This window comes from Roseomonas mucosa ATCC BAA-692, assembly GCF_000622225.1.
Lineage (GTDB): Bacteria > Pseudomonadota > Alphaproteobacteria > Acetobacterales > Acetobacteraceae > Roseomonas > Roseomonas mucosa.
Map to the genome: position 1 here is coordinate 63,586 of NZ_JHWD01000012.1, position 55,374 is coordinate 118,959.

General features: G+C 71.3%; 51 protein-coding genes (1 of these 51 only partly in view). 28 read left to right on the forward strand and 23 right to left on the reverse strand.

Translation table 11 applies throughout. The features are described 5' to 3' along the window. The 4 genes from BT98_RS0113580 to BT98_RS0113595 all read left to right on the forward strand — a co-directional run. Positions 1-844: the 3' portion of a Gfo/Idh/MocA family protein gene (locus BT98_RS0113580; RefSeq protein WP_019460359.1), read on the forward strand. It extends 311 nt beyond the left edge of the window; only the last 844 of its 1,155 coding nucleotides appear in the window; its start codon lies off the left edge, out of view; the stop codon is at positions 842-844. A gap of 4 nt (positions 845-848) precedes the next feature. Beyond that, complete coding sequence (locus tag BT98_RS0113585; RefSeq protein WP_019460360.1) at positions 849-2,009, forward strand: dihydrodipicolinate synthase family protein; 1,161 nt, start codon at positions 849-851, stop codon at positions 2,007-2,009. Beyond that, positions 2,006-2,836 carry a sugar phosphate isomerase/epimerase family protein gene (locus BT98_RS0113590; protein WP_019460361.1) on the forward strand — a complete coding sequence of 277 codons (831 nt, stop codon included), beginning with the start codon at positions 2,006-2,008 and terminating at the stop codon, positions 2,834-2,836. Before BT98_RS0113585 ends, BT98_RS0113590 begins: the two co-directional genes overlap by 4 nt. Before the next feature lie 122 nt (positions 2,837-2,958). Then, the gene (locus BT98_RS0113595) at positions 2,959-3,951 is read left to right on the forward strand and encodes a Bug family tripartite tricarboxylate transporter substrate binding protein (protein WP_019460362.1); all 993 of its coding nucleotides are present in this window, start codon (positions 2,959-2,961) and stop codon (positions 3,949-3,951) included. Positions 3,952-3,984: 33 nt separating this feature from the next. On the opposite strand, the gene BT98_RS0113600 is transcribed toward BT98_RS0113595, so the two are convergent. Beyond that, positions 3,985-4,995 carry a hydroxyacid dehydrogenase gene (locus BT98_RS0113600; protein WP_019460363.1) on the reverse strand — a complete coding sequence of 337 codons (1,011 nt, stop codon included), beginning with the start codon at positions 4,993-4,995 and terminating at the stop codon, positions 3,985-3,987. Between the two features lie 287 nt (positions 4,996-5,282). On the opposite strand from BT98_RS0113600, the gene BT98_RS0113605 reads away from it, so the two are divergent. After that, positions 5,283-6,572 (forward strand): ABC transporter substrate-binding protein, encoded by a 1,290-nt coding sequence (locus BT98_RS0113605; RefSeq protein WP_019460364.1) that lies wholly within the window; start codon positions 5,283-5,285, stop codon positions 6,570-6,572. After that, entirely contained in the window at positions 6,569-8,482 is a 1,914-nt protein-coding gene (locus BT98_RS24370; protein WP_019460365.1) for a DUF2264 domain-containing protein, read from the forward strand. The genes BT98_RS0113605 and BT98_RS24370 overlap by 4 nt, the downstream gene beginning before the upstream one ends. Before the next feature lie 16 nt (positions 8,483-8,498). Here BT98_RS24370 and BT98_RS0113615 read toward each other — a convergent pair whose 3' ends face one another. Further along, positions 8,499-8,972: an MmcB family DNA repair protein gene (locus tag BT98_RS0113615; RefSeq protein ID WP_019460366.1), complete on the reverse strand. Its 474-nt coding sequence runs from the start codon at positions 8,970-8,972 to the stop codon at positions 8,499-8,501. 147 nt (positions 8,973-9,119) lie between these two features. Here BT98_RS0113615 and BT98_RS0113620 point away from each other — a divergent pair, with 147 nt between their 5' ends. Next, a complete protein-coding gene (locus tag BT98_RS0113620) occupies positions 9,120-9,473 on the forward strand; it encodes a hypothetical protein (RefSeq protein WP_019460367.1) in 354 nt (117 codons plus the stop codon). Between the two features lie 43 nt (positions 9,474-9,516). Here BT98_RS0113620 and panS read toward each other — a convergent pair whose 3' ends face one another. Further along, entirely contained in the window at positions 9,517-10,470 is a 954-nt protein-coding gene (panS, locus tag BT98_RS0113625) for a ketopantoate/pantoate/pantothenate transporter PanS (RefSeq protein WP_027297246.1), read from the reverse strand. Between the two features lie 282 nt (positions 10,471-10,752). On the opposite strand from panS, the gene BT98_RS0113630 reads away from it, so the two are divergent. The 3 genes from BT98_RS0113630 to BT98_RS0113640 all read left to right on the forward strand — a co-directional run bounded on the left by BT98_RS0113630 (position 10,753) and on the right by BT98_RS0113640 (position 13,241). Continuing rightward, on the forward strand, positions 10,753-11,727 hold the full coding sequence (locus BT98_RS0113630) for a Bug family tripartite tricarboxylate transporter substrate binding protein (RefSeq protein ID WP_027297247.1): 975 nt from the start codon (positions 10,753-10,755) through the stop codon (positions 11,725-11,727). A 202-nt stretch (positions 11,728-11,929) separates the two neighbouring features. Then, positions 11,930-12,880, forward strand: a complete 951-nt coding sequence (locus BT98_RS0113635) for an aldo/keto reductase (RefSeq protein WP_019461835.1) — start codon at positions 11,930-11,932, stop codon at positions 12,878-12,880. Positions 12,881-13,031: 151 nt separating this feature from the next. Continuing rightward, positions 13,032-13,241 (forward strand): hypothetical protein, encoded by a 210-nt coding sequence (locus tag BT98_RS0113640; protein ID WP_019461836.1) that lies wholly within the window; start codon positions 13,032-13,034, stop codon positions 13,239-13,241. Positions 13,242-13,281: 40 nt separating this feature from the next. Here BT98_RS0113640 and pcaG read toward each other — a convergent pair whose 3' ends face one another. Together pcaG and pcaH are read right to left on the reverse strand one after the other, a co-directional pair. Beyond that, positions 13,282-13,923: a protocatechuate 3,4-dioxygenase subunit alpha gene (gene pcaG / locus BT98_RS0113645; RefSeq protein ID WP_019461837.1), complete on the reverse strand. Its 642-nt coding sequence runs from the start codon at positions 13,921-13,923 to the stop codon at positions 13,282-13,284. A gap of 6 nt (positions 13,924-13,929) precedes the next feature. Continuing rightward, positions 13,930-14,700: a protocatechuate 3,4-dioxygenase subunit beta gene (gene pcaH, locus BT98_RS0113650; protein ID WP_019461838.1), complete on the reverse strand. Its 771-nt coding sequence runs from the start codon at positions 14,698-14,700 to the stop codon at positions 13,930-13,932. Between the two features lie 162 nt (positions 14,701-14,862). Between pcaH and BT98_RS24375 the strand changes: the two genes are divergently transcribed. Together BT98_RS24375 and BT98_RS0113660 are read left to right on the forward strand one after the other, a co-directional pair. After that, on the forward strand, positions 14,863-15,780 hold the full coding sequence (locus BT98_RS24375; protein WP_019461839.1) for a LysR family transcriptional regulator: 918 nt from the start codon (positions 14,863-14,865) through the stop codon (positions 15,778-15,780). A gap of 80 nt (positions 15,781-15,860) precedes the next feature. Continuing rightward, positions 15,861-17,552, forward strand: coding sequence for an ATP-binding protein (locus BT98_RS0113660; protein WP_019461840.1), 1,692 nt, complete (start codon positions 15,861-15,863; stop codon positions 17,550-17,552). 94 nt (positions 17,553-17,646) lie between these two features. Here BT98_RS0113660 and BT98_RS0113665 read toward each other — a convergent pair whose 3' ends face one another. Further along, positions 17,647-17,973, reverse strand: coding sequence for a hypothetical protein (locus tag BT98_RS0113665; protein WP_019461841.1), 327 nt, complete (start codon positions 17,971-17,973; stop codon positions 17,647-17,649). Between the two features lie 127 nt (positions 17,974-18,100). Continuing rightward, complete coding sequence (locus tag BT98_RS0113670) at positions 18,101-18,997, reverse strand: LysR family transcriptional regulator (RefSeq protein WP_019461842.1); 897 nt, start codon at positions 18,995-18,997, stop codon at positions 18,101-18,103. Between the two features lie 100 nt (positions 18,998-19,097). On the opposite strand from BT98_RS0113670, the gene BT98_RS0113675 reads away from it, so the two are divergent. Then, positions 19,098-19,547 carry a PACE efflux transporter gene (locus tag BT98_RS0113675; protein ID WP_019461843.1) on the forward strand — a complete coding sequence of 150 codons (450 nt, stop codon included), beginning with the start codon at positions 19,098-19,100 and terminating at the stop codon, positions 19,545-19,547. Between the two features lie 47 nt (positions 19,548-19,594). Next, positions 19,595-20,014: a secondary thiamine-phosphate synthase enzyme YjbQ gene (locus tag BT98_RS0113680; protein WP_019461844.1), complete on the forward strand. Its 420-nt coding sequence runs from the start codon at positions 19,595-19,597 to the stop codon at positions 20,012-20,014. Positions 20,015-20,050: 36 nt separating this feature from the next. On the opposite strand, the gene BT98_RS0113685 is transcribed toward BT98_RS0113680, so the two are convergent. The 3 genes from BT98_RS0113685 to BT98_RS0113695 form a co-directional block, all read right to left on the reverse strand. After that, the gene (locus tag BT98_RS0113685; RefSeq protein WP_019461845.1) at positions 20,051-20,776 is read right to left on the reverse strand and encodes a 3-keto-5-aminohexanoate cleavage protein; all 726 of its coding nucleotides are present in this window, start codon (positions 20,774-20,776) and stop codon (positions 20,051-20,053) included. Next, positions 20,776-21,057 (reverse strand): PGPGW domain-containing protein, encoded by a 282-nt coding sequence (locus BT98_RS0113690; RefSeq protein WP_019461846.1) that lies wholly within the window; start codon positions 21,055-21,057, stop codon positions 20,776-20,778. Before BT98_RS0113690 ends, BT98_RS0113685 begins: the two co-directional genes overlap by 1 nt. A 120-nt stretch (positions 21,058-21,177) precedes the next feature. Next, entirely contained in the window at positions 21,178-22,602 is a 1,425-nt protein-coding gene (locus BT98_RS0113695; protein WP_019461847.1) for a M20 family metallopeptidase, read from the reverse strand. Between the two features lie 379 nt (positions 22,603-22,981). On the opposite strand from BT98_RS0113695, the gene BT98_RS0113700 reads away from it, so the two are divergent. Both BT98_RS0113700 and BT98_RS0113705 read left to right on the forward strand, forming a co-directional pair. Beyond that, on the forward strand, positions 22,982-24,463 hold the full coding sequence (locus tag BT98_RS0113700; RefSeq protein WP_019461848.1) for a DASS family sodium-coupled anion symporter: 1,482 nt from the start codon (positions 22,982-22,984) through the stop codon (positions 24,461-24,463). A gap of 1 nt (position 24,464) precedes the next feature. After that, positions 24,465-25,409, forward strand: a complete 945-nt coding sequence (locus tag BT98_RS0113705; RefSeq protein WP_019461849.1) for a lactate/malate family dehydrogenase — start codon at positions 24,465-24,467, stop codon at positions 25,407-25,409. 421 nt (positions 25,410-25,830) lie between these two features. On the opposite strand, the gene BT98_RS0113710 is transcribed toward BT98_RS0113705, so the two are convergent. Beyond that, positions 25,831-26,487: an OmpW/AlkL family protein gene (locus tag BT98_RS0113710; protein ID WP_019461850.1), complete on the reverse strand. Its 657-nt coding sequence runs from the start codon at positions 26,485-26,487 to the stop codon at positions 25,831-25,833. Between the two features lie 81 nt (positions 26,488-26,568). After that, positions 26,569-27,966 carry an oxygen-independent coproporphyrinogen III oxidase gene (gene hemN / locus BT98_RS0113715; protein WP_019461851.1) on the reverse strand — a complete coding sequence of 466 codons (1,398 nt, stop codon included), beginning with the start codon at positions 27,964-27,966 and terminating at the stop codon, positions 26,569-26,571. Positions 27,967-28,174: 208 nt separating this feature from the next. Between hemN and BT98_RS26185 the strand changes: the two genes are divergently transcribed. After that, on the forward strand, positions 28,175-28,723 hold the full coding sequence (locus BT98_RS26185) for a hemerythrin domain-containing protein (protein WP_019461852.1): 549 nt from the start codon (positions 28,175-28,177) through the stop codon (positions 28,721-28,723). A 20-nt stretch (positions 28,724-28,743) separates the two neighbouring features. On the opposite strand, the gene BT98_RS0113725 is transcribed toward BT98_RS26185, so the two are convergent. From BT98_RS0113725 to BT98_RS0113740, 4 genes are all read right to left on the reverse strand, one after another. Then, positions 28,744-29,541, reverse strand: coding sequence for a Crp/Fnr family transcriptional regulator (locus tag BT98_RS0113725; RefSeq protein WP_019461853.1), 798 nt, complete (start codon positions 29,539-29,541; stop codon positions 28,744-28,746). 100 nt (positions 29,542-29,641) lie between these two features. Next, a complete protein-coding gene (cydX, locus tag BT98_RS0113730) occupies positions 29,642-29,761 on the reverse strand; it encodes a cytochrome bd-I oxidase subunit CydX (protein ID WP_019461854.1) in 120 nt (39 codons plus the stop codon). Between the two features lie 12 nt (positions 29,762-29,773). Beyond that, entirely contained in the window at positions 29,774-30,922 is a 1,149-nt protein-coding gene (gene cydB, locus BT98_RS0113735; RefSeq protein ID WP_019461855.1) for a cytochrome d ubiquinol oxidase subunit II, read from the reverse strand. Between the two features lie 13 nt (positions 30,923-30,935). Then, positions 30,936-32,504: a cytochrome ubiquinol oxidase subunit I gene (locus BT98_RS0113740; RefSeq protein WP_019461856.1), complete on the reverse strand. Its 1,569-nt coding sequence runs from the start codon at positions 32,502-32,504 to the stop codon at positions 30,936-30,938. A gap of 160 nt (positions 32,505-32,664) precedes the next feature. Here BT98_RS0113740 and cydD point away from each other — a divergent pair, with 160 nt between their 5' ends. The 4 genes from cydD (at position 32,665) to def (ending at position 39,388) form a co-directional block, all read left to right on the forward strand. After that, positions 32,665-34,344: a thiol reductant ABC exporter subunit CydD gene (gene cydD, locus BT98_RS0113745; RefSeq protein WP_019461857.1), complete on the forward strand. Its 1,680-nt coding sequence runs from the start codon at positions 32,665-32,667 to the stop codon at positions 34,342-34,344. Positions 34,345-34,351: 7 nt separating this feature from the next. Then, on the forward strand, positions 34,352-36,100 hold the full coding sequence (locus BT98_RS24385) for an ATP-binding cassette domain-containing protein (protein ID WP_081798595.1): 1,749 nt from the start codon (positions 34,352-34,354) through the stop codon (positions 36,098-36,100). A gap of 397 nt (positions 36,101-36,497) precedes the next feature. Beyond that, on the forward strand, positions 36,498-38,624 hold the full coding sequence (locus BT98_RS0113755) for a TonB-dependent siderophore receptor (RefSeq protein WP_157223115.1): 2,127 nt from the start codon (positions 36,498-36,500) through the stop codon (positions 38,622-38,624). A 203-nt stretch (positions 38,625-38,827) separates the two neighbouring features. Beyond that, positions 38,828-39,388 carry a peptide deformylase gene (def, locus tag BT98_RS0113760; protein WP_019461860.1) on the forward strand — a complete coding sequence of 187 codons (561 nt, stop codon included), beginning with the start codon at positions 38,828-38,830 and terminating at the stop codon, positions 39,386-39,388. Between the two features lie 31 nt (positions 39,389-39,419). Here def and BT98_RS28435 read toward each other — a convergent pair whose 3' ends face one another. The 3 genes from BT98_RS28435 to BT98_RS0113775 form a co-directional block, all read right to left on the reverse strand. Further along, a complete protein-coding gene (locus BT98_RS28435) occupies positions 39,420-41,696 on the reverse strand; it encodes a hybrid sensor histidine kinase/response regulator (protein ID WP_126281889.1) in 2,277 nt (758 codons plus the stop codon). A 377-nt stretch (positions 41,697-42,073) separates the two neighbouring features. After that, complete coding sequence (locus tag BT98_RS0113770; RefSeq protein ID WP_019461862.1) at positions 42,074-42,826, reverse strand: GntR family transcriptional regulator; 753 nt, start codon at positions 42,824-42,826, stop codon at positions 42,074-42,076. A gap of 3 nt (positions 42,827-42,829) precedes the next feature. Beyond that, positions 42,830-43,066: a malonate transporter subunit MadL gene (locus tag BT98_RS0113775; protein WP_019461863.1), complete on the reverse strand. Its 237-nt coding sequence runs from the start codon at positions 43,064-43,066 to the stop codon at positions 42,830-42,832. Positions 43,067-43,335: 269 nt separating this feature from the next. Here BT98_RS0113775 and mdcA point away from each other — a divergent pair, with 269 nt between their 5' ends. The 7 genes from mdcA to BT98_RS0113810 are packed head-to-tail and all read left to right on the forward strand — an operon-like array spanning position 43,336 to position 49,389. Continuing rightward, positions 43,336-44,982 carry a malonate decarboxylase subunit alpha gene (mdcA, locus tag BT98_RS0113780; RefSeq protein ID WP_019461864.1) on the forward strand — a complete coding sequence of 549 codons (1,647 nt, stop codon included), beginning with the start codon at positions 43,336-43,338 and terminating at the stop codon, positions 44,980-44,982. 12 nt (positions 44,983-44,994) lie between these two features. Then, entirely contained in the window at positions 44,995-45,312 is a 318-nt protein-coding gene (mdcC, locus tag BT98_RS0113785; RefSeq protein WP_019461865.1) for a malonate decarboxylase acyl carrier protein, read from the forward strand. Beyond that, positions 45,309-46,223, forward strand: coding sequence for a biotin-independent malonate decarboxylase subunit beta (locus BT98_RS0113790; RefSeq protein WP_019461866.1), 915 nt, complete (start codon positions 45,309-45,311; stop codon positions 46,221-46,223). The genes mdcC and BT98_RS0113790 overlap by 4 nt, the downstream gene beginning before the upstream one ends. After that, positions 46,210-46,950, forward strand: coding sequence for a biotin-independent malonate decarboxylase subunit gamma (gene mdcE, locus BT98_RS0113795; protein ID WP_019461867.1), 741 nt, complete (start codon positions 46,210-46,212; stop codon positions 46,948-46,950). Before BT98_RS0113790 ends, mdcE begins: the two co-directional genes overlap by 14 nt. An 8-nt stretch (positions 46,951-46,958) precedes the next feature. Beyond that, positions 46,959-47,621, forward strand: coding sequence for a malonate decarboxylase holo-[acyl-carrier-protein] synthase (gene mdcG / locus BT98_RS0113800; protein ID WP_019461868.1), 663 nt, complete (start codon positions 46,959-46,961; stop codon positions 47,619-47,621). Beyond that, positions 47,618-48,460: a triphosphoribosyl-dephospho-CoA synthase MdcB gene (mdcB, locus tag BT98_RS0113805; protein ID WP_019461869.1), complete on the forward strand. Its 843-nt coding sequence runs from the start codon at positions 47,618-47,620 to the stop codon at positions 48,458-48,460. The genes mdcG and mdcB overlap by 4 nt, the downstream gene beginning before the upstream one ends. Then, complete coding sequence (locus BT98_RS0113810; RefSeq protein ID WP_019461870.1) at positions 48,457-49,389, forward strand: acyltransferase domain-containing protein; 933 nt, start codon at positions 48,457-48,459, stop codon at positions 49,387-49,389. Before mdcB ends, BT98_RS0113810 begins: the two co-directional genes overlap by 4 nt. 24 nt (positions 49,390-49,413) lie before the next feature. Here BT98_RS0113810 and BT98_RS0113815 read toward each other — a convergent pair whose 3' ends face one another. The 4 genes from BT98_RS0113815 to BT98_RS0113830 form a co-directional block, all read right to left on the reverse strand. Then, positions 49,414-51,141: an ABC transporter ATP-binding protein gene (locus tag BT98_RS0113815; RefSeq protein WP_019461871.1), complete on the reverse strand. Its 1,728-nt coding sequence runs from the start codon at positions 51,139-51,141 to the stop codon at positions 49,414-49,416. Further along, on the reverse strand, positions 51,138-52,253 hold the full coding sequence (locus BT98_RS0113820) for an ABC transporter permease (RefSeq protein WP_019461872.1): 1,116 nt from the start codon (positions 52,251-52,253) through the stop codon (positions 51,138-51,140). Before BT98_RS0113820 ends, BT98_RS0113815 begins: the two co-directional genes overlap by 4 nt. A gap of 7 nt (positions 52,254-52,260) precedes the next feature. Beyond that, a complete protein-coding gene (locus tag BT98_RS0113825) occupies positions 52,261-53,247 on the reverse strand; it encodes an ABC transporter permease (RefSeq protein WP_019461873.1) in 987 nt (328 codons plus the stop codon). A 65-nt stretch (positions 53,248-53,312) separates the two neighbouring features. Continuing rightward, complete coding sequence (locus BT98_RS0113830) at positions 53,313-55,286, reverse strand: ABC transporter substrate-binding protein (protein WP_019461874.1); 1,974 nt, start codon at positions 55,284-55,286, stop codon at positions 53,313-53,315. Positions 55,287-55,374: the final 88 nt, after the last annotated feature.

Below are 55,374 nucleotides of genomic sequence, written 5' to 3' on the forward strand. Positions count from 1 at the left end.
CGCCGGCAAGCACATCTACACCGAGAAGCCGACCGCCGATAACCTGGAGGACGCGCTGGACGTGGCCCGCCTCGCCCGCAAGGCGGGGGTGAAGAACGGCGCGGTGCAGGACAAGCTCTTCCTGCCGGGGCTGGTGAAGCTGAAGATGGCCATCGACAGCGGCTTCTTCGGCAAGATCCTCTCGGTGCGGGGCGAGTTCGGCTACTGGGTCTTCGAGGGCGACCTGCAGCCGACGCAGCGGCCCTCCTGGAACTACAAGAAGGACGAGGGCGGCGGCATCATCCTCGATATGCTCTGCCACTGGCGCTACGTGCTGGACAACCTGTTCGGCGAGACCAAGGCGGTCTCCTGCCTGGGCGCCACGCACATCCCGCGCCGCATCGACGAGAAGGGCGAGGCCTACGAGGCCGATGCCGACGATGCCGCCTACGCCACCTTCGAGCTGGAGGGCGGGGTGATCGCGCAGATCAATTCCTCCTGGGTGACGCGGGTGCGGCGGGACGACCTCGTGACCTTCCATGTGGACGGCACGCATGGTTCCGCCGTGGCCGGGCTGATGACCTGCCGGACGCAGAGCCGTGTGAACACGCCGAAGCCCGTCTGGAGTCCCGACACGCCGCAGCCCATCGACTTCTTCGCGGGCTGGGAGGAGATCCCCGACACGCAGCCCTATCCCAACGGCTTCCGGGTGCAGTGGGAGCTGTTCCTGCGCCATGTCGCGGGCGAGCTGCCGGAGTTCAAGTGGAACCTGCTGGCCGCCGCCAAGGGCGTGCAGCTCGCCGAGGCCGGCCTGAAGTCCTGGGCCGAGCGCCGCTGGATCGACCTGCCGAAGCTGGAGGTCTGACCCTGTGCCGACCCTGACCCTGCCGGGCGCCGAGGGGCGCCTGGCGCCCTACACCACGGGCGCGCCACGGGAGTTCCCCGTGGCGAAGCCGCCCTTCCCGCGTATCGCCCTGGCCGCCGCGCATCTGGTGGCCGATCCGCTGGCGGAGCAGGACCCCTGGCTCGACGTGAGGATCGACTGGGACCGCACCATCGCCTTCCGCCGCCACCTCTGGTCGCTGGGCCTGGGCGTGGCCGAGGCGATGGATACGGCGCAGCGCGGCATGGGCCTCGACTGGACGGGGGCGCAGGAGCTGATCCGGCGCTCGCTCGATGCGATGAAGGACGTGCCGGGCGCGGTGATGGCCTCCGGCGCCGGCACCGACCATCTGGCGCCCGGCCCGGATGTCACGGTGGACGACGTGATCCGTGCCTATGAGGAGCAGTGCTCCGCCGTCGAGGGCATGGGCGGGCGCATCATCCTGATGGCCTCCCGCGCCCTGGCCCGGGCGGCGCGCGGGCCGGACGACTATGTGCGCGTCTATGACCGCATCCTGCGGCAGGTGCGGCAGCCGGTGATCATCCACTGGCTGGGCGAGATGTTCGACCCGGCGCTGGAGGGCTACTGGGGCCATCACGACCACTGGAAGGCGATGGAGGTGGCGCTGGAGGTCATCGCCGGCCATGCCGCCAGGGTGGACGGGGTGAAGATCTCCCTGCTCGACAAGGAGAAGGAGATCGCCATGCGCCGCCGCCTTCCCGAAGGCGTGCGGATGTACACGGGCGACGACTTCAACTACGCCGAAACGATCGCCGGGGATTCCGAGGGGCATTCCGACGCGCTGCTCGGCATCTTCGATCCGATCGCCCCGGCGGTGGGCGGCGCGCTGGCCTGCCTGTCGCGCGACGACCTGCAAGGCTTCCACGACATCCTGGCGCCGACCGTGCCGCTCAGCCGGCATATCTTCAAGGCGCCGACCCGGTTCTACAAGACGGGCGTGGTCTTCATGGCCTGGCTGAACGGGCACCAGGACCACTTCACCATGGTCGGCGGGCAGCAGTCGGCCCGCTCCATCGGCCATTTCGCGGAGCTCTTCCGTCTCGCCGACAAGGCCGGTCTGCTGCGCGACCCGGACCTTGCCGCCGCGCGGATGCGGCAGATCCTCGCGGTGCACGGCGTGTCATGAGCATGGCGAAGAGCGATCCCGGACCCCTTTCCCTCAACACCGCCACGGTGAAGGAGCGCTGGGGGCTGGCGGAATGCATCGAGGGCTGTGCCCGGCACGGCATCCCCGGCATCTCCCCCTGGCGCGACGTGCTGCAGGCCATGGGGGTGGAAGAGGCGGCGCGGCAGATCCGCGACGCCGGGCTGACGGTCACCGGCCTGTGCCGCGGCGGCATGTTCACGGCCCCCGACGCGGCGGGGCGGGCCGCCGCCATCGAGGACAACCGCCGCGCCATCGCCGAGGCCCATGCCATCGGCGCCGCCTGTCTCGTGATGGTCTGCGGCGGGCTGCCGCCCGGTTCCCGGGACCTGCCCGGGGCGCGGGAGATGGTGCGGGAGGGGCTGCACGCCATCATGGGCGAGGCGCGCGATGCCGGCGTCACCATCGCGCTGGAGCCGCTGCACCCGATGACCTGCGCCGACCGCTCCGTGCTCGCCACGCTGGGGCAGGCGCTGGATCTCTGCGAGGAGCTGGGGCGCGGCAGCGGCGTGGCGCTGGATGTCTATCATGTCTGGTGGGACCCGGACCTGGCCCGGCAGATGCGGCGCGCCCGGGGACGGATCGCCGCCTTCCACACCTGCGACTGGCTGGTGCCCACCACGGACACGGTCTTCGACCGCGGCCTGCCGGGCGACGGGGTGATCGACATCCCCGCCATCCGCGCCATGGCGGAGGAAGCCGGCTGGCCCGGCGGGGCGGAGGTGGAGATCCTGTCGCGCCGCTGGTGGGCACGCGACCCGGACGAGGTGCTGCCGCTGCTGAAGGAGCGCCACCAGAGCGCCTGCTGACACCCTCCGCGCCCCGCCGGGCACGGGAGGGGGATGGCCGGTCTTCCGGCGAAGCTGCGGCGCGGGCCCGCGACGGCCCGCGCCCCCCATCAAGAAGAACGCGTTCGGGAGAAACAACGGGAATGTTCATCGCAAGACGCGGCCTCCTGGCCGCCGGGCTGGCCCTTCCGTCCGTGGCCCTTCCGTCCCTGGCGCGCGCCCAGGGCGGCGGCGCCTGGGCCCCCACCCATCCGGTGCGCTTCGTCGTCCCCTTCCCCGCCGGCGGCGCCACCGACGTGGTGGCGCGCGTGCTGGGGGAGCGATTGCAGCAGCGCCTGGGCCAGCCGGTGGTGGTGGAGAACCGCACCGGCTCCGGCGGCAACCTCGGCATGGAGAATGCCGCGCATTCCCCCGCCGATGGCCATACGCTGGTGATGGCGACCATGGGAACGCTGAGCATCAACCAGCATTTGTACCGCAACCTCGGCTTCGATCCGGTGAAGGGCTTCGCCCCCATCTCCATGGCCTTCGGCACGGACCATGTGCTGATCGTCAACCCCGGGGTGCCGGCGCGGACGGCGCAGGAATTCGTGGCGCTGGCGAAGGAGAAGGGCAGCGGCATCAGCTATGGCTCGGCGGGTTCCGGCAGTTCCACCCATATGGTGGCGGAGCTCTTCCGGCTCGCCGCCGGCATCCAGCCGATGCACGTTCCCTATCGCGGCAGCGCCCCGGCCCTGAACGACACGATCGCCGGAACGGTGCAGTTCATGCTGGACCAGCTTCCCTCCGCCCTCGGCCAGATCCAGGCCGGGACGGTGCGCGCCCTGGCGACCACCGGCCCGCGGCGCTCGGCCCTGTTGCCGGAGGTTCCCACCATGGCGGAGATCGGGCTCCCGGCGGCGGAAGCGACCTCCTGGGGCGCGGTCCTCGCCCCCGCCGGGACACCGGCCGCCGCCATCGCCCGCTACAACCAGGCGATCCGCGAGATCCTGGCCGAGCCCGGGGCGCAGGAACGCCTCGCCGCCGCCGGAGCGGACGCGGTTTCCTCCACGCCCGAGGAGCTCGCCGCCACCATCCGGCGGGAAAGCGACAAATGGGGCCGCGTGGTGCAGGAGGCGAGGATCACCGTGAACTGACAGCCCAAAGGGGGCGCCCGGAAGGGGCACCGCTCAGGCCAGATGCGGCAGGTCCTGCGCCCGGACCTCGTGGCGCAGGGGCTCCCCGGACAGGAAGCGCCGGATCTCCTCGATCACCAGCGCCGTCATGCGCTGCGTTTCCGGCCCTTCCGCCCCCGCGATATGCGGCGTCAGGAAGACGTTGGGCAGGTCGTAGAGCGGATGCCCCGGCGGCAGCAGGTCAGGTTCCGTCACGTCGATCACCGCGCTGATCCGCCCGCCCGACAGGGCCTCCACCAGCGCCTCCTGGTCCACGAGGCCGCCCCGCGCCGTGTTCAGCAGCACCGCGCCGTCCCGCATCAGCGCCAGTTCCCGCCGGCCGATCATGCCGCGCGTGGCGGGCAGCAGCGGTGCGTGCAGGCTGACCAGGTCGGCCTCGGCGAGCAGGACCTCCAGCGGCCGCGGGGTGGCGCCCAGCCGCGCGGCCTCCTCCCCGCCCACGAAAGGGTCGCTCAGCAGCACCCGCAGGTCGAAGGGCCGCAGCAGCTCGATCACCCGCCGCCCGATCCGGGAGGCACCGACGATGCCGACCGACTTGCCGTAATTGCCCAGGCCCGGCGCGAGGTTGCTCCAGGGCTTCGGCGCATCGCGCCGTTCCCGGTACAGCCGGTTGAGGCGGAAGACCTGCTTGTTGGCGAAGAGGATCGCCGCCAGCGTGTATTCCGCCACCGGCAGCGCATTGGCATCGGCGGCATTGACCACGCGGATGCCGCGCTCCCAGGTCTCGGGCGCGAGATGCCCCTTCACCGTGCCGGCGAGATGCGCCACCAGCCGCAGGCGCGGCATGGCTTCCAGCGCCGCCCGGTCCAGCCGCGGCGCGCCCCAGCCGGTCACCAGCACCTCCACCTCCGGCAGGAGCGGTGCCAGCGCGGGGTCGTCGAAGCGGCGTACGGGTTCGGGCAGCAGGACATCCAGCAGTTCCCGCAGTTGCGCGTGCTGCGCCGCGGAGACGGTTTCGGGATTGCGGCCCGGGTCATAGGCCAGCAGGGCAGCGGGTCCGCTCATGATTCCTCCCCAGGTTTCCCTGCCGCAATGCAGCAAAAGTAACCAGACATTTACGAAGTATCCCGGGCGTGGATTATCCACCTCATCCCTTTGCCTGCAAGCTATCCGCCGTTGATGCTTGACATGCCGTGATGCAGGAGTAACCTTCCAGTTACCAAAAAGCGGCAGCCGGCCGCCTCCGAACCCGCGCCGACGGCATGGTTCCCGGACACGGCCCCGAGGCGTGTTGTCCCGGGAGCCGACCCGAAGTGGGCGAGAACGGCGCCAGACAAGGGGAGGACAAGTCCATGGCGGATCTCGCGCGGCGCGACCTGGGTCGACTGGCCCTGGGCGGCGGCCTTGCCCTGATGGGCGGCACGCTGGCGGGCGGCCGTTCCGCCAGGGCGGCGGAAACGAGGATGGCGGTGCAATGGTTCGGCGCCAGCGACCGCGCCCGCCGCACCTTCGCGGTGATCGAGATCTTCGAGAAGCGCCATCCCGGCCTCAAGATCAATGGCCAGTACGGCAACTCCACCGACTACTTCCAGAAGATCAACACGCAGATCGCCGGTCGCAACGGGCCGGACGTCTTCCAGCTCGAACCCAACAGCCTGTCCGACTATGCGCGGCGTGGCGCGCTGCTGCCGCTGGAGCCGATGCTGGGCAAGACCATCGACGTGTCGGGCATCGACCCTTCGATGCTCGACCTCTGCCGCGTGGACGGCAAGGTCTATGGCATGGGGCTCGGCCTGAACTCCTTCGCCATGCTCTATGATTCCGAGGTCTTCGCGCGCACCGGCCTGACGCCGCCGGACGAGAAGACCAGCTGGGACGACTATGTCCGCCTTTCGGTGGAGCTGACCAAGGCGGCCAAGCAGGAGAACTGGTGGGGTTCCGCCGATATCAGCCGGAACCAGCAGGCGCTGACCGTCTGGCTGCGCCAGCATGGCATCGATCTCTTCACGGCGGAGGGCAAGCTCGGCCTCACCCCGGAGCTGGCGGCGGAATGGTTCGCCTTCTGGGACAGGCAACGCAAGGCCGGCGGCTGCATCACGCCCGACATCGCCTCGCAGGACGTGAACTCCATCCAGTCCATGCCGCTGGTCACCAAGAATGCCGGCATGGCGCTGATGTTCTCCAACCAGCTCGTCGCGACGCAGGAGGTCGTGCCGTTCAGGCTGGGCATGACCACCTTCCCGCATGGCGGCCCCGGCGCGAAGCCGGGGCATTTCTACCGCCCCGCACTGATCTGGTGCCTTTATGGCCGCGGCCGCAACATGCAACTCGCGGCGGAGTTCGTAAACTTCTTCCTCAACGATCCGGAGGCGGTGAAGATCCTGGGCGTCGAGCGTGGCGTGCCGATGGCCAAGGCATCGCGCGAGCTCGTCCTGCCGACGCTGAACGAAATGGAGCGCCGCACGGTGGAGTACGTCAACCTCCTGGCCGACAAGGTGGGCCCCTATCCGCCCGCCATGCCGGTGAACGCGCAGCAGTTCGGCCAGTTCCTGCGCAACGCCGCCGACGAGTTCGCCTTTGGCCGGATGGATGCGAAGCAGGCCGCTGCGAAGCTGGTCAGCGACACGAACGCCATCCTGTGACGAACGCGGACCTGCACGCGGCCATCCGCGGGAACCCGCTGGGCACCCGCGCCGATGCCGCCCGCCTGCTGCTCGACCTGAACGCGCCGCTGCGCCCCTGCTTCAGCCCGGGACGCGCGCAGGTGCGGCTGGGGCTGGACAGCGCGCATTTCGACCGCAAGGCCGAATGGTTCGAGGGCTATGCCCGCCCGCTCTGGGGCCTCGCGCCCTTCGCGGCGGGCGGCGGCGATTTCGACGGCTGGTCCCTGTTCCGGGAGGGGCTGGCGAGCGGCAGCGACCCCGCGCATCCGGAATACTGGGAGGCCGTCACCGACCACGACCAGCGCTCGGTGGAGATGGCGGCGCTGGGCTTCGCCCTGGCCCTGGTGCCGGAGCATCTGTGGGAGCCGCTGCCGGAAACCGCGAAGCGCAACCTCGCCACCTGGCTCGGCGGCGTGCAGCGCGTCGCCATGGCCGACAACAACTGGCACTTCTTTCCGGTCATGGCGGGGCTGGGCATGGAGCGCGTCGGCCTGCCGGTCGACGAGGCTTCCCGCGACCGGCACCTGGCACGGATCGAGGAATTCTACCTCCGCGACGGCTGGTACGGCGACGGGGCCGGCGGCCATATCGACCACTACAACGGCTTCGCGCTGCAGTTCTATGGCCTCGCCTATGCCGCCCTGGCCGGCGGGCGCGACCCGGAGCGCGCCGCCCGCTACCGCGACCGTGCGGTCGCCTTCGCCCGGGGCTTCCGCCACTGGTTCGGCGATGACGGCGCCACGCTGGCGATCGGCCGTTCGCTGACCTACCGCTTCGCCACCGCCGCCTTCTGGGGCGCGCTGGCCTATGCCGGGGTGGAGGCGCTGCCCTGGGGCGTGATCCGCGGGCTCTGGGCACGGCAGATCCGCTGGTGGCTGCAACAGCCGATGCTGGACGAGGCCGGGCGGATGCGCGTCGGCTATCGCTGGCCGAACCTGCTGATGAGCGAGAACTACAATTCCCAGGGCTCGCCCTACTGGGCCTTCAAGGCCTTCCTGCCGCTCGCCCTGCCGGACACGCATCCCTTCTGGCAGGCCGAGGAGGCGCCGCACCCGGACGCGGACGGCGTGACCCTGATCCCCGGGGCCTCCATGCTGGTGCGGCGCCAGGGCGGCGACGTCACCGCCCTGCCCGCCGGGCCCAGCCACGACAACATGCGCGGCGGCACGGAGAAATACGCGAAATTCGCCTATTCCACGCATCTCGGCCCCTGCCTGGAGGCGGCGCGCTGGATCCACAACGGTGCCTGCGGCGACAACATCCTGGCCGTCAGCACGGATGAGCGGGACTGGCACATCCGCCGCGACATCCCCGCCCGCCGCCTCGGCCGGGACTGGATCGAGACCGGCTGGTCGCCGCTGGCGGGGGTGGAGGTCACGACGCTCCAGTTCTTCATCGAGGGCTGGGAGATCCGCCTGCACGACCTCCTCACCGACCGGGACGTCGCGACCCTGGAATCAGGCCATGCGGTGCCCTGCCGCGTCCGCTCCCGCAAGCGGCCGGGCGGCTCCGTGCTGGACCTCCTGTCGGAAGGCGGAATCCTGCTGCGGGTGGGGGAGGCGGCGGCGAGCGCGATCCTGGACCCCCTCGGCCGGCGGCGGAGCGGGGCGATGGATGTCATGGCCAATACCAGCCTGATGTTCCCGCAGGCCGCCGTGCCGGTGCTGGGCGGCCGCCTCCCGCCCGGCCGGCACCTGCTGGCCACGGCGGTGCGGGCGGAGCGGCAGGCGGGGATGGCGTTTCCGCTCCCCGCCTGGGACCGGATCGCGGCCCTGGCCGCCGGGGCCGGCTGGGATGCGGCACGGGGCGTGGAACCGGGTCCGCTGCCCGGACCGCCTCAGTCGCTGCGGACCGACAACCGCGTCCCGGACCCGGTCCTGGCGATGTGACGCCCCGGGCGGCGCCTCACTCGCAGCGGAGCGCCGCCCGCATCTCCTGCGCCCCCAGCGGGTCGCAGAGGGCCGCCAGGCGCCCGGCGGCGATCACGGCATAGCGGTGCAGCAGCGACTTGCGCCGTGCCGGGGCCAGAGGGCGGTGCGGGGCCTCGCGCAGGACGGCCGTCTCGTAGCCGTCGGTGCACCAGAGGCCGACCTCCTCCGGGATGAGGTCCTGCGGGAAGTCGCAATCCACCGCGAAGAACAGCCGGTCGCACCATTCCAGGTACTGCGGCCATTTCGCATCGGAAAGAAAGTCGCGCGGCCCGCTCTTCACCTCGATGGCGTTCAACTGACCTTCCGGCGTGAGCGCCATGATATCGAGCCTGCGCCCGCAGGGGATCGGCACTTCCAGCACGGGCGCCCAGCCCAGGCGGGCGCAATGGCGCATGGCGGAACGGCAGACCAGCGCGGTGCGGTCGGGGACGGACAGGTCGAGCGGCATGAGAACGAATCGGGGACAGAATGCCAGCGGAGTCAAGCGCCGGCGGCCCGCCTTCACGGATGCGCCAGGGAGGCTGTCCATTCCTGGCATCGCTTTGGGGAAGCGCCCTATCCTGGCGGGGCAGCGGACAGGAGCACGGATCAGGTCATGAGGCCGAGCCTTCGCAACCTGGCTTATGGACTGATCCAGGGGCTGGGCTGGATCGGCGTCTTCGCCCTGATCGGGGCGAGCCTGCTGCTGGTCCGGCGCATGGGCTTCCCGGCCGTGCTGCTGCTCGGCCTGATCGCCAGCCTGGTCTGTGTCCGGGCCGAGTTGTCGCAGGACACGCCAAGCTGGGGGCGGGACATCTTCGCCGCCCGCTGGCACAGCCGCCCCGATGTGTCGGAACGGCAGGCCTCGGCGGAGCAGGTCGCCACGCTCCGCTTCTACCGGAACTGCGGCTTCGCGCTGATCCTGGCCGGCGCGCTGGGCTCGGCCTGGCAGGTCTGGCGGATGGGCTGAACGGCGGCCGGCCCACCCGGACGCCGGCCAGGCCTTTCCGGGCTCAGTGCCCGGTGAAGGCGGCGCGTTCCTCCGCCCCGTCGTCCCGCTCGCCCGTCGGGCGCCCGGCCCAGAAGCCCGCGATCAGCGAGCCGGACAGGTTGTGCCAGACGGAGAAGAGTGCGCCCGGCAGGGCCGCGAGCGGCGAGAAGTAGATCTTGCCCAGCGCGGCGGCGAGGCCGGAATTCTGCATCCCGACCTCCAGCGCCAGGGTGCGGCAGATGCTTTCCTCGAAGCCGAGCAGCCGCCCGCCCCAGTAGCCGCCGAGCAGGCCGATGCCGTTGTGCAGCACCACGCCCAGCATCACCACCGGCCCCACCGCGGCGATGCTGTTGCGGGTGCCCGCCACGACGGCGCCGATGATCAGCAGGATCGCGATCATGGAGACCAGCGGCAGCACCGGCTTCACCCCCCGCACGACGCGCGGCACGAGATGGCTCGCCACCAGCCCGGCGGCGATGGGCAGGGCGACGATCTGCAGGATGCTGGTCAGCAGGCCGAAGGTGTCCACCGCGATCTCGGCCGAGACGTAGAGCCGGGTGAGCAGCGGCGTCGCCACCACGCCCACCACGGTGGACAGCGCGCTGATCGTCACCGCCAGCGCCACGTCGCCACGCGAAAGATAGACCATGACCGTGGAGGCGGTGCCGCTCGCCACGCTGCCCACCAGCACCATGCCGGCGGACAGGTCGGGCGGCATGTGCAGCAGCCGGGCGATGGCCCAGGCGGCCAGAGGCATGATCAGGTAGTGCAGCCCGACCCCGGCCAGAACCGGCGCGGGGCGCGTGATCACCCGGCGGAAATCCTCCAGCTTCAGGGTGACGCCCATGGCGAACATGATCAGCGACAGCAGCAGCGTGACCCAGGGCGCGACCGGCTGGAACACGGCGGGGGAGAGATAGGCCAGGACGGCGGCGATCACCGCCCAGAGCGGGAAGAGCCGGGTGACGGCGGACATGGCGGCAACTCGTCGGAGAAGCGGTTTTAACGGATGCGGGGCCGGCTCCTGTAGAGGCTCGTCCGGGCGCCGGTAACCCCGCCGCGCCGCAAGGCAGCCCCGTGCCCCCGTCCATGTCGCCCAGCCAAAAGGGTCCGGCCCGCGCCGCCCCCGGCCGGCGCGCCCGCCTCGTGGGCTCCGCCCCATGCCCGCTGCCGGGCACCCTCCCCGGGCACCCTCCCCCGGCTCTTGACCCGGCCGGGTGCCGGAGGCCTGTTGCGGGTTGGAGGAGGACACGTCCACATGATCCATCGCCGCAGCGCCTTGCGGGCCCTGGCCGCCCTCGGCCCCATCGCCGCCAGCCTGTCCCGCCCCGCCCGGGCCCAGGGCGCGCCGCCCCTGCATCTCGTGGTGCCCGCCCCGCCGGGCGGCCCGACCGACATCCTGGCCCGGGTCCTGGCGGAAGGCGCGCATCCGTCCCTGGGCCGCATCGTGGTGGTGGACAACAAGCCCGGCGCCGGCGGCGTGATCGGCAGCGAGGCCGTGGCCCGTGCCGCGCCCGACGGCAACACCATCGTGCTGGGCCACAACCAGACCCACGCCTCGAACCAGTGGATGATGCCGAACCTGCCCTACGACGTCCTCGAGAGCTTCACCCCCGTCGCGCGGCTGGGCACGGTCCACCATGCGCTGGTGGTCGGGGCGGACTCGCCCTCGCGCAGCCTGGCGGAGCTGATCGGGCGCGGGCGGCGGGAGGAGCTGAGCTATGCCTCATCCCAGGCCGGCTCCGCCTCGCATGTGATCAGCGAGACGCTGGTGCGGCGCACGGGGATGCGGGCGGTCCACGTGCCCTATCGCGGCGCCGCCCCGGCGGCGACCGACACGATGACCGGGGTTGTGGATTTCTACACCGCCACCTTCCCCTCGGTCGCGCCACTGGTGCGCGACGGCAAGCTGCGCGCCCTGGCCATCGGCGCCCCGGCCCGCCTGCCGGACTTCCCCGACATCCCCACCGCCACCGAGGCCGGGCAGCCCGAGCCCTTCGTGGATGCCTGGTTCGGCCTCTTCGCACCGGCGCAGACCCCCGCACCCGTGGTGGAGCGGATCGCCGGGGCCATGCTCGGCGTGGTGCAGGACCCGGCGATGGGGGAGAAGCTGCGGAATGCCGGCTTCACCCTCGCCCCGCAGGGGCCGGGGGAATTCGCGGCCTTCCAGAAGCAGGAGGTCGCCCGCTGGCGGGAGATGGTGCGGCTGACCGGGGTGAAGCTGGAGGGCTGAACCCCCCGGCCCTGTGACCGGAAGCGGGCTGGCCAAGCCGGGCCGGCGGAGGGATGCTGGCTGTGCAGGCCCGGCGCAGCCGGTCGAAGCCATGCTCTCCCGGCCCCCGGGCATGCTCCCCTGCGGCCCGCGGGCTGGCCCCGCCGCCGATGGCATCACGGGAACCCGGACGGGCGGGCCGCGACAACGGAAGGACAGGACCATGGAACGACGCCCGCTCGGCCGATCCGGCCTCACGCTCCCGCCTCTGGTCTTCGGCGGCAATGTCTTCGGCTGGACGGCGGACGAGACCACCTCCTTCCGCCTGCTCGACCGGCTGGTGGAGGCAGGATTCAACGCCATCGACACGGCCGACATCTATTCCCACTGGGCACCGGGCCATAGCGGGGGCGAATCCGAGAACGTCATCGGCCAGTGGCTGAAGCGGCGCGGCCGGCGCGACGACGTGCTGATCCTCACCAAGGTCGGCGGCGAGATGCCGGGCCAGGGCAAGGGCCTTGGCCGCGACTGGATCAGGAAGGAGGTGGAGCATTCGCTGAAGCGCCTGCGCACCGACTACATCGACCTCTACCAGTCGCATTTCGACGACCCCGGCACGCCGCTCGCCGAGACCATGGGCGCCTATGCCGAGCTGATCGCCGAGGGCAAGGTGCGGGCCGTGGGCGCCTCCAACTATTCCGCCGCGCGGCTGCGCGAGGCGCTGACCGCCGCCGCCGAGCTGGGCGTGCCGCGCTACGAGAGCCTGCAGCCGCACTACAACCTCGTGGAGCGCGAGGGGTTCGAGGAGGAGCTGCAGCCGCTCTGCTACGAGGAGGGGATCGGCGTGATCACCTATTTCTCGCTCGCCGCCGGCTTCCTCACCGGCAAGTACCGCAGCGAGGAGGATCTGGGGCAGAGCCCACGCGGCGGCGGCGTGAAGAAGTACCTGAACCCCCGGGGACTCGCCGTGCTGCGCGCCTTGGACGAGGTTTCCGCCCGCCATGGCGTCACCCAGGCGCAGGTCGCCATTGCCTGGCTGGCCAACCGCGGCGGCGTCACCGCCCCGATCGCCAGCGCCACCCGGCTGGAACAGCTGGAGGACCTGCTGAAGGCAGCCACGCTCAAGCTATCCGCCGAGGATACGGCGCTGCTCGACGAGGCCAGCGCGCCCTAGCGCCGGGCCGGGGAAGGCGCATGCCTCCCCCGGCTCCCTCTCCTCCGTCCAGGATGGGAGGATAGTCCCTTTAATGAGACGATTTTCAGTTATTGCTTCGAATCCTGGAACCATGCTCATCTTCGCTTCTGCGAGAAGCTGAAGAGAAACGATGCGTCTGGTCATTCGAACTCTCAATCAGGCGATCCTGACCCAGCAGAGGATTCACGACGAAGCCTTGCAGCAGGCTGGCTCCACCCAGCTCGCGCATGTCCGAATGGCGTTCCACGATGTCGCGGAAGCGGCGATGCTGGCTATCCGCCACTTGCAGAACCGTCTCCTGGCGGCGAGCCGGCCGCTGTCGCACGACCGGCGGGAATGAGGGGGCGGCCGGCCCAGGAGGGGCCGGCCGCCTGGAGACCTCAGACGTCGAAGAAGACGGTCTCGTCCGCGCCGCCCTGCAGGCGGATGTCGAAGGTGTAGACCACCTTGCCGTCGCGCTCGGAACGCTGCGCGATCAGGGTCTTCCGGCGCTCCGCCTGCTCGACGATGTTGAGCACCGGGTCCTTCCTGTTCGCCTCCTCCTCGTCGGAGAAGTACATGCGCGTGCTCAGGCCGATATTGATGCCGCGCGCCGCGACCCAGAAGTTGACATGCGGCGCCATCTCGCCCCGCCCCGCGCGGCCGGCGACCTTGCCGGGCTTGATCGTCTCGAAGGTATAGACGCCGGTGTCGAAGGCCGTGCCGGTGCGGCCCCAGCCGCGGAAGGCCGGGTCCACCGGCTTGTCCTGCTGGTCGGCCTCATGGTCGTACTTGCCGGCGGCATTGGCCTGCCAGATCTCCAGCAGGATGTCCTTGCAGAGCGAACCCGTGCCGTCGATGACGCGGCCCTCGATGGTGATGCGCTCGCCCTGGGTCTCGGGCGTCACCAGCGTGTTGCTGAAGTCCTTCTCGAAGATGTCGAAGCCCGCCTGGTGCGGGATCAGCCCGATATGCACATAGGGGCCGGCGGTCTGGGACGGCGTTTCCTGGAGGAAGGAGGCCGGGGCGTTGACGTTGAACATGGGCGCTCAGTTCCCCTGCAGCTTGTTCTCGAACAGCGTGGAGCGCTGGCCGCGCAGGACGATGTCGAAGCGGTAGGCCAGGGAGTCTAGCGGCACGCCGGCATTCATGTCGAGGCGCGCGATCAGGCGGTCGCGGGCCGCCAGGTCCGGGACGGTGCCCAGGATCTGGTCGTGCGGGATCAGCGGATCGCCCTCGAAGTACATCTGGGTGATCAGGCGCTGCGCGAAGCCGCTGCCGAAGAGCGAGAAGTGGATATGCGCCGGGCGCCAGCTGTTGACGTAGTTGCGGAAGGGATAGGCACCGGGCTTGACCGTGCGGAAGACGTAGTAGCCGTCCGCATCCGTCACGGTGCGGCCGCAGCCGCCGAAATTCGGGTCGATGGGGGCGAGGTAGGTGTCGTTCTTGTGGCGGTAGCGGCCGCCGGCATTGGCCTGCCAGAACTCCACCAGCGTGCCGCCGACGCCGCGGCCGTTCTCGTCCACCACGCGGCCATGGACGATGGTGCGCTCGCCGATCGGCTCGCCCGTCTTGGCGTAGTTCAGGATCAGGTCGTTATCCAGCTCGCCGATGTCGCCATGGCCGAAGACCGGGCCGGTCACCTCGGACAGCGAGTTCTGCAGCGAGACGAGAGGCATGCGCGGGGAGCGGGCGACGCTGGTCTTGTAGGTCGGCGTATAGGCCGGCGGATGGATGGCACGGTTGCGCATCATGAATTCCGGCGCCGCGGCGCGCCGCAGGCTGTCGCGGTTCAGCAATTGCTTATGGCCGTCGGGCATCGACGCCTCCCTGCTGGTTGCTTCTGTTCCGGGGCATTGGCAGACCCCGCCGGTCGCCGTCGGCGGACGCCGGTCCAGGCCACAGGCTTGCACCCGTGGCGGCCGGGGATCAACGAGGCAGACTCGCAGAATCCATAAGTTATAAGTTATGAATGACCCGGGATGACCAACCGCCGTTTCGAATGCTTCGTCGCCGCCGCCCGTGAGCTGCATATCGGGCGCGCCGCCGAGCGCCTCGGGATCGCGCAGCCCGCCCTCAGCCAGCAGATCCGGGCCCTGGAACAATCGGTGGGGGCGCGGCTGCTGCGCCGCGCCGGGCGCGGCATCGCGCTGACCGAGGCGGGGGCGGCCTTTCTGCCCGAAGCCGCGGCGGCGCTGGAGCAGGAGGCGCGGGCGGTGCATGTCGCCCGCCGCGCCGCCCGGGGCGAACTCGGCGAGATCAGCATCGGCTACGTGAACACCGCCATGCTGGGGCCGGAACTGCCCACCCTGCTCTCGGCCTTCCGCCGTTCCGTGCCCGATGCGCGGATCGACCTGCAGGAGATCTCGGTGCAGGACCAGCTGCCCGCACTGGAGCAGCGGCGCCTGGACCTGGCCGTGGTGCGGGAGCCGGTGGGCATCCTGCCTCCCGAATACCAGGCCCGGCCCTTCAGCCGCGACGCGCTTCTGGCGGCGGTGATGCCCTCCCTGGCGGAGCGCCTGCCCCGGCCGCTGCCGCTGGAGGCGCTGGCGGAGCAGCCCTTCATCGCCCTGCGCGACCCACAGGGCATGGGGCTGGGGCATCGGCTCTGGCAGCTCTGCCAGGGGGCCGGGTTTACGCCCCGGATCGAGTTGCGGGTGAACAACGCCACCAGCATCCTGGGACTGGTGGCCGCCGGCTTCGGGGTCAGCCTGGTGCCGGCGGTCCTGCGGCGGATCGGAATGGCGGGGGTGGCGCTGCTGGAGCTGGAGGGGAGCGAGGCGCATACCGGCCTCGCCATCGTACACCGCCCGGCCGACATCTCCCCCCTGAAGCTGCGCTTCCTGGCCCATCTGCCACCGGGTGGGGAGGGTTTTCCACAACCGGAAGTCATTGTTTAACGCGGACTGAATCAACCCTCGATACGCTTAGCCTTGTTGTGTATGATGCGACGCAGCAACCATAGGTGGACAGGGCTGAGATGAGCACCATCACGAGGCTGCGGGTCGGCAACGAAGACTTTCTTGTCGCGGCGATGATCGAGCGGTGCCCGAAGTCGATGATGATCCGGGAACTGCTGCAGAACGCGCTGGAGGCCGCCCAGAGCGCGCCGAACGGGGAGCGGCGGGTGGAATTCTCGGCCCTGACGGTCGATGGGGCGCGCAAGCTGGCCCTGTGGAACGCCGGACGGGGGCTGACCGCGGCGGAACTCTACCGGATGTGCGACATCGCCGCCTCGATCAACAAGGTGAACGGGCTCGACGCCAATTTCGGCATGGGTGCCAAGGTGGCCTCCCTGCCCTCCAACCAGCATGGGATGCGCTATCGCTCCTGCCGTGACGGGGTGGTGCATGAGGTGGTGCTGGGCAAGCGGGGCGGCACCTATGGCCGCCTGCACCAGCCCGCCCCGGACGGCCGCCTGACCGAGATCGTCGAGGTCACCGGACTGGCCCGGGCCGAGGGGCGGGACACCGCGAGCGACTGGACCGAGGTGGTTCTGCTCGGCAACCGGGCGGAGCAGGACACCGTGGCCGATCCCTTCGACGGCCATCCGCGCAGCCCGGCCAACTGGCTCATCGAGACCATCGGCGGCCGCTATTTCCGCTTCCTGCCCGGCGGTAGCGTGCTGCTGCAGCCCGGCATCCACCCGGTCACCGCCAGCTATGCGCTCCGCAGCCTGGAGCAGCGGCTCGCCGCCCTGCCGCACTACGAGCGCGTGGCGCTGCCGGATGGCGTCGTGATCCACTATGCCTACGACGCCCCGCATCCGGACAAGCCGGGGGCCAACCTCAGCCAGCCCTCCGGCCTGGAGAATGCGGAAGGCATGGCCGGCATCGTCTTCCGCGACGAGATCTTCGCGGTGATGCGCGGCGCCCAGTGGCGGCGCGAGGCGCCGAGCTTCGGCGTGCCGGTGGGCGCGCGGCATGTCTCCATCCTGGTGGAGCTGCCTTCGGACCATCCGGTGCAGGCGGAAGGCTATCGCGAGTTCCTGCGCTACCGCGGCGGCGCGCAGGCGCAGGTGCGGCTGGCCGATCTCGCCCCCCTCATCGCCGAGCACCAGCCGGGCTGGCTGAGGGAGATCCTGGCCGGCAGTTCGCCCTCCGCCGCCCTGGTGGCCGAGGCGCAGCAGGAGATGGGGGAGCTGCTGCGGAGCCTGGGCGTCGCGCGCCGCCGCCCGCCCCGCCCGCGCACGGAGGACATGCCGCCCCCCGCGACGCCGGTGGCGCCGCCGGCCGCTCGCCCGGTGGTGATCGAGACCGCGCCCGCCCTGTTCCTGCTGCGCGGTGCCGCCGAGGTGGCCGATGCCGGGCTGACCTTCCGCGCCGCCTGCTACTATCCGGAAAGCCACCAGCTCCACATCAACCTGACCTATCCGGCGGTGGCGGTGATGGCCTCCATGCTGACCGGCAGCGAGGACAGCGAGGAGGTCGCCCCGGCGGTGCAGGCCGCCGCGACCGAGATCGCCGAGCGCAGCATGGTCATGCGGGTGGCACGCGCACTGGTCCATGGGCTGGCCAAGCGCGGGCGCCCGCGCGAATGGAACGATGGGCAGTTGCGGGTGCTGCTGTCCGCGGAAAGCCTGACGTTGGCGGCCGACGATGTGCATGCCGGCTTCACCGAGGCGCAGGAGAGCTTCCGCCAGAGCGTGCTGGCCGTCCCCATGGCGGAATAGCGATCCGTACCGGTCCCCGGGGATATCCCCGGGGGCACCGAGGGTCTGGCCGGACCTGCCGTGCCAGTTCAGTGATGCTGCTCAGTGGTGCTGCTCAGTGATGCTGCGTCCCGTGCTCCGCGTTCCGGCGCCGGGTTTCCGCGGCCTTCTTCGCGGAGGCGGAGCGCTCGCTGGCCGGGCGGGAGGCCGAGGCTTCGCCGCCCAGATGGCCGCCCTTGTGCGACGGTTCATGCGAGACGGCGTGGCCACGCCCCGAACCGCTCTTCTTGCCGCCGCCATCCTGCTTGTTCACCGTGGCCCAGGCCCGCGCCTCGGCCTCCTTCTCCGGTACGCCGCGGTGCTCGTAGCTCTCCTCGATATGTTCGGCTTGGCGCTTCTGCTTGTCCGTATAGGCGTCCCTGCCGCCACGTCCCGTTGCCATCCCGCATCTCCCTGCATCCGGCGGCCCGATGAGCTCCACCCGGCGGGGAAACGTGCCGGCGGCCGGATGGCTGCGCCTCCCGCGCAGGCGGCGATCCCGTCCGGGCCGCCCGGCGGCCGGAAGCCGTTCAGGCCGGGGCCCGCGCCCCGATGCGTTCCGCCGCCAGCCTTTGCCGCAGCCAGGCGGCGGCGGGGCCGGAGGGGCGCTGCTTGTGCCAGACCATCTCCAGCGCCACGGGCCAGTCGCCGCGATCGAACTGGAGCTCCGGCGTGACGAGGTCCGGCGCCGCCGGGGAGGCGGCGATCACGTGGTCGGAGGCGAAGGCCCAGCCGATGCCGTGCTTCACGAATTCCAGGATCACCCAGTGGCTTTCCACCCACCAGACCTCGGCAGCAACGCGGAGGCGGCTCTTCTCCCGGCTCTCGCTGCGGGTGGCGAGCATGATCTGGCGGTGGCGCTTCAGCTCCTCCCATTCCACCCGCTCCTTGGCCAGCGGGTGGTCGCGGCCGCAGACCAGCTTCAGCGGCACCCAGCCCAGCGTGTGGAAGCCCAGTTCGGTCGGCAGCACCTCCGGCCGCCACTGGATGCCGAGATCGGCCTTTCCCTCCTGCACGAGCTGGCTGACATCCTCCATCAGCGAGAACAGGATCTCCAGCTCCACGGAAGGGAAATGCCGGGCGAAGTCGGCGAAGAGGCTGCCGAGCGCGTTTTCCGGATAGAGCTCGTCGATGGCCAGGACCAGCCGGTCCTCCACCGCTTCCTCCAGGCTGCGTGCCACGCCGATCAGGTGCTCCCGACGTTCCAGCACCACCCGCGCCTCCTGCAGCAGCCGCTGCCCGGCGCGGGTCAGGCTCGGGTTGCGGCCCTCTCGGCGGAAGAGTTCCAGCCCGAGATCTGTTTCCAGATTGGCGACATGGGTGCTGACCACCGACTGCGCCCGGCGCAGCTTCCGGGCGGCGGCGGAGAAGGAGCCGGTCTCGGCGGCGGCCACGAAGGCCTGGAGTTGGTCGAGGGAAACACTCATGGCTGCAACCTATCGTCCAGAACGATGGCATCCAACTTTGCCATGGCAGGAAAGGCGATAGAAACCCCGCAACAACGCCAGTCGCACAAAAGGGTCCTCCATGCGCAGCACAGCGGATCGCATCCGTCACACCATCCTGTTCGAGATTGTCGGTCTCGCCCTGGTCCTGCCGCTGGGCTCGTGGCTCTTCGGCCTGTCGGTCGAGAAGATGGGGGTCATCGGCGTCGGCAGCGTCTTCGCGGCCGCGCTCTGGAACTATCTCTACAACCTGGGCTTCGACCGGGCGATGCTGGCCCTGCGGGGCCGGGTGGAGAAGACGCTGCCGCTGCGCGTCCTGCACGCCATCCTGTTCGAGGCCGGGCTGCTGGTGGCGCTGCTGCCGGCCATCGCCTGGTATCTCGGGATCAGCCTGGTGGAGGCCTTCGTCATGGATATCGCGATCGCGGGCTTCTATGTGGCCTATGCCTTCGTCTTCAATCTCGCCTATGACCGCATCTTCCCGATCCCGGAGCGGCGGGCGCAGGCAACGGGCCAGCCGGCCCGGGCCTGATCCTCTTCTCCCGGGGCGATCCGCTCCATTCCTCCAAGGCCGGTGACATGCGGCAGGCCCTCCATACGCTCCTGGTCGAGACCCCCGGCGCCGGGCTGGTCGAGATCACCGCCGCCATCCGCCGCTGGGTGGCGGGCCAGGGGATCGGGACCGGGCTTCTCACCCTCTGGTGCCGGCACACCTCCGCTTCGCTGCTGGTGCAGGAGAATGCCTCGCCCGATGCGCGGGAAGACCTGGAGGCCTTCTTCCGGCGGATCGCGCCCGAGGCGCGGGGCCTGTACCGGCATGACGACGAGGGGCCCGACGACATGCCGGCGCATCTGCGCGCCGCGCTGACGCAGACCCAGCTTTCCGTGCCGGTCGCCGATGGGCGGCCGGTCCTGGGCACCTGGCAGGGGATCTACCTGTTCGAGCACCGCGCGGCGCCGCACCGGCGGGAGATGGTGCTGCACCTGATCGGGGAGTGAGCCCCGGCCGCCGGCGGCGATGGTCCGGGGCCGGTGTCACGCCCGCCGGGCGGCGCGGGCCAACCCGGCCCGGATCAGCGCCACATTGCCGTCGGCCCGCCGCCCGTCCGGCAGATCCGTCCCGTCCTCCAGGCCCAGCCGGGCCATCAGCCCCAGCTCGGCGGCGAGGTCGAAGCAGGGCCAGACGGAACGTCCTTCACCGTGCAGCTGGCGCTCCGCCCCATGCCCCGCGGCGTCCAGCCGGCCCAGGATGGCTTTCGCCAGCGGCACGGCCTGGTCCGGCGGCAGGTCCGGGACCTCGACCAGCACCCGCCGGCAGCCCCGGTCCAGCGCCAGGAAGCGCTCCGCGTCCTGGACCGAGGCCAGCCCCGCCTCCACCCCGATGCCCGAGGCATGCAGGGCATCGATCACCGCCGGGGCGTCGGGTTCGGAGAGGTTGACGGAAGCCTCCTCGGGACGGCCCTCGCCCAGCAGCGCCCAGGAGGCGATCATGGCGCGCCGGCGGGCATCGTCGCCCATGATCCAGCCGCCGGTGGAGACCGAAACCGGCAGGCCGGACAGCCGCGCCGCCATCACCGCGCCGCGGATGACCTCGGGGGCCAGGCTCTCCACCAGCCGGGCGTTGCGCGGATGCAGGTGCAGCGCCACGGCCCCCGCCTCGGCGCAGGCGGCGGCATCGCGGGCCACCTCCGCCTCGCTGAGCGGCAGGCCAGGATGGAAGCAGGCCGGGCGGGCTCCGTTCAGGCAGGCCTGGACCCGCATCAGCCGCGCCCCAGCAGGCGTCCGGCCCGCTGCTTCCAGCCTGCGAGGCGCCGGCTCATCCGCCCTTCCAGCTCCTCCACCTTTCCCACGGCACCGGGCCAGCGCCCGGCCAGCCTGTCCCAGCCCCGCGCCGCCCAGCCGTGCTGGTCGCGCAGCACGAAGAGGCCCAGCGCCAGGAACAGGAAGCCCTGCAGGAAAGGCAGGACGCAGCCCAGGACGCCCAGGCCGAGAAGGCTCCATCCCGTCGCCTTGCGCGCCGCGCTCGGCCGCAGAACCACCATGTCTCGCCTCCTGATCCGCACGGGGCCACCCGCCTTCCGGGCGCTCCGAGGCAGCCCAGTTGGTGCCGAAGCGCCATCCTGCAATGGCAGCGGGGCACTGCCCCGCCGCCAAAGGGCGGCTCAGTGGCCGGCCATGGACAGCGGCGGCTGCACGTCGTCGGGGATCGGGTTGACGAAGGGCGTTTCCGCCAGCCGGGCCCGGTGGTCGGCCTTGGCCTTCTCGATCAGCCCGGGGTCGCGCAGCGCATCCAGGGCGGTGCCGGCCATGACCTTGGCCACGTGCTCCAGGCCCTTATGCGCCGCCGGGGTCTTGCCCTGGGCGGTGAGCTGCCAGGAATGCCCCGGCGTGCCCACGGCATAGGTGGCGCCGCGTGCCTGCACCGTCGGCACCACCCAGCTCACCGTGCCCACATCGGTGGAGCCGAAGCTCTTGGGCTCCGGCGCATCGAGCGGCACGATGCGCTCGCACAGCGCCTCGCCGGGGATCGGCGGAATGCCGGCGCGGCGGTAGGTGGCGTCGATCTCCTCCGCGGTCAGGGTCTTCTGGATCTCGCGCGCGAAGGCCTTGTCCGCCTCGTCGAAGCGCGGCGGGCCGAGGCGCTCGTAATTGGCGTTCATCGCCTGTTCCAGCGGCGTGTTGCCGACGAGGTTCGCGTCGGCGCTCAGCACCTGGTGCGAGACCGTGGTCTCGGTCATCAGCGCGGCGCCCTCGGCGATCTTCTTCACGCGGGCGACCAGGGCCTGCATCTCCGGCAAGGTCTTGCCGCGCACGAGGTAGCGCACGCGCGCCCTGCCCTGCACCACGTTCGGCGCGATGCCGCCGGCGTCCTGGAGCGCGTAGTGCACGCGCGCGCCGTCCGGCATGTGCTCGCGCATGTAGTTCACGCCGACATTCATCAGCTCCACCGCGTCGAGCGCCGAGCGGCCCAGCTCCGGCGCGGCGGCGGCGTGGGAGGAGCGGCCGGTGAAGGTGAAGTCCATCTCCATGCAGGCCAGCGAGACCGGCTTGGTCACCCCGGAAAACGGCGCCGGGTGCCAGCAGATGGCGATGTCCACGTCGTCGAAGGCGCCCTCGCGCACCATGAAGCCCTTGGCGGAGCCGCCTTCCTCGGCCGGGCAGCCGTAGTAGCGCACGCGGCCCCTGATGCCGTTCTCCGCCAGCCAGTCCTTCACCGCCGTGGCGGCGAGGAGCGAGGCGGCGCCCAGCAGGTTGTGGCCGCAGCCATGGCCCTTGCCTTCCTGGCCGTCGACCGGGCGCGGCTCGGCCAAACCGGCCTCCTGGCTCAGCCCGGGCAGCGCGTCGTACTCGCCCAGGATGGCGATCACCGGCCCGCCCTCGCCCGCCTCGCCCATCACCGCAGTCGGGATGCCCGCGACACCCTTCGTGATGCGGAAGCCCTGCCGCTCCAGCATCCCGGCATGGGCGGCGGCGGAGCGCTGCTCGGCATAGTTCAGCTCGGGCGTGCCCCAGACGCGGTCGCTCAGCTCGGCGAATTCCTCGCGCTTCGCCTCGACCAGCCGCCAGATGTCCTCGCCGTTCTGCATGAGCCTGCCACCATTCCATGAACCCGGGGTTGCGGGGCCCCGGCGTTGCGTTCGAAGAGGGCGCAATCTGCGCCCTTCGCGCCGCCGGGAGAAGAGGGGGAAGCCAGGCGGTGGCAGCTTGTCCCGAGGGGCGGCGGCCAAGGCCCCGAACGAGCGGTGGCGGCGCGAAAATGGAGCAGTGTCGCGAGGCAGGCACACCGCGTCTTTGCGCAGGATCAAGAAAACGCCACAAAAATCAGTTGTCCACAGGAAGAGCGGCAGTAATACCCATACTGCATGGTAAACATGCTTCACGGCCATGGAGAACTTCGGAAGTCATGTTGACCAATCCCGCCACGGGGTCAGCATGGCCCTGGCTGAACAAGACCGGGAGTCTTTCATGCTTCTCTCATCGCCGGCAGAACCGACCTCGAACCGAAAACTCGCCTTTCTTGCCTTCGCACTGATCGTCTATGGCGCCATCCTGATGCTGCCGACGCCCGCCGGCCTCACCGCCTCCGGGCAGGTGGCGCTCGGGCTGCTGGCGCTGGTGATCATCCTCTGGATCAGCGAATGCGTCTCGCCCGCCGCGAGTGCCATCGTGCTGACCGGCATGGCCGTGCTGGGGCTGATGGGGCATCCGCTGACCGAGGGCGGCGCGCCCATGACCTCCTCCAGCGCCCTCGCGGTGATGCTGACCGGATACTCGTCCTCCGCCGTGCTGCTGGTGGCGGGCGCGCTGTTCCTGGCGGTGGCGCTGAAGCTCACCGGCCTCGACCGCCGCGTCGCGTTGCTCGTCATGTCGAAGGTCGGCATCTCGCCTGCGCGGCTGATCATCGGCGCGATGATCGTGGGCTTCGTGCTGGCGCTGTTCATCCCCTCCGCCACCGCCCGCGTCGGCGCGGTGATCCCGATCATGGTGGGCATCGTCACCGCGCTTGGCCTGCCGGTGGCGAGCAGCCTGGGCGCCACGCTGATGATCGTCACCGCCATGATCTGCTCGGTCTTCAACATGGGCATCAAGACCGGCGCGGCGCAGAACCTGATCAGCCTGAGCTTCATGCAGGGCAGCTTCGGGGTGAACATCTCCTGGGGCCAGTGGTTCATCACCGCCCTGCCCTTCACCCTCGGCATGTGCGTGACGATGTTTGTCGTGGCGCTGCTGATCCTCCGGCCGCAGGTGCCCGAGGCTGGCGAGGCGCAGCGGCGGCTGCAGGCGGAGCTGGACGAGCTGGGCCCGGTGAGCCCCGCCGAGAAGCGGCTGATGCTGGTGGCGCTGCTGCTGCTCGTCCTCTGGTCCACCGAGGGCTGGCTGCATCCCCTCGACACCACCACCACCACGCAGCTCGGCATCGCCCTGCTGCTGATGCCGCGCATCGGCGTGATGAACTGGTCGCAGGCGGAGAAGCTGGTGCCCTGGGGCACGGTGGTGCTCTTCGCGGCGGGCATCTCGCTGGGCATCCTGCTGTCCCGCACCGGCGCCGCCGCCTGGCTGGCGGGGGTCACGCTCGGGCAGCTCGGCCTGGGCGGCATGGCCGTGGCCAATGTGGTGCTGGCGCTCTCGGTCTTCTCCGTCGTGCTGCACCTGGGCTTCGCCTCGGCGACCGGGCTGGCCAGCACGCTGATCCCGATCATGATCGCCTTCACCCAGACCCTGCCCTTCGGCCCGCAGGCGGCCTTCGGCATCGTGCTGATCCAGAGCTTCGTCGTGTCCTTCGGCTTCATCCTGCCGACCAACGCGCCGCAGAACATGCTCTGCTACGGCACCGGCGCCTTCAGCACGATCCAGTTCGCCAAGGTCGGCGTGGTGATGACCGTGGTGGGGCTCGCGCTGATCTGGCTGCTGTCCGTCACCCTCTGGCCGATGATGGGAGTGCTGTAGGATGCGCAAGGTCGGGATCATCGGCGCAGGGCTGGTCGGCGCCGCGGCGGGCTACCTCCTCGCCATCACGCCCGGGGTGCGGGAGATCGTGCTGGTCGATCTCGACCAGGCCCGCGCTCGCTCCGAGGCACAGGACATCGCCCATGCCGCCGCCTTCGGCGGCACGGCGCAGATCCGCGCGGGGGACTATGCCGACCTCGCCGGGGCGCAGGTGGTGGTGATCACCGCCGGCACCAGCCTGAAGCCGGGGCAGACGCGGCTGGACCTGCTTGCCGCCAATGTGCATGTCGTCTCGGCGGTGCTGGAGCGGGTCCTGAGGGTGGCACCGGAGACGGTGCTGCTCTTCGCCACCAACCCGGTGGACGTGATGCCCGCCATCGCGGTACGGCGCTTCGGCGTGCCGAAGGGCCGTGCCATCGGCACCGGCTGCGCGCTGGATTCCGCCCGCTTCCGCGACCGGCTGGCGCAGCATCTCGGCGTCTCGCCCGGCTCCGTACATGCCAATGTCCTGGGCGAGCACGGCGATTCCGAGGTTCTGCACTGGAGCGGCGCGCATGTGGCCGGAATGCCGCTGACGCTTTTCGCCGAGAAGCTGGGCCATCCCATCCCGCCCGAGGTGCAGGCCACCATCGCGCAGGAGGTCCGCACCTCCGCCTACCGCATCAAGGAAGGCAAGGGCGTGTCGAATTTCGGCATCGGCGGCTGCATCGCGCGCCTCACCCGCGCGCTGCTGAACGACGAGCATGTGCTGTTCAGCGTCTCGACCTTCATGGACGAGGTTCTGGGCGTGCCGGAGACCTGCATCTCGCTGCCGCATGTCCTGGGCGCGCAGGGGGCCTCGGCGCCGCTGCTGCCGCCACTGGATGCGCGGGAGAACCAGGAGCTCCGCCACAGCGCCGGGGTCCTGCACGACGCCATCCGGCACGGGCTGGCCGCCGCCGGCTGATCGTCCCGCGCCGCGCTTCACGCCCAGGGGGAAAGGCCCTGCCTGGCCTACGGCGTCGAGGCAGCGCCTCGACCCCCCGATACCCCCCATCCGCCAGGAACCTGGTCAAACGTATGGGCTTGACCCTGGACCTCCCGCTCGCTGCCGCTTTCTGACGCCGGATCGCGCCGGAGGGCCATGCCCTCCGGCGCGGTCAGGGTGTTCCACGCGTTTCCGGAGCCCCGCCTGTCCGCCCGGCCCCCGGAACCGGGCCACAGGGCGGCGGTCACCACGGACGCCAGCACAGGGGGTCCAGGGCGCGCAGCGTCCTGGCGGAGTGGGGGTTCCGGGGCGAGAGGCAGCGCCTCTCCCCCGGGGGCCGGCCACCGGCGCCACGCGGGACGTCTTGCCGGCAGGCCAGGAGCGAACCGCGGCGTGGCGGTCAGAAGCGGTAGCGGATGCCGGCGCCGACGATCCAGGGGTCGAGGTCCGCGCGGGCCATGATGGCGCCGCTGTTCACCGAGACGCGGGGATCGAGGAACAGCTTCTTCGCATCGACGTTGATCACCCAGCGCGGGCTGAGTTCGTAGTCGATGCCGGCGTTCAGCGCCCAGCCCCAGGCATTCTTCACCACCACCTTGTTCACCGGCGCGCTGAGGCTGCCGCCCTCGCCGTAGAAGACCGAGTAGTTCACGCCGACGCCGATATAGGGGCTGAAGCGGGAAGCCGGCAGCGGGTGGAACTGCGCCGTGACGGTCGGCGGCAGGATCCAGGCATGGCCAAGATCCAGGCCGCCGATGGCGGAGCCGCGCACGGACAGGTCATGCCGGGTGGTCGCGGCGATCGCGTTCACCGAGAAATAGGGCGTGAAGAAGTAGCTCAGATCGAGCTGCGGCGAGGCACTGTTGCTCGCATCCGGCTTGCCGCCGATCGCGTCCACATGGCCGCCCTTCTCCGGCAGGACGCCGATGGCGCCGAAGCCCAGGACCAGGTCGCCGGCCTGCTTGCCGCGCACCGGCTCCTGCTGCGCCAGGGCCGGCGTGGCCATCAGGCCCGCCGCCATCGCCACGGCCGAAACCATCCGAAAGGTCTTGTTCATCGTCTCTCTCGCATCGAAGCGGCGCAGTCACCGCATGAGTGTGTTCATAGGCGGGGGCGGCGCGGCATTCCTTGATCTGGATCACACCGCGGCGGAATGCCGCTTCGCACCGGGCGCGAGATAGGCGTCGAAGCAGGCCGCGACCTGCCGCACGAAGCGCCGCCCGGCGGGCAGCACCTCCAGCCGCGCACCCTCCCGCCGCACGAGGCCGTTGCAGCAGAGCGGCAGCATCCGCTCCAGCCCTTCGTCGAGGATGGCGCGCATCCCCGGCTCCGACTCCGCCTGCGCGTCGATGTCGAGGGCGAAGTCGCACATCAGGCGCTCGATCAGCGCGGCGCGCTGCCTGTCCTCCCGCGTCGCCGCCACGCCGCGCACGACCGGCAGGTGGCCAGCCTGGACCTGCTCGCGGTAGCGGCGCTCATCCGTCTCGTTCTGCGCATGGCCGCCCGGCAGGCTGCCGATCGCGGAAGGGCCGAGGCCCAGCAGCACCGGCGCGCGGTCGGTGGTGTAGCCCTGGAAGTTGCGGCGCAGGCTGCCCTCCCGCGCCGCCTGCGTGAGAGGGTCCCCGGGCAGGGCGAAGTGGTCCAGGCCCAGCGCCTCGTAGCCCATCCGCCGCAGCACCGCCTCGGCACGTTCCGCCTGCCCCAGCCGCGCGACCACGCCGGGCAGCAGCGTGGCGTCGATCGCCTGCTGGTGCGGCCGCATCCAGGGCACATGCGCGTAGCCGAAGACCGCGACCCGGTCAGCGCGGAGCCAGGCGGCGAAGCGGGCGCTGGCCTCCACATGCGCGATGGTCTGCCCCGGCAGCCCGTACATCAGGTCTAGGTTGATGCCGCCGATCCCCGCGGCGCGCAGCCACTTCATCGCGCGCGCGACCTGTTCCGCCGGCTGCGGCCGCCCGATCCTGGACTGGACCTCCGGCGCGATGTCCTGAACGCCCAGGCTTGCCCGGTTGAAGCCCATCCCGGCCAGGGCGCCGGCCAGCGCTTCGTCCAGCAGGCGCGGGTCGAGCTCGATCGCCAGCTCCGCATCGTCACGGATATGGAATCGCTCCCGCAGCGCCGCCAGCAGGGCGCCCAGCCCCTCCGCACCCAGGATCGAGGGGGTGCCGCCCCCCAGATGCAGGTGCGACACGCCGGCATGTGGCGGCAGCGACTCCGCCAGCAGCGCGACCTCGGCCAGAAGCGCCTCGGTATAGGCGCGGATGCGCGCCGCCGAACGGGTCGGCTTCGTGTGGCAGGCGCAGTACCAGCAGAGCTCCCGGCAGAAGGGCACGTGCACGTAGAGCGACAGCGTGTCGCCCGGCCGCACGCCCTGGCGGAGCCAGTCGCGGTAGCGGGCTTCCTCCAGCGCCCCGAACTGCGCGGCGGTGGGATAGCTGGTGTAGCGGGGCACCCTTGCCTCCGCGAGCGCGAGCAGCGCGCGGTCCTGGGAATGATCCTGGGTCAGGTGCTGGGCCATGTCGATGAAGCCGTCCATGGCGCGCCTCATGCGCCCGGGCACGCCGGCGCGCCTTGATCCAGCGCAAGGGAAGCCCCGGACCGTCATGCCCCGGAGCCATGGCGCCCCGGGGATGGCACTCCAGGTCACGAGATGCGGAGCATGGCCGATCGGGGCGCGGCCTTGATTGGTGTCAATGCCGGCCGCCGCCGCCGCCCCTATGACCGGCCCGGCAGGAGGGCCGAAGATGGTGGAGACGACACAGCCAGGGGCGCAGCTCTTCCGGCTCTGCGAGCGCTGGCAAGGGAGCCTGGACCAGCGCATCCGCGCCCTGGCCGTGGACCATGCCTCGCTGCGACAGCTCTGCGACCGGCTGGAACGGATCGCGGACCGGCTGCCGCATCTCCCGGAGATGGAGGAGAAGCAGGCCGTGAGCCGCGAGTTGCGCATCCTCGTGCCACGCCACCAGCAGCAGGAGCAGGCCCTGCTGGCCATGCTCTTTCCCGGGGCGGACGGCACGGCGCTGCGGCGCTGCGTCCTCGGCCGGATCAGGGGGCAGCACGCGCTGGACGAGCTGCATGCCAGGGACCTGGGCGGGCAACTCGATGCCGCCGTCCCCGGGGCGCTGGCCGGGGATGCCGAGGCGCTGGGCTATATGCTGCGCTGCTTCTTCGACGGCTACCGCCGCGCCCTGGCCTTCGAGGAACTGGCCATCCTGACCCTGGCGCGCGCGCGCCTCTCGCCCGCCACGGTGGCCATCCTCTCGGCCAGCCTGGAGGCCGATCCGCAGGCCTGACGGTCCGGGGCCGGCGGGACTCAGGCGGCCTCGGCGCGTTCCTCCAGCGCATCGCGGTCGCGGATGGTGACGAGGCGGCCGGCGGGCAGGTCGATCAGGCCGGCGCGCTTCAGCCGGGTCATCTGGCGGCTGACCGTCTCGATGGTCAGGCCCAGCACGTCGGCGATCTGTGCCCGGGTCAGCGGCAGGTCGAAGGTGACCGCCCGCCCGCCCCGCTCCTCCCCGGGGGCCAGATGCACCGACATGTCGAGAAGGAAGCTCGCCACCTTCTCCTCCGCCGTCTTGCGGCCGAGCAGAAGCATCCGGTTGCGGGCGTCGTCCAGCGCGGCCAGGGTGCGGCGGAGCAGCAGGCGCTCCATCCGGACATGCTCCTCCAGCGTCTCCTCGAAGGGCTTCCGGGGAAAGACGCAGAGCTGCGCATCGGTCAGGGCGGTGATCGTGTGCTCGGCGGATTCGGCGAAGGGGCGGCCCACGAAATCCGCCGGGTAGAGCAGGCCGACGATCTGTTCCCGCCCATCCGCCGTCGCCGCGCTGAGCTTGAGCACGCCGGACAGCAGGTTGGCGCAGAGCAGCGCCTCGTCCCCCGCCCAGAGCAGGGTCTGGCCCCGCTCCAGCTTCCGGTGGCGGCCGATGGCATTGAGGCTGCGCAGTTCCTCGTCGCTCAGGGAACCGCAGAGCGACTGGTCACGGACCTGGCAATCGGCACATGGACGGTGAATGGCGCAAGCCCCCCGGCTGGACCGCGGCAGTATAGCGGGGCCGGAAGGGCTTGTGAAAAGGAAGGCCCTGCCGGGAGCGCATGGCGCCCGGGCGGTCACCCCATACCGGCTCCCCAGGGGCTGGGGGCCGGCGGAAGGGGGCGGAGGCAGCGGAAGGCGGCCTTGCCGGCCGCCCCCGCCCCGTCCCGGGGATCCAGCCTCAGTGGGCCGGATGGATGTCGCTCTCGTCAGGCGGCAGGTGGAACTCCAGCCACATGCCGTTCAGCACCCCGAAGGTAACGGCCAGGCCGAGGCCCAGCACCCAGGCGAAATACCACATGGATCTTCGTCCTCAGTAGAAATGGGGATGGGCGGCGATGTCCTGGCTGGTCACCCGGCCCCAGAGCACCCGGTAGACCCAGGCGGTGTAGGCCAGCACGATCGGCAGGAAGATCACGGTCACCACCAGCATGATGAACAGGGTCCGGTGGGAGGAGGAGGCGTTCCAGACCGTCAGGCTGGAGGAGGCGTCCACCGAGCTCGGCAGGATGAAGGGGAACATCGACAAGCCCACCGTGCCGATGATGCCCAGCGTGGAGAGCGAGGAGCCGAGGAAGGCCGGCACCTCCTTGCGCCACAGGATGCCCAGCAGGGCCAGGACGGCGCCGCCGAAGCCCAGGGCGGGGGCGATCTTCATCCAGGGATAGGTGCTGTAGTTATCCAGCCAGGCGCCGGCCGCGGCGACGGTGCCGGAGCGCAGCGGGTTGGAGAAGCCGGCCGGGTCCACCACGCCGCTCGGGCGGAAGCCCATGTCGCCATAGGCGATGAAGGCGCCGCCGATGGCGAAGAGCAGGATCGAGGCCAGCGCCGCCACGGCGCCGAAGCGGCGGGCCCGGTCATGCACCGGCCCGTGCTCCAGCTTGACGCTCAGGAAGGAGGCGCCGTGCAGCACCACCATCGCCACCGAGAGCAGGCCGCAGACCAGGGTGAAGGGGGTGAAGAGGCCGAGCAGCGTGCCGTCGTAGAAGGCGCGCAGGTCGCCATCCAGCCGGAAGGGCACGCCGCGCAGCACGTTGCCCACCGCCACGCCGAAGACCAGGGCCGGGACGAAGCCGCCGATGAACAGCGCCCAGTCCCAGCGCTCCCGCCAGGCGGCGCCGGGGCGCTTGGAGCGGTACTTGAAGCCGACGGGCCGCAGGATCAGCGCCGCCAGCACCAGGAACATGGCGAGGTAGAAGCCGGAGAAGCTGACGGCGTAGACGAAGGGCCAGGCGGCGAAGATCGCGCCGCCGCCCAGGATGAACCAGACCTGGTTGCCTTCCCAGGTCGGGCCCACGGTGTTGATCACCATGCGCCGCTCCACATCCGTGCGGGCGACGAAGGGCAGCATGGCGGCGACGCCCATGTCCCAGCCGTCGGTGAGGGCGAAGCCGATGAGCAGCACGCCCATCAGCCCCCACCAGATCACCCGCAGGGTCGCATAATCGAGGGGAAATTCCATGACCCGTCCTCCTTCAGGCGGTCATCGGCGACGCGGGCAGCGTGCCGGGCTGGGGCTGCGGGTCCTCATGCCCCGCATAGGGTCCGCGGCGGACGGTGCGCAGGATCAGGCTGACCTCGATCACCGCCAGGGTGCCGTAGAGCAGGGTGAAGCCCACGAGCGTGGTCCAGAGCGCGGCGCGGGAGAGCGAGGAGACGCCGAGCGCGGTCGGCAGCACGCCCTCGATCGCCCAGGGCTGGCGGCCCATCTCGGCGATGATCCAGCCCAGTTCCACCGCCAGCCAGGGCAGCGGGATGGCCAGCACGCAGAGCCGGAGGAACCAGCGCTGGTCGAAGCGGCGCATCGAGCAGAGCACGAAGGCCGTGGCGAAGAGCGCGATCATGGCGAAGCCGATCCCGGCCATGATGCGGAAGCTCCAGAACATCAGCGGCACGCTCGGCACGGTGTCCCAGGCCGCCTGTTCGACCTGCGCCGGCGTCGCCTGGCGGGGGTCGTCCACATAGCGCTTCAGCAGCAGCCCGTAGCCCAGGTCACGCCCGTGCTGGGCGAAGACCGCGCGGGCCGCGGCGTCCTTCGGATCCTGCTTCAGCACCTGCACGGCGCCATAGGCGATCTGGCCGGAGGCGATGCGCTCCTGCGCCAGCAGCACCAGCTCCGACATGCCCGTCACCTGCTTGTCCAGGCTGCGGGTGGCGATCAGCCCCAGCACCCAGGGGATCTGCACGGAATAGTCGGTGCGGCGCTCGGCGAAGTTCGGCATGCCGAAGAGGGTGAGCCCGGCGGGCGATGCCTCGGTGTGCCAGGCGGCCTCGATGGCGGCCAGCTTCATCTTCTGGTTGTCGGTGAGCGCGTAGCCGGACTCGTCGCCCAGCACCACGACCGAGAGCGAGGAGGCGAGGCCGAAGGCCGCCGCCACCGCCATGGAGCGCCGCGCGAATCCGGCATGCCGGTTGCGCAGCAGGTAGAAGGCGGAGATGCCCAGCACCGCCACCGAGGCGATGACATAGCCGGCGGAAACGGTGTGGACGAACTTGGCCTGCGCGATCGGGTTGAGGAGCACGGACATGAAGTCCACGACCTCCATGCGCATGGTCTCCGGGTTGAAGGCCGCGCCGACCGGGTTCTGCATCCAGCCGTTGGCGATCAGGATCCACAGCGCCGAGAGGTTGGTGCCCAGCGCCACCATGAAGGTGACGAAGAGGTGCCCGATCCGGCTCAGCCGGTCCCAGCCGAAGAACATCAGCCCGACGAAGGTGGCCTCCAGGAAGAAGGCCATCAGCCCCTCGATCGCCAGCGGGGCGCCGAAGATGTCGCCCACATAGTGCGAGAAGTAGGACCAGTTCGTGCCGAACTGGAACTCCATCGTCAGCCCGGTGGCGACGCCGAGCACGAAGTTGATGCCGAAGATCGTGCCCCAGAACTGCGTGATGGTGCGCCAGATGGGACGCCCGGTCATCACGTAGACGCTCTCCATGATGACCAGCATGAAGGAGAGGCCCAGCGTCAGGGGCACGAAGAGGAAGTGGTACAGCGCGGTCAGCGCGAACTGCAGTCGCGATAGGTCGACGACACCCGGATCCATGGCTTGCTCCGCCGTTTGGGCGCCGCGCCCGGCCCGGACTCCGCCAGGAGCCGCAAGGGGCGGCACGGTTCGCCTCATGCGGCTCCCTAGGCCGGTGCGGGGCATACCCGCCTTGACCTTGATCAAGGCTCCGCGAGCGGCGCCATGCGAGACCGCCGCCATGCCGCACCCCGCCCCCGACAGGCAGAGCGCCACCCGCCGCCGCGCCTGGCTCCGCGCCGCCAGCCGCGAAGGCGGCCGCTGGAACGCCCTCGCCGCCTTGCTCCTCTGCCTCGACGGCCTTGCCGCCATCGGCTTCGCCGCCGCGCTGGCGGGCGGGCTGGTGTCGCTGCCGCGTGGCCTCGCCGCCGCCGCGCCCTGGCTGCTGCTGGGCCTTGGCGCGGCGCTGGGGCGCGGGCTGCTCGCCCGGCTCTCGCTGCAGGCCGGGGCGCGGGCGGCGCGGCGGGCCAAGACGGCTCTGCGGCGGCGCGTCGTGGTGGCGAGCCTCGCCATCCCCGCCGGAGAGCGCCCGGCCAGCGGCGCCCTGCTGAACGCGGCGGTGGACGAGGTGGAGACGCTGGACGGCTACCTCGCCCGCTTCCTGCCCGCGCGCCACGCGGCGGCGCTGGTGCCCTTCCTGGTCCTGCTCGCCGCCGCCTGGGCCAGCCCGGTCAGCGCGGGCATCCTCCTGCTCACCCTGCCGCCCTTCATCCTCGCCCTGGCCCTGGCCGGCGGCGCCGCGGCGGATGCGCAGCGGCGGCAGTTCTCCGCCCTGTCACGCCTGTCGGAGCTCTTCGCCGACCGGGTGCGGGCGCTGCCGGTGCTGCTGGCCTTCGGCGCGGAGGAGCGCGAGGCCACGCGCCTCGGCACCGCCGCCGAGGAGCTGCGCCGCCGCACCGTGGGCGTGCTGCGCGTCGCCTTCCTGTCCTCCGGCGCGCTGGAGTTCTTTGCCGCCCTCTCGGTGGCACTGGTCGCGGTCTATGCGGGCTTCAACCTGCTCGGCCTGCTGCCGGTGAAGGTGCCGGGAACGCTGACCCTGGCGGAAGCCTTCTTCGTCCTGGCCTTGGCGCCGGAATTCTACGCCCCGATGCGCCGCCTTGCCGCCGCCTATCACGAGAAGCAGGCCGCCGAGGTCGCCGCCGACCGGCTTTCGGCGCTGGAGGCCATGGCGAAGGCCCCGGCCGCCCAGGCCGCGCCGCTGCGCCAGGCTCCGGCGATCCGCTTCCGGGATGTCACGGTCCGTTATCCCGGCGAGGACCGGCCGGCCCTGTCCGGCTTCAGCCTGGACATTGCCCCCGGCGAGACGGTGGCGCTGCTCGGGCCGAGCGGCGCGGGCAAGAGCACGGTGCTGAACCTGCTGCTGGGCCTGGCGCCGCTGAGCGAGGGGGAGGTGCTGGTGGACGGGCTCGCTTTGTCGGAGGCGGGCTCCTTCGCACCCTCGGTGGCCTGGATGGGGCAGGCGCCGCTGATCGTGCCGGGCAGCCTGGCCGAAAACATCGCCCTGTCGCGCCCCGGCGTGCCGGTGCCGGAACTGGTGCCCGCCATCACCACGGCGGCGGAACAGGCCGGACTCGGCATGCTGCTGGCCCGGCGCGAGGGCGGGCCGGCGGCGCGGCTGGACGAGCGCGGCAGTGGCCTTTCCGGCGGCGAGCGGCGGCGCATCGCCCTGGCCCGCGCCCTGCTGAAGCCGGCACCGGTGCTGCTGCTGGACGAGCCCACCGCGCATCTCGACGCTGCCTCGGAGGCGGCGCTGATCGAGACCATCCGGCGCGCCACCGCAAAGGGCGGCCGCACCACCCTGATCGCCACCCATTCCGGGCGCCTGGCGGCCGTCGCCGACCGCGTCCTGCGCCTGAGCTGAGCCCGCCATGACCAAGCTCCACGCCCTGCCGCCAGGCGATGCCGCCGTACCGGCCCCCAGGGCCGCGCCCCCTGCCCCGGCGCCAGTCCCGCCCGTCGCGGGCAGCCCGCTCCGCGCGATCCTTGGCGCGGAATGCCGGCGCCAGCGGCCCCGGCTGTTGCTGGCCGGCTTCCTCGCCGCCCTGGTCGCGGCCGCCTCGGTGACGCTGCTGGGCCTGTCCGGCTGGTTCATCACCGCCGCCGCCCTGGCCGGGCTGGGCGGGCCGGCGGTGGCGCAGGGCTTCAACTACATGCTGCCCAGCGCCGCCATACGCCTGCTTGCCATTCTGCGCACCGGCGGCCGCTATGGCGAAAGGCTGGTCGGGCACGATGCCGCGCTGCGTGCCCTGGCGCGCTTGCGTCCGGCCCTGTTCCGCGCCCTGGCCGCCTCGCCCCCCGCCACCGCCCTGGCACTGTCCACCGGAGAGGCCACGGCGCGCGTGGTGGGCGACGTGGATGCGCTGGAGGCCGACCTGGTGCGCCGTTCCGCGCGCTGGGGGCTCTGGGCCTCGCTGCTTTCCGGCACGGCGCTGCTGCTGTTGGCCGGGACCGGCCCCGCCCTGGCGGCGGCCCTGGTGCTGGGCCTGACCGTCGCCGCCGCGCGGCGGCTGGCCACGCATCTGGCGGAACGCGGGCGGGAGGCCCAGCGCGCGGCCGGCGGGCTGAAGGAGGAGCTGGCCACCCTGCTGGCCGCAGCCACGGAACTGCGCGCGCATGGGCTGGAGGACTGGGCCGCCGAGCGGATCGCCCGACGTGGCGCGGCGCTGGGCGCGGCGCAGCAGCGTGCCGCTGCCGGGGCGGGGTGGTTCGAGCTGCTCCAGGCCGGGGCGACCGGAACGGCCGCCGTCGCCGCCCTGACCCTGGCGGGGTCCGGCGACATGCCCGTGGGCGACCTGCCGATGGCGGCCCTGGCGGCGCTGGGCGCGGCGATGGTGGTCGATGGCGCGGCGGGTTTCGTCCGCGGGCTGGAACGCCAGGGCAGCGTCGCCGAGGCGGAGGCCCGGCTCGACGCGATGCTGGCCCCCGCCGGGGAAGAAGCCCCGGCGGGCCGCGTCCTGGCCTATCCGCCCTCGATCCGCTTCGCTGGGCAGGCTCTGGTGCTGCTGCCCCCCGGCTGCGTCGCCGGGATCACCGGTCCCTCCGGCTGCGGCAAGACCACGCTGCTGGAGACCCTGCTGCGCCTGCGCGACCCGGAGCCGGGCCGGATCTTCCTGGGCGGCGTCGATCTGGCGGAGCTGGATGCCGCGACCGCCCGGCGCTGCTTCTCGCTGCTGCCGCAGGATGCGGCGCTCCTGGCCGGCAGCGTGCGGGACAACCTGCTGCTTGCCGATCCGGAGGCGGAGGAGGCGCGGCTCTGGCAGGCGCTGCACGATGCCGGGCTGGACGAGCGCGTGGCGCGGCTTCCCGGCGGGCTCGATGGCTGGTTGGGGGAGAACGGGGCCCGGCTGTCGGGCGGCGAGCGGCGCCGCCTGGGCCTGGCCCGCGCGCTGCTGCGGCCGGCGCCCTGGCTGCTGCTGGACGAGCCCACCGAGGGGCTGGACTCGGATACCGAGGCGCTGGTCCTGCGGCGGCTGGCGGCCCGCCTCGCCCGGGATGGGCAGGGCGCGCTGATCGTCACGCACCGGCCAGCCCCGCTGGCCCTGTGCCGGAGAATCATCCCGCTCGGCAGCTCCCCCGGAACTCCGGCTGCGGCAGGGCGTCCGGGCCTGCCGCTCTGACGGCTCCGGGGCCTGGGTCCTGGCCGGCGTGCCAGGTGACGATGCCCACGGGACGATACCCACAGGGGGGTGACAGAGGCAGGACTTGCAGCCGGATGGACTGCTGCCGCGCCCCTGTCCCAGCCGTCATCAATCCTCCAGATGGTGTGTCATTTCCACCATGGTCCACCAGGAAATCCGGGGGCCGGGCGTGTCCCACGCCGAATAACTTCCCTTTCGCCTGTCCTGCCACTAAGAGGCGCTCGCAATTCGGGATGGAACCCTCCGCCCGCCCCCCCCAAAATCAGAGACCTCTCCCATGGCGCATCCCGCCCGACATGCGTTTCGGCCCCTGCTGCGCCTTCTCGGCACGACCGCCTTGGTCCCGGTGGCCCTTGCCGTCTGCGCCCCGGTTGCGATGGCCCAGACGGGCCAGAGCCAGGCCGGTGACGGCAGTGCCAGCGGCACGACCGTCCTGCCGACGGTGAGCGTGCAGGGCGCCAGCCAGAACCCGCTGGCGCCGGTGGACGGCTATGTCGCCACGCGCAACCTCGCCGGCAGCAAGACCGACACGCCACTGGTGGAGGTGCCGCAATCCGTCTCGGTGGTGACGCGCGACGCGATCGACCAGCGGCAGGCGCAGAATCTCGGCGAGGCGCTGCGCTATTCCGCCGGCATCCGGCCGGAGCAGTACGGCTTCGACTCCCGCGCCGACTGGGTGCAGATCCGCGGCTTCGAGGCGACCGACACCAGCCAGTTCCTGAACGGGCTGCGCTTCAACCCGGGCTATACGGCCGGTGTCTTCGAGACCTATGGGCTGGAGCGCTACGAGATCCTGCGCGGCCCCTCCTCCGTGCTCTACGGCCAGATGGCGCCGGGCGGGCTGATCAACATGGTGCAGCGCCACCCGACCGACACGGCGCGGGGCGAGGTGCGGCTGACCGCCGGCACGCAGAACATCCGGCAGCTCGCCTTCAACACCAGCGGCCCGCTGACGGCGGACGGGACGTGGAGCTACGCCCTCACCGGCGTCGGGCGGCTGGCCGACCTGGACGTGCAGAACAGCGACAACGACCGGCTCTTCCTGGCCCCGGCGCTGACCTGGAGGCCCACCGGGGACACCCGCTTCACGCTGCTGCCCTACTACCAGCGCGACAGGACCATCGGCGCCCAGTTCCTGCCCTATCTCGGCACCGTGCAGCGCAGCGCCTTCGGCCGCGTCTCGCGCAGCCTGAACCTGGGCGAGGACGGCTTCGACAAGTACGACCGCACGCAGTACGGCATCGGGTACGAGTTCGAGCACCGCTTCAACGACGTCTTCTCCTTCACCCAGAACGCCCGCTACGCGCATGTCGGCGTGAACTGGAAGCAGGTCTATGGCGGCGGCCTCCTCGCCGGCAGCGAGCGGCTGCTGAACCGCTACGCCTATGACGAGCAGTACAGCTTCGACACCTTCCAGGTGGACAACCGCGGCCAGGCGCGCTTCGACACCGGCCCGCTGCAGCACACGCTGCTCGGCGGCTTCGACTACCAGCACACCAGCTACAAGAGCGTGGCGGCCTTCGCCACCGCCAGCCCGCTCGACCTCTACGCGCCCGTCTATGGCAGCGGCATCCCGAACCTGGGCAGCCCCTACCAGAACCGGCTGCAGGGCATCGACCAGTACGGCCTCTATGGCCAGGACCAGATCCGCTACGGGCGCTTCGTGGCGACGCTGGGGGTCCGGCACGACTGGGTGGACACGAACACCAAGAACCGCGCCTACGGCTTCACCAGCGAGAGCAAGGAGGACACCGACACCACCTGGAGGGCGGGCATCACCTACCTCGCCGAGAACGGCCTCGCGCCCTATTTCTCCTACAGCACCTCCTTCCTGCCGCAGGCGGGCAGCTTTTCCCCGGCGCGCGGCAACGGCACCTTCGATCCCACGACCGGCGAGCAGTACGAGGTGGGCATCAAGTACCAGCCGAACGGGCTGAACAGCTTCGTCCAGGTCTCGGCCTTCCACATCACCCAGAGCAAGGTCCTGACCACCGACCCGGACAACGTGCTGTACCAGGTGCAGACCGGCCGCATCCGCGTGCGCGGCGTGGAGGCCGAGGGCGTGGCCAGCCTGGGCAACGGGCTGAACCTGATCGGCTCGATCACCTATCTGGACCCGGAGATCACCCGCGACACGGTGGCGAGCAATGTCGGCAACCGGCCGCTCGGCGTCTCCAAGTTCACCGCCGGGCTCTATGCCGACTACAGCTTCGGCGAGGGCCGGGGCGCGATGAGCGGCGTGGGCCTGGGCGCGGGCGTGCGCTTCGTCGGCAACACCGCCGTGGACAACGCCAACTCGGCGGTGGTGCCCTCGGTGACGCTGTTCGATCTCGCGGCCCGCTATGACCTCGGGCAGCTCGCCTCGAACCTGAAGGGCTTCCAGGCACTGCTGAACATCAACAACGTGGCCGACAAGCGCTACGTCGCCCGCTGCACCAGCGAGTCCTCGTGCTTCTACGGCAACAGCCGCACCATCCTGGGCTCGCTCGCCTACCGCTGGTAGGGCGAGCGGCGGCGGCGCTTCCCCCGCAGGGGAGAGCGGCCGCCGCGGCTTCCGCACCGCCCTGTCCGGCGTGGCGAGCGCCGGGCGGCCAGTCGCGGCCGGCAGGGCTCCGCACCACCTTGCATCCGGCGGCACACGGGACCATCACAGCCATGTCCCGGCCGGCGGCGCCCCGGCCCCATCCCCTGGAAGGGAGACCGGCCATGGCCATCCTGAAGATCGCCCGCATGGGCCATCCCGTGCTGCTGGAACGCTGCGAACCCGTGTCCGACCCGGGCGCGCCGGAGATCCGCCGCCTGGTGCGGGACATGTTCGAGACGATGGAGGACGCGCCGGGTGCGGGTCTCGCCGCGCCGCAGGTGCATGTGCCGCTGCGCCTCTTCGTCTTCCGCGTCCTGCCGTCGCGCAGCAGCGGCGCGCCGGACGACACGGCGGCCGGCAACACGGTCCTGATCAACCCGGTGGTGGAGCCCGTCGGCGAGGAGAAGCACCTGCGGTGGGAGGGCTGCCTCTCCATCCCCGGCCTGCGCGCCGCCGTGCCCCGCTACCGGCGCGTCCGCTACACCGGCACGGATTGCGATGGCCGCACCGTCTCGGCCGAGGTGGAAGGCTTCCATGCCGGCGTCGTGCAGCACGAGAACGACCACCTGGACGGCATCCTCTACCCGATGCGGATGACGGATTTCGGCCTGATGGGCTTCAACGAGGAGATCGCGCGCTTCTCCGGCCAGCCCGGCGCCGCGCCGCCCCCGGCCCGCGGATAGTTCCCACCTGCCGGAGCAGCCGGGCCGTCATTCAGGGAGCGGTTTCCGGCTGGGCGGCGAGCAGGCCGGCGATGGCGGCGGCGATCTGTTCCACGGTGACGGGCTTGCGCAGGATGGCGAAGGGGCCGCCCGCCCTCGCCTCCGCCAGATCGTCCTCCGCGGCCTCGCCGGCGAAGCCGGTGACCAGCAGCACGCCCAGCCCCGGACGCCGCAGGCGGGCCCGGCGCGCCAGTTCCAGCCCGTTCATGCCGGGCATGGCCAGATCGGTGACCAGCAGTTCAGCCCGTGGCAGCGCCGGGGAGGCCAGCGCCTCGGCACCGCTGCCGGCCGCGCTGACATGGAAGCCGCATTCCGCCAGCGCATCCGACAGGAGTTCACGGAGCGCGGCCTCGTCCTCCACCAGCAGCACGGAACGGCGCCCGCCGGCCTGGCTGTCAGACGTCTCGCCGGCGGGCACGGTCCCGGCCCGCGCCGCCGGGGCGGCCCGGGGCAGGTCGGCGGCCGCGTCCTCCCGGACCGGCAGGGGCAGCCAGAGCGTGACCGTGGTGCCCTGGCCCGGCGTGCTGGCGATGACGAGGGCGCCCCCGGACTGCTCCGCGAAGCCCTTGGCCATGGACAGGCCGAGGCCGGTGCCCTGCCCCTTGGGCTTGGTGGTGAAGAAGGGTTCCGTCGCCCGCGACAGCGTCGCCGGGTCCATGCCGTTCCCCGTGTCGGAAACGGTCAGGCGCAGGTAGGACGCGGCCGCCGTCTCCTGGTCCGGCGCCTGCCCGCCCCCATCCTGGGGCGCCCCGGACAGCGGAGGGAGCGGCGGCGCCTCGCCTTCCGGGGCACGCGAGGCGGCGAAGCGGAGCGTCCCGCCCCTGGGCATCGCATCCCGCGCATTGGTGGCCAGGTTGATCAGCACCGCCTCCAGCTGCGAACGGTCCGCGCACAGCACCGGCAGGCGGGGCTCCACCTCCACGACGATGCGCAGCCCCGGTCCCAGCGTGTGCCGCAGGATCTCGACCAGGTCGGCCAGCAGAGCCTCGACCGCCACGCTCTCGCTGCGAAGCTCGTCCTTGCGGGCGAAGGCGAGCAGGCGGCGCGTCACCGCCGCCCCGCGCTCCGCGGCCTCGCCCATCATCGCCGCCAGCTTCTCCACCGCCTGCGGATCGCCGGCACGGCGGCGGATCAGGTTCGCGCCCCCGGCGATGGCCTGCAGCACGTTGTTGAAGTCGTGCGCCACACCGCCGGCAAGCTGTCCCAGCGCCTCCAGCTTCTGCGCCTGCCTTAGCTGCTCCTCGGCGCTGCGCCGCCCCTGCTCGGCCGTCTCGCGTGCCGCCATGGCCTCCGCCATGCGGCTATAGAGGCGGAAGCGCCCGGCGACGAAGGTGGCGATGAGCAGGAGCGTCACGGCGATCAGCATCGCCGAGACGATCAGGATGCCGGCATCGATGCGCCAGCGGGCCAGCACCGCCTGCGTGGTCCGGCTGATGCTGACCACCACGGGCTGGGTCTGCAACCGTGTCGCTGCCACGAGGTGGTGCCGGCCATCCACCGGGTTGCGCAGTTCCTCCACCTGGCGTTCACCCGGCCGCATGCCGGCCGGCAGGTCCATGCCCTGTGTGCCGGCGGGAAGCGACGGATGCCGCAGCAGCAGGGCCCCGTCGTCGCGCCACAGGGCGATGCGCGTATCCTTGGGCATCCTCAGATCGGCATAGAGGCGATCGAAGTACTGCAGGTTCATGGCCCCGAGCACCAGGCCCAGGAACTGTCCCTCCGCCGAGGAGATCCGGCGGGCCAGGTAGACGGTCGGGCTGCCATTCCCCCGGTTCTCGACCGGCAGGCCGATGAAGGTCAGCCGCGAGGAATCGGTGCTCAGCACCTTGAAGTAGTCGCGGTCGGCGACGTTGACCGGGGGCACCGGCTGGTAGCGGGAAAAGTTCAGCAGCCGCCCGTCCCGGGCGATGATGGTCACGGCATCGAGCTGCGGGATGCCCGAGATCCGCGCCACCAGCATCCCGAAGACTTCCGGCGCCGTGGCGCGTCTGTCGAACTCCTCGGCACTCTGCAACTGGCCGTCCCGCAGGTCCCCGGCCACGCCGTTCACCACGAGCTCCACGCTCTGGAGGGCGCGGTCCGACTGTTCCGCCAGCAGGGTGTCGAGCGCGGCCAGATTCGCCTTGGCCGTCGCCAGCGCGCTGGTGCGCAGATGCATCGCCGTCAGCCCGGCACCGGCCAGGATGGCCACCGCCGCCAGCAGCCCGGTCGCGCGGACGAAGCGGACCATGCCGCCGGACCGGCCAAGGAAGGAGGAGGGGCTCTTCAAGCCCCGCCCCGCCAAGCACCGGGGCGGCCATGCGGCGATCCGCGCACCGGCCGGTCCAGGCGCGCAGCCGGGCCTTCGCCACACCCTGTCACGGTTCGCCTTCCCCCCGTTTTATCCCGCCGTCGCGGCCATGCACGCAGCATCCCGCTTAGGGGCCGGTCCTGCAACCGCGATGATGGTGGAGTGGAATGATGGAGCGTTCATCCTGGCCGGGCGTCTCCCCGGAGCCCGGTCCCCGGATGCCCCCCGGGCCGGGCCCGTCGCCGGGCGGGCGGCTCAGGCTCCCCGCGGCACCGTTCCGGGGAGGCACCGCCCGGGCATCGCCGGTTCGCGGGTGTCCGGCACGGATCCTTCACCCACCTGCCGGGACCTCAGCCTCACGCTTCCGGTCGATGCCGTCCTGCGGCGATCCGCTCCTGGTCCTGCTCCTGCGCCGCATGGGCGGCGATGTAGCCGCGCAGCGCCCCGGCGGCGTTGAGCATGTGCGCCCGCATGCAGCGCGCCGCCTCCTCGCCATCCCCCCGCGCGATCGCCGCCATCACCTGCCCGTGCTCCTCGCGCGAGCGGTGGATGCGGTCGCCGTGGCGGAGCTGCGTGCGCCGGAAGGCCGCCAGCCGGCCGCGCAGCGCCATGGCCTGCTCCGCCAGGAAGGCGTTGTGCGTGGCGCGGTAGATGGCGTCGTGGAAATCCCGGTTGAAGCCGTCATAGGCATCGACATCGCCACGCCGCACCATCTCCGCCGAGGCGTCGTGCAGGTCCATCAGCCGGCTGCGCTCCAGCGGCGTCATGCGATAGGTGGCGAGGCGGACGCAGAGCGCCTCCATCTCGGCCGAGGTCTCGAACATGTCCATGATGCGCGTCGCGGTCACGCGGGTCACCACCACGCCCCGGCGCGGGCGCAGCTCCACCAGCCCGCTCACCGCGAGCTGGCGCAGCGCCTCCCGCACCGGGGTGCGGGAGGCGCCGAAGCGGTCGGCCAGGAGCTGCTCGTCCAGCGCGGTGCCGGCCGCCAGGGTGCCGGAGGCGATCTCGTCCGTCAGCGCGTTGCGGATGCGCTCGGACAGGAGAATCCGCTCCTCCGACAATGCCTCCACCGGCTCCGGCACCGATCCCGCCTCCATGCCATCCATCGCTCAGCCGCCCATCAGGGTCCGGACGGCCAGATAGAGCACGGATGGCGCCACGAGGCAGCCCAGGCCGGTGTGGAAAGTGGCGGTCAGCGCGCCATAGGGCACCAGCCGCGGATCGGTGGCGGCGAGGCCGACCCCGCCGACATTGGCCTTCACGCCGGGCGCGAAGCCCAGCAGGTCCCTCAGATGAACGCCGGCCGGGGTGCAGACCGCGAGCAGGGCGACGCCGAAGATGGTCACGGGCAGCCCCCCGGCATGGCGGGACGTTGGGCAAAGGGAAGCGGCATGGGCCGGAATCCTTCCTGGATGTTCCCGAGATCACGGGCCAGTCTGCCGCCAGCCTGGGCTTAAGTATGCAAAACACCGTTCGACAAGCAACAAAGTATGCAACAACGTGGCAACAAACTTGCGCTGTACACGAAATGGCGGATGCGCCACTCTGGCATCCACATGAGGTGAAGGCCGCCCTGCCCGGGGCCGCCGGGTTCCGAGAAGCGGGGAGGGAAGCCATGGCCCAATGGCGCCAGGAACAGGAAGCGCGGGAGGCCCGCATCGCCGCGGGGGCGCCCCTGGCGCAGGGCAAGGTGGTGCCCGCGGCCAGGGCGGGCGCGCTGCTGGAGGCGGTGCTGCGCCCCGGCGACCGCGTCTGCCTGGAGGGCGACAACCAGAAGCAGGCGGACCTGCTGGCCCGCGCCCTGGCCGGGCTCGACCCGGACAAGGTGCATGACCTGCACATGGTGCAGTCGGGCGTGGTGCTGCCCGAGCATCTGGACATCTTCGAGACCGGCATCGCCCGGCGGCTGGACTTCGCCTATTCCGGCCCGCAATCGGCCCGCATCGCGCGGATGCTCTATGGCGGGCAGATCGCACTGGGTGCGGTGCACACCTATCTGGAACTCTTCGCCCGCTACTTCATCGACCTGACGCCGCATGTGGCGCTGATCGCGGCGGTGAGCGCGGATCGCGAGGGCAATCTCTACACGGGGCCGAACACCGAGGACACGCCGACCGTGGTGGAGGCCACGGCCTTCAAGAACGGCGTGGTGGTGGCGCAGGTGAACGAGGTGGTGGACAAGGTGCCCCGCGTGGACATCCCCGGCGACCGCGTGCACTTCGTGGTGGAGGCGGGCAGGCCCTTCTATGTCGAGCCGCTCTTCACCCGCGACCCGGCCGCCATCACCGAGACGCAGATCCTCACCGCCATGCTGGCGCTCAAGGGGATCTATGCCGAGTACGGCGTGCGCCGGCTGAACCACGGCATCGGCTTCAACACCGCCGCCATCGAATTGCTGCTGCCGACCTATGGCGAGCGCCTCGGCCTCAAGGGCAAGGTCGCCACCCACTGGGCGCTGAACCCGCATCCCACGCTGATTCCGGCCATCGAGAGCGGCTGGGTGGAGCAGGTGCACTGCTTCGGCTCCGAGGTCGGGATGGACCGCTACATCGCGGCGCGGCCCGACATCTTCTTCACCGGCGCCGACGGCTCGCTGCGCTCCAACCGCGCCTTCTGCCAGACCGCCGGCCTCTATGCCTGCGACATGTTCATCGGCTCCACGCTGCAGATCGACCTGGAGGGGCATTCCTCCACCGTCACCCAGTCGCGCATCGCGGGCTTCGGCGGCGCGCCGAACATGGGCTCCGACGCGCGTGGGCGGCGCCATCCCAGCGAGCCCTGGCTGCGCGCGGGGCGGGAGGCCGATCCGGACGGCGCCGCCGCGCTGCGGCGCGGGCGCAAGCTGGTGGTGCAGATCGGCGAGACCTTCGGCGACAAGAACGCGCCGCTCTTCGTGGAGCAGCTCGACGCGCTGCTGCTGGCGGACAGGCTGAAGCTCGATCTGGCGCCGGTCATGGTCTATGCCGACGACGTCACGCATATCGTCACCGAGGAAGGCATCGCCAACCTGCTGCTCTGCCGCGACCGGGATGAGCGCGAGCAGGCGATCCGGGGCGTGGCGGGCTATACCCCGCTTGGGCGCGGGCGCGATGCGGGGATGGTGGAGCGGCTGCGCGAACGAGGCGTGATCCGGCGGCCGGAGGATCTGGGCATCGACCCGCTGGATGCCGATCGCGGCCTGCTGGCGGCGCGTTCGATCAAGGATCTCGCGCACTGGTCGGGCGGGCTCTACCAGCCGCCCGCGCGTTTCCGGAACTGGTGAGGAGACGATCCCATGGAGAACCTGACCTTCCGCCACCGGGCCGCGAAGCCGGCCGGCGGCACGCGGAAGACGGCGATCGCCGGCGTGGTCGCCTCCGGCAACCTCGAAGTGCTGGCGGAACGCGTGCTGCCGGGCACGGAATGCGTGGTGGAGATCGCCACCGCCGCGCATGGCTTCGGCACGGTCTGGGAGGCGGTGGTGGCGGATTTCGTCGCGCGCCGCTCGCCCGGCGGCCTGCGCCTTTCGGTGAACGACGGGGGCGCGCGGCCGGACACGGTGGCGCTGCGGCTCGCCCAGGCGCAGCGGCTGATCGAGGAGGACGCGCCGTGAGCCTCGATCTCCGCAAGGCGAGCTGGTACGAGGCCAGCGCCCGCCAGCGCCTCCAGGGGCTGCTGGACCCTGGCAGCCTCACCGAGTTCCTCGGCCCCGAGACGCGCGAGCTGAGCCCGCATCTGCCGCTCTTCGACCTGCCGCGCCAGTTCGACGACGGCATGGTGGCGGGCGCCGGGCGGATCGACGGGCAGCCCGTGCTGGTGGCGGCGCAGGAAGGCCGCTTCATGGGCGGAGCCTTTGGCGAGGTGCATGGCGCCAAGCTGACCGGGCTGCTGTGCGCGGCGCGCGAGATGGGGGCGGCGGGCCGCGTGCTGATCCTCTTCGACACGGGCGGCGTGCGGTTGCAGGAGGCCAATGCCGGCGAGCTCGCCATCGCCGAGATCATGCGCGCGCTGCTGGAGGCCCGCGCCGCCGGGGCGCGCGTCGTCGGGCTGATCGGCGGGCGGAACGGCTGCTATGGCGGCGGCGGGCTGATCGCCGGCTGCTGCTCCCGCCTCGTCGTCTCGGAACAGGGGCGCATCAGCGTTTCCGGCCCGGAAGTGATCGAGACCAACAAGGGCGTCGAGGAGTTCGACTCCCGCGACCGGCCGCTGATCTGGCGGACCATGGGCGGCAAGCACCGCCGCCTTCTGGGCGGGGCGGACGGGTACTGCGCCGACACGATGGGGGCCTTCCGCGAGGCCGCGCTGCGGGCGCTGCATGAGGCGGGCGGCTTCGGCCTCGCCGCGATGCGGGCCGAGCAGAAGCGGCTGGAGGCGCGGCTGCAGCGCTTCGGCAACAGCACCGATGCGCGGGAGATCTGGCGCGCCCTGGGGGCCGAGGCACCGGACACCGTGCCCGAGCTGGACGACAAGGCTTTCGCGGAGCTCGCCACCCGTATCGCGGAGAGCGCCGATGACGCCCGCTGACATGCTCGCTTCCCTCTTCCCGGCCGGCCATGCGGTCCGCATCGGAGAGGACGGGCTGATCGCCGGCAGCGGCACCCTGCCGGATGGGCCACCGGGGGGACAGGAGGCCGTGGTGATCGGCGTGGCGCGCCGCGCGGCCCTGGGCGTGGAGGGGGCGCTGGCGCTGTCCGGCCATGTACTCGCGGCGCTGGAGAAGGACGGCCAGGGCCCGGTGCTGGTGCTGGTGGACAGCGACAGCCAGCGCATGAGCCGGCGCGACGAGCTGCTCGGGCTGAACGAGTTCCTGGCGCATCTGGCCAAGTGCCTCGTCCTGGCCGACCTGCGCGGGCGGCCGACGGTCGGCCTGCTCTACGGCCATACGGCGGCGGGCGCCTTTATCGCCACGGCGCTGGCAACGCGCGTGCTGGTGGCGCTGCCAGGCGCGGAGCCGGCGGTGATGGACCTGCCCTCCATGGCGCGGGTGACCAAGCTCCCGCTGGAGGTGTTGCAGGAGAAGGCGAAATCCACCCCGGTCTTCGCGCCCGGACTGGACAACCTCGCCCGGACCGGCGCGGTGCTGGAAACCTGGGACCCGGCGGCCCCACTGGCGGAACAGTTCCGGGCCCTGCTCGCGCGCGGCCTACCGGAACGCGACACGCGCGCTGTGCTCGGGCAGGAACGCGGCGGAAGGCCGAAGGCGGCGGAGATCGCGGCGCGGGTGCAGGAGCTGGCCCTGCGCCATGGCTGAGGCGGCCCATGGCTGAGACCCCACCGCGCCACGCCCTGCTGCGGGTCTCGCCCGAAGGCTGGGCCGCCATGCTGGAGACGCGGCCGGAATGGCGCGGGGAGCCCCTGCTGGCCGGCTGGGCGCGGCGCGGCTGGCCGCTGGTGGCGCGGCGGCGCGGGGAATGCGAGGCCGCTGGCGGGATCGCGGCCGGGCTGCCCCTGCCGCCTTCCGCCGGCAAGCGGCGCCTCGCCGTGCTGCTGCCCGGGGACGCGGTGACGGAGATCCGCCCGCCCCTGCCCCTGGCCGAGGCCCTGCCCTCGGCGCCCCCGGGCTGGCGGCCGGTGCTGGAGGCGCTGCTCGCCCTGGGCGCGGCGCACCGCGTCACGCCGCGCGTCTTCGGCAGCCTGGCCTGGGCGGCGCTGACCGGGCTGGACTATCTCGGCCCCGCCTCCGACCTCGACCTGCTCTGGCCGGTGCTGCCGCCGCCCCGCATGGCGGCGCTGCTCGCCGCCCTGGGAGGGATCGAGACCCGGGCACCGATGCGGCTGGATGGCGAGGTCCTGCTGCCCGATGGCAGCGGCGCGAACTGGCGCGAGATCCAGGCCGGTGCGGCGGAGATCCTGGTGAAGCGCGCCGGGGGCGTGGCGCTGCTTCCGCGCGCGGATTTCCTCGGCACGGCGGGGGCCGCATGAGCTTCCTCCGCCCCCTGCCCCAGGCGCTCCGGGCCGAGGCCGCGCGGATCGGCGGCCTTGCCGCGCGCTGCCTGGTGCTGGAGGTGGAGACATGGCCCAAGCCGGGCCTGGTCAGCCATGTGGACAATGGCAGCCATACGGACATGGATGCGGGCAGCTTCCGGCGCAGCGCGGCGGCGATCGAGCCCTTCCTGGCTCGCCTCGCCCTTGCCGGCATCGAGGGGGCCTCCATGCCCCGGCTCCGCGCCATCGGGCTGGAGGCGGAGGGGGCCATGCTCCGCGCCACGGGCGGGGTGAACACGCATCGCGGCGCGATCTTCGGTCTGGGCCTGCTCTGCGCCGCGGCCGGGGCCCGGCTGAAGGGCGCCCAGGGCACATTGGGCGATGTGGTGGAGCGCCTCTGGGGCGGGGAGATCCTCGGCACGCCCTCCGCCCCCGACAGCCATGGCGGGTGTGCTGCGCGGCGCCATGGCGCGGGCGGGGCGCGGCAGGAGGCGGCGGCGGGCTTCCCTACCCTCTACCACACCGGCCTGCCGGCGCTGCGGCAGGGGGCGCGGCTGGCCCCGGGGGATGACGAGGCGGCGCGTGTCCAGTCCTGCTTCGCCCTGATCGCCACGCTGGGCGACACCAACCTGCTGCACCGGGGCGGGGCGGAGGGCCTGGCCTTCGCGCAGTGGGCCGCCCGCGGCTTCCTGGAAGGCGGCGGGGTGGGCCGGCCGGGCTGGCGCGCGGCGGCGGCCGGGATCGGCGCGGATTTCGTGGCCCGGCGCCTCAGCCCCGGCGGTTCGGCCGACCTGCTGGCCATGAGCCTTTTCCTGCGGGCGATGGAGGCCGCATGACCCTCGCCCTGCTCTGCCCCGGCCAGGGGACGCAGCACGCCGGGATGTTCGCCCTGACCGCAGCGGCGCCGGAGGCCGCGCCACTCTTCGCCGCCGCCACGGCGCTTCTGGACGAGGACCCGCGCCGCCTCGTCCGGCGCGCGGATGCCGCCACCCTGCACGGGAACCGGATGGCGCAGGTCCTTTGCGGCACGCAGCAGCTCGCCGCCTTCCTAGCGCTGCGCGGGGCGCTGGGGGGGCGGCTGGTCGTGGCCGGCTACAGCCTCGGCGAGGTGTCCGCCTGGGGCTGCGCCGGGCTGCTGCCGCCGGAACGGGTGCTGCCGCTGATCGCACGCCGGGCCGAGGCCATGGACGCGGCCGGCGGCCCCGGGGAAGGGCTGGCCTATATCCGTGGCCTGGAGAGGGACCGGGTCGAGGCCCTCTGCGCCCGGCACGGCGCGGCGCTGGCCATCGTCAATCCGGGGCTGCTGCATGTGGTCGGAGGCCCGGCTGCGGCGCTGGCCATGCTGTGCGAGGCGGCCCGCGCGGCCGGTGCCCTGCGGGCCGAACCCCTGCCCGTCCATGTCGCGTCCCACACGCGCTTCCTGGCCGGTGCCGTCGGCCCCTTCCGCGACGCCATCGAGGAGGCCCGGCCCGCGAAGCGCCCGGCCCCCGGATGCCGGCTGCTGAGCGGCATCGACGCGGCCCCGGTGCTCGACGGAGCCCAGGGGGCGGAGAAGCTGGCGGCACAACTGGCGCGGACCATCGAATGGTCGGCCTGCCTGCAGGCCTGCGCCGAGGCCGGGGCCAGCGCCTTCCTGGAGCTCGGCCCCGGCCGCGCCCTGGCGGCCATGGCGGCGGAGGCCTGTCCCGGCATCCCGGCCCGCAGCCTGGAGGATTTCCGCAGCCTGGACGGGGTGCGTCACTGGCTGGCGGGTCACGCCGCCTGACAGGCGGGCGGCGCCCGCCGGGGCTCAGGCCACGTAGCGGAAGCGCTGGTGCATCCGCCGCGCCCGCGGATCGGGGCGCGGAATGGCGGAAAGCAGGGCCTGGGTATAGGCATGGGCCGGATGGTCGCAGACCTGCCGCGCGGGGCCCGTCTCCACCACCTTGCCGCGATACATCACCGCCACCCGGTCGCACATGTAGCGGATCACGCCGAGGTCGTGGCTGATGAAGACATAGGACAGGCCCAGCCGGTCCTGCAGTCCCATCAGCAGGTCCAGCATCTGCGCCCGCAGCGACACGTCGAGCGCCGAGGTCGCCTCGTCCGCCACGATGATGCGCGGGTTCAGCGCGATGGCGCGCGCGATGCCGATGCGCTGCCGCTGCCCGCCGGAGAAGGCATGGGGATAACGCTCCCGCCAGTCCGGGTTCAGCCCGACCTGCTTCAGCAGCTCGGCCACGCGCGCATCGAGTTCCCGGCCCTTGGCGATCCGGTTCACCAGGAGCGGCTCGCCCACGATCTGCGCCACGGTCATGCGCGGGTTCAGCGAGGAAACGGGGTCCTGGAAGACCATGCGGATCTCCCGCCGCGCGGCGGCCAGCACCTCCTTGTCCGCCGTGGCGAGATCGACGATCCCGCCATCGGCGCGGCGGTAGCGGATGGCGCCGGCGGTCGGCTGGTACATCCGCAGCAGGCAGCGGCCCATCGTGGTCTTGCCGGAACCGGATTCCCCCACGATGCCCAGCGTCTCGCCGGGGCGGAGCTGGAGCGAGACGTCGTCCACCGCCAGGACCGGGTTCCTGGCATTGCCGAAGATCATGGTGAGGTTGCGCACGTCCAGCACCGGCGGCACCTCGGCCGGGATGGGCTTGCGATGCTGGCGGATCTCCGCCTCGTGCTCCAGCTTGAGCACGGAGCCGATCAGCATCTTCGTGTAGGCATTCTGCGGCGCGTGGAAGACCTGATCCACGGGGCCGCCCTCCACGACCTTGCCGTGGTACATCACCAGCACCTCGTCGGCGATCTCGGCCACCACGCCCATGTCATGGGTGATGAACATCACCGCCATGCCGTGCTGCGCCTGGAGGCGCTTGATGAGGTCGAGGATCTCCGCCTGGGTGGTGACGTCGAGCGCGGTGGTCGGCTCGTCCGCGATCAGCAGCGACGGGTTGCAGGCCAGCGACATGGCGATCATCACGCGCTGCCGCATCCCGCCGGAGAACTCGAAGGTGTAGCGGTCGATCGCCTGCTCGGGGCGGGGGATCTCCACCTGCCCCAGCAGCTCGATGCAGCGCGCCCGCGCCTGGGCCTTGCTCATGCCCAGGTGCAGGCGCAGCACCTCGGTGATCTGGTCGCCCACCGTATGCACCGGGGAGAGCGAGGACATGGGCTCCTGGAAGATCATCGCGATCTCCCGCCCCCGCACCGCGCGGATCTGCCGGCTGCGCGGATGCAGCTTCGCGAGGTCCACCGAACTGCCATCCGGCCGGTGCAGCACCATGGCGCCGCCGACGATCCGCCCCGGCGCGTCCACGATCTGCAGGATGGAGCGCGCGGTGACGCTCTTGCCCGAGCCGCTTTCCCCCACCACGCAGAGCGTGCGCCCGCGCCGGAGCGTGAAGGAGACGCCGTCCACCGCCTTCACCACCCCCGCCCGGGTCGGGAAATGCGTGACGAGGTCGCGCACCTCCAGCACGGTGTCGGAGGGTGCCGGCATCGGGGCCGCCGGCCGGGCCTCCAGGATCGTGGCGCTCATTTGTTGTACGGGTCCGCGGCGTCGCGCAGACCGTCTCCCAGGAAGTTGAGGGCGATCACCGACAGCACCACGGCGACGCCGGGGGCGAAGAGCCATGGTGCCGTGGCGATGGAACGGATGTTCTGGGCCTCCCGCAGCAGCACGCCCCAGGAGATGGTTGGCGGCTGCAATCCCAGGCCCAGGAAGGAGAGCGAGGTCTCCGCCAGGATCATCGCCGGGATGGCCAGCGTCACCGAGGCGATGATGTGGCTGGCGAAGGAGGGCAGCATGTGGCGGAAGATGACCCGCTTCTCCGAGGCGCCGTCCAGCCGCGCCGCCGCCACGAAGTCCTCCGTCCGCAGGCTGAGGAAGCGGCCGCGCACCACGCGGGCGAGCTGTGCCCAGCCGGTGAGCGAGAGGATCAGCGTGATCATGAAATAGTTCAGCGTCGCCGGCCAGTCATGCGGCAGGGCGGCCGAGGCGGCGAGCCAGATGGGAATGGAGGGCAGCGAGAGCACGAATTCCACCGCGCGCTGCACGGCGGAATCCACCCAGCCGCCGTAATAGCCGGAGACGCCGCCCAGGATGATGCCCAGCGTCAGCGACAGGAAGACGCCGACAAGCCCCACCGAGAGCGAGATCTGCGCCCCCTGCATGATGCGGGAATAGACGCAGCGCCCCAGCCGGTCCGCGCCCAGTGGCAGCACCACCTGCCCCGGCTCGCCCGGGGCCAGGAGGTGGACGCGGGTGGGGAAGAGGCCGAGGAGGTTGTGCTCGTAGCCCTGGCCGAAGAGGCGCAGGCGCACCACCCGGCTCTCGTCCGGCACGTAGCGCATCTCCAGCGTCTCGGGGTCGCGTTTCAGGATCGAGGGATGGACGAAGGGTCCGAAGCTGCCATCCGGCGCGACGAAATGGATCATCTGCGGCGGATGGTAGGCGGCGCGGGTGTTCTGCTGCTCCGGATCGTTGATCGCGAAGAAGCCGGGCACCAGGGCGACGACGTAGAAGATGACCGTGACCACCAGCCCGATCATGGCGAGGCGGTGGCGGCGGAAGGCCCACCAGACCAGCTGCCATTGCGAGGCGACGGCGAGGCTGCGGCGGTCGATGGTCCCGAGGACGGCGTCGGACATGGGATCGCTACTCCAGCCGGATGCGCGGATCGGCGATGGCGAGGAGGATGTCGCTAATCAGCGAGCCCATCAGGGTCAGCACGCAGATCAGCAGCACGAAGGCGCCGGCCAGGTACATGTCCTGGCTCATCAGCGACTGCAGCAGCATCGGCCCCGCCGTCGGCAGGTTCAGCACGATGGCCACGATGATGGAGCCGGAGACGAGGTTCGGCAGCAGCCAGGCGATGGTGGAGATGAAGGGGTTCAGCGCCACCCGCATCGGGTATTTCACCAGCAGGTGGAATTCCGAGAGGCCCTTGGCCCGGGCGGTGGTGACATAGGGCCGGTGCAGCTCGTCCAGCATGTTCGCCCGCATCACGCGCACCAGGCTCGCCGTGCCGGAGACGGCCAGGATCACCACGGGAATCCAGAGGTGCGAGAGCAGGTCCAGCAGCTTCGCCATGCTCCAGGGCGCGGCGACGTACTCGTCGGAGAAGAGGCCGCCGACCTCCTGCCCCCATTCCACCGCGGCGAAGTACATCAGCACGATGGCCAGCAGGAAGGAGGGGATGGCCAGCCCGACGAAGGAGAGGAAGGTCAGCACGTAGTCGCCGACCGAGTACTTCCTCACCGCCGAGAAGACGCCGAGCGGCAGGGCGATGGCCCAGGTCAGGATCAACGTGGCCAGCGTCAGCACCAGGGTCAGCGCCATGCGCTCCCAGATCAGCCCGCTCACCGGCTGCTGCCATTCGAAGCTCAGGCCGAAATCCCCGCGCAGGAGGATGTTGCCCATCCACTTCACGTACTGGACCAGCATCGGCTGGTCGAGGCCGAAGCGTTCCCGCAACTCGGCGGCGGTGTTCTGGTCCACCGTTTCGTTGGAGGCGGCGAGCGTGGCGATATAGGTCGTCACGTAGTCGCCGGGTGGAAGCTGGATCAGCACGAAGGCCAGGAAGGAGACCACCAGCAGGGCGGGCACCATCCAGGCCAGGCGCTTGAGGATGAATTTCAGCATGGTCCCGCCAGAAAGGTTCAGGGCGCCTTGCCCTGCCCCACGAAGGGGGCAGGGCCGCGCCGGGGCTACGACGAGAAGAAGAACTGCTGCGGCAGGGCCGGGCCCGGATTGGGCCAGGACCAGGAATTGGGATAGCGCGGCGGCACGTTCTGCAGGTTGTTCCGCACCACGCCGAAGGAGTTGCAGTAGAGGCAGATGCCGATCGGCTCGAAGGCCTCGGCGGCGATGTCGAAGACCTGCTTCATGATCTCGCCGCGCTTGGCCAGGTCCGCCGTGCCGCGCGCCTGGTCGAAGAGCTGCATCCGCTTCTTCTGGTGCTCGGGCGGCTCCTGCCCTTCCTTGCCGCCGGACACGTACCACTGCGCCCAGGGCAGGCCGTAGCGCGTGCCCTGCGGATGCTGCGCGAAATAGTCGCGTGGGTCGATCATGGGGTCCAGCCCGCCCGGCCCTGCCCAGGTGGCCGCGTCGTGGTCGTTGTTGTCGCCGCGCGTGTAGTAGAGGGCGCGCTCGATGGTGTTGACCTTGATGTCCACGCCGATCGCGGCCCAGTGGCGCTTCACCAGCTCCAGCGCATCCACCTGGTCCGGCGCCAGGGTCGGGATGACATCGACGGCGAAGAAGACCTTCTGCCCGTCGGGCCGCAGGCGGAAGCCCTGCCCGTCCTTCTTGTTGTAGCCGAGCTCGTCCAGCATGGCATTGGCCCTGGCCGGGTCGTACTGGGTAAACTGGCGGCCCAGCGTCTCGTGATACCAGGGATGCCCCGGGCGCGGTCCCATCTGCCAGGGCTCGGACTGGCCGAGATAGACCAGCTCGATGATCTCCGCCCGGTTGATGCCGTGGGACAGCGCCTGGCGGAAGCCCTTGTTGCCGAACATGGCCCGCATCTGCGGGTCCTTGTGCGTCAGGTTCAGGTAGATCTGCATCTGTTGCGAGGAGGCGCCGATCAGCTCCACCAGGTGGTAGCCACCCTTCTGCATGTTGCGCGACAGGGTCGGCTTGTTCTGCAGGCTGTCGATATGCCGGTCCTGGATGTCGAGCTTGCCGGAAACGGCGTCGATCATCAGGGATTCGACATCCTGCGAGATGCCGAGATTCAGGCGGTCGATATAGGGAAGCTGGTTGCCCGCCGTGTCGACCTGCCAGAAGTACGGGTTGCGCTCCAGCACCACGCGCGTCGCGCCACCGGCATAGGGCTCGCGGATCATCCAGGGATCGAGCACCGGCTTCTCGGGATTGCCCCAGCGCGAGGGGATCTCGACGTCGCCGCACTTCGCGCGGAACAGCGCGGCCCAGTCGGACATGCCGGCCGCCTTCGCGGCCTCCGCGACGCCCGTGCCGTACTTGGGGTGGAACTGGCTGCAGTAGTGCTTCGGGAACAGCGTCGGGTACTGGCCGAGCGGCGTGGCCAGCGCCTCCATGAACATGGCGTAGGGCGCAGCGAAGCGGAAGCGGACCGTGTTGTCGTCCACCTTCTCCGCCGTGCCGGGCTTGTTGGCGATGACGATGGCCGAGGGCGGCGAGCGATACAGCTCGGTGTTCTTGGCGCAGTCCTCGATGGCGAAGACGACGTCATCGGCGGTGAAGGGATGGCCGTCCGACCACCGCATGCCGGGGCGCAGGTGGAAGGTGAATTCCGTCGCGTCGGCGTTGATCTCCCAGCGCTCGGCGACGCTCGGCAGCACCTCGGTATAGGCGAGGTTCCAGCGCACCAGCCCCTGGTTGCCGACGATCTTCAGGATGCCGTTGTGGTCGGAGGAGCCGCGCAGCCCGCGCCGCAACGTGCCGCCATAGCGGCCGGCCTTCTCGACCTGCACCACCAGCGGGCTTTTCGGCAGGCGCTCGGCCAGCGGCGGCAGTTTCCTGTCCGCCGCCAGCCTGGCCAGGTCCGGCGCTTCCTTTGCGGCTGCTCCCTGGGCGGAGGCGGCGCCCGGCAGGGCCATGGCCACCGTGGCGCCGACGGCGCCCTGCAACAGGCGGCGGCGTTCCAGGCGACAGGATCCAGGCACCGCCCGGGGGCGGCTTTCCTTGTTCTCGGACATCTCTTCCTCCAGGCCGCCGGGCTGTTCCCCGGTCGGTTTGCGCTTCGCGCTCTTGTTTCCGCACTTTGGCGGTCTTTACTTGCGGACC

Coding starts and splice junctions, on each gene's coding strand:
- BT98_RS0113590 (WP_019460361.1), top strand. CDS start 2,006: ATGAGCATGGCGAAGAGCGATCCCGGACCCCTTTCCCTCAACACCGCC.
- BT98_RS0113600 (WP_019460363.1), bottom strand. CDS start 4,995: ATGAGCGGACCCGCTGCCCTGCTGGCCTATGACCCGGGCCGCAATCCC.
- mdcC (WP_019461865.1), top strand. CDS start 44,995: ATGGAGAACCTGACCTTCCGCCACCGGGCCGCGAAGCCGGCCGGCGGC.
- BT98_RS0113660 (WP_019461840.1), top strand. CDS start 15,861: ATGAGCACCATCACGAGGCTGCGGGTCGGCAACGAAGACTTTCTTGTC.
- BT98_RS0113695 (WP_019461847.1), bottom strand. CDS start 22,602: ATGCAGAACGGCGAGGACATCTGGCGGCTGGTCGAGGCGAAGCGCGAG.
- BT98_RS0113830 (WP_019461874.1), bottom strand. CDS start 55,286: ATGTCCGAGAACAAGGAAAGCCGCCCCCGGGCGGTGCCTGGATCCTGT.
- mdcG (WP_019461868.1), top strand. CDS start 46,959: ATGGCTGAGACCCCACCGCGCCACGCCCTGCTGCGGGTCTCGCCCGAA.
- BT98_RS0113635 (WP_019461835.1), top strand. CDS start 11,930: ATGGAACGACGCCCGCTCGGCCGATCCGGCCTCACGCTCCCGCCTCTG.
- mdcE (WP_019461867.1), top strand. CDS start 46,210: ATGACGCCCGCTGACATGCTCGCTTCCCTCTTCCCGGCCGGCCATGCG.
- BT98_RS0113690 (WP_019461846.1), bottom strand. CDS start 21,057: ATGGTGGTTCTGCGGCCGAGCGCGGCGCGCAAGGCGACGGGATGGAGC.
- BT98_RS0113700 (WP_019461848.1), top strand. CDS start 22,982: ATGCTTCTCTCATCGCCGGCAGAACCGACCTCGAACCGAAAACTCGCC.
- BT98_RS0113605 (WP_019460364.1), top strand. CDS start 5,283: ATGGCGGATCTCGCGCGGCGCGACCTGGGTCGACTGGCCCTGGGCGGC.
- BT98_RS0113615 (WP_019460366.1), bottom strand. CDS start 8,972: ATGCCGCTCGACCTGTCCGTCCCCGACCGCACCGCGCTGGTCTGCCGT.
- BT98_RS0113740 (WP_019461856.1), bottom strand. CDS start 32,504: ATGGATCCGGGTGTCGTCGACCTATCGCGACTGCAGTTCGCGCTGACC.
- mdcA (WP_019461864.1), top strand. CDS start 43,336: ATGGCCCAATGGCGCCAGGAACAGGAAGCGCGGGAGGCCCGCATCGCC.
- BT98_RS0113710 (WP_019461850.1), bottom strand. CDS start 26,487: ATGAACAAGACCTTTCGGATGGTTTCGGCCGTGGCGATGGCGGCGGGC.
- hemN (WP_019461851.1), bottom strand. CDS start 27,966: ATGGACGGCTTCATCGACATGGCCCAGCACCTGACCCAGGATCATTCC.
- BT98_RS0113640 (WP_019461836.1), top strand. CDS start 13,032: ATGCGTCTGGTCATTCGAACTCTCAATCAGGCGATCCTGACCCAGCAG.
- pcaH (WP_019461838.1), bottom strand. CDS start 14,700: ATGCCCGACGGCCATAAGCAATTGCTGAACCGCGACAGCCTGCGGCGC.
- BT98_RS0113680 (WP_019461844.1), top strand. CDS start 19,595: ATGCGGCAGGCCCTCCATACGCTCCTGGTCGAGACCCCCGGCGCCGGG.
- BT98_RS0113595 (WP_019460362.1), top strand. CDS start 2,959: ATGTTCATCGCAAGACGCGGCCTCCTGGCCGCCGGGCTGGCCCTTCCG.
- BT98_RS0113770 (WP_019461862.1), bottom strand. CDS start 42,826: ATGGATGGCATGGAGGCGGGATCGGTGCCGGAGCCGGTGGAGGCATTG.
- BT98_RS24375 (WP_019461839.1), top strand. CDS start 14,863: ATGACCAACCGCCGTTTCGAATGCTTCGTCGCCGCCGCCCGTGAGCTG.
- BT98_RS0113620 (WP_019460367.1), top strand. CDS start 9,120: ATGAGGCCGAGCCTTCGCAACCTGGCTTATGGACTGATCCAGGGGCTG.
- BT98_RS0113685 (WP_019461845.1), bottom strand. CDS start 20,776: ATGCGGGTCCAGGCCTGCCTGAACGGAGCCCGCCCGGCCTGCTTCCAT.
- BT98_RS0113670 (WP_019461842.1), bottom strand. CDS start 18,997: ATGAGTGTTTCCCTCGACCAACTCCAGGCCTTCGTGGCCGCCGCCGAG.
- BT98_RS0113665 (WP_019461841.1), bottom strand. CDS start 17,973: ATGGCAACGGGACGTGGCGGCAGGGACGCCTATACGGACAAGCAGAAG.
- BT98_RS0113815 (WP_019461871.1), bottom strand. CDS start 51,141: ATGAGCGCCACGATCCTGGAGGCCCGGCCGGCGGCCCCGATGCCGGCA.
- BT98_RS26185 (WP_019461852.1), top strand. CDS start 28,175: ATGGTGGAGACGACACAGCCAGGGGCGCAGCTCTTCCGGCTCTGCGAG.
- BT98_RS0113705 (WP_019461849.1), top strand. CDS start 24,465: ATGCGCAAGGTCGGGATCATCGGCGCAGGGCTGGTCGGCGCCGCGGCG.
- BT98_RS0113820 (WP_019461872.1), bottom strand. CDS start 52,253: ATGTCCGACGCCGTCCTCGGGACCATCGACCGCCGCAGCCTCGCCGTC.
- cydB (WP_019461855.1), bottom strand. CDS start 30,922: ATGGAATTTCCCCTCGATTATGCGACCCTGCGGGTGATCTGGTGGGGG.
- def (WP_019461860.1), top strand. CDS start 38,828: ATGGCCATCCTGAAGATCGCCCGCATGGGCCATCCCGTGCTGCTGGAA.
- BT98_RS24385 (WP_081798595.1), top strand. CDS start 34,352: ATGACCAAGCTCCACGCCCTGCCGCCAGGCGATGCCGCCGTACCGGCC.
- BT98_RS0113755 (WP_157223115.1), top strand. CDS start 36,498: ATGGCCCAGACGGGCCAGAGCCAGGCCGGTGACGGCAGTGCCAGCGGC.
- pcaG (WP_019461837.1), bottom strand. CDS start 13,923: ATGTTCAACGTCAACGCCCCGGCCTCCTTCCTCCAGGAAACGCCGTCC.
- BT98_RS0113630 (WP_027297247.1), top strand. CDS start 10,753: ATGATCCATCGCCGCAGCGCCTTGCGGGCCCTGGCCGCCCTCGGCCCC.
- panS (WP_027297246.1), bottom strand. CDS start 10,470: ATGTCCGCCGTCACCCGGCTCTTCCCGCTCTGGGCGGTGATCGCCGCC.
- BT98_RS0113675 (WP_019461843.1), top strand. CDS start 19,098: ATGCGCAGCACAGCGGATCGCATCCGTCACACCATCCTGTTCGAGATT.
- BT98_RS0113810 (WP_019461870.1), top strand. CDS start 48,457: ATGACCCTCGCCCTGCTCTGCCCCGGCCAGGGGACGCAGCACGCCGGG.
- cydD (WP_019461857.1), top strand. CDS start 32,665: ATGCCGCACCCCGCCCCCGACAGGCAGAGCGCCACCCGCCGCCGCGCC.
- BT98_RS0113825 (WP_019461873.1), bottom strand. CDS start 53,247: ATGCTGAAATTCATCCTCAAGCGCCTGGCCTGGATGGTGCCCGCCCTG.
- mdcB (WP_019461869.1), top strand. CDS start 47,618: ATGAGCTTCCTCCGCCCCCTGCCCCAGGCGCTCCGGGCCGAGGCCGCG.
- cydX (WP_019461854.1), bottom strand. CDS start 29,761: ATGTGGTATTTCGCCTGGGTGCTGGGCCTCGGCCTGGCCGTTACCTTC.